Annotated in this window: 57 protein-coding genes (2 of these 57 cut by a window edge); 22 read left to right on the forward strand and 35 right to left on the reverse strand. The window is 66.7% G+C overall.

The window, feature by feature from the left end; all coding sequences use genetic code 11:
- Nucleotides 1–34, reverse strand: partial view of a mechanosensitive ion channel family protein gene (locus tag ACSQ22_RS20495; RefSeq protein ID WP_436131387.1) — the 5' portion only. It extends 1115 nt beyond the left edge of the window; the window shows 34 of its 1149 coding nt (coding positions 1–34); its start codon is at nucleotides 32–34; the stop codon falls past the left edge of the window.
- Between the two features lie 374 nt (nucleotides 35–408).
- On the opposite strand from ACSQ22_RS20495, the gene ACSQ22_RS20500 reads away from it, so the two are divergent.
- The gene (locus tag ACSQ22_RS20500) at nucleotides 409–786 is read left to right on the forward strand and encodes a DUF4398 domain-containing protein (RefSeq protein ID WP_055398468.1); all 378 of its coding nucleotides are present in this window, start codon (nucleotides 409–411) and stop codon (nucleotides 784–786) included.
- A 107-nt stretch (nucleotides 787–893) separates the two neighbouring features.
- Complete coding sequence (locus ACSQ22_RS20505) at nucleotides 894–1814, forward strand: OmpA family protein (RefSeq protein ID WP_055398498.1); 921 nt, start codon at nucleotides 894–896, stop codon at nucleotides 1812–1814.
- A gap of 93 nt (nucleotides 1815–1907) precedes the next feature.
- Here the strand turns inward: ACSQ22_RS20505 and ACSQ22_RS20510 are convergent, their stop codons facing one another.
- From ACSQ22_RS20510 to ACSQ22_RS20520, 3 genes are all read right to left on the reverse strand, one after another.
- Complete coding sequence (locus ACSQ22_RS20510) at nucleotides 1908–2927, reverse strand: aldo/keto reductase (protein WP_436131388.1); 1020 nt, start codon at nucleotides 2925–2927, stop codon at nucleotides 1908–1910.
- Between the two features lie 59 nt (nucleotides 2928–2986).
- Nucleotides 2987–3595: a YdeI/OmpD-associated family protein gene (locus ACSQ22_RS20515; RefSeq protein ID WP_436131389.1), complete on the reverse strand. Its 609-nt coding sequence runs from the start codon at nucleotides 3593–3595 to the stop codon at nucleotides 2987–2989.
- Nucleotides 3596–3659: 64 nt separating this feature from the next.
- Complete coding sequence (locus ACSQ22_RS20520) at nucleotides 3660–4487, reverse strand: sigma-70 family RNA polymerase sigma factor (RefSeq protein ID WP_436131390.1); 828 nt, start codon at nucleotides 4485–4487, stop codon at nucleotides 3660–3662.
- A gap of 159 nt (nucleotides 4488–4646) precedes the next feature.
- Between ACSQ22_RS20520 and ACSQ22_RS20525 the strand changes: the two genes are divergently transcribed.
- The 3 genes from ACSQ22_RS20525 (at nucleotide 4647) to ACSQ22_RS20535 (ending at nucleotide 7109) form a co-directional block, all read left to right on the forward strand.
- Complete coding sequence (locus ACSQ22_RS20525) at nucleotides 4647–5000, forward strand: FlxA-like family protein (RefSeq protein ID WP_436131391.1); 354 nt, start codon at nucleotides 4647–4649, stop codon at nucleotides 4998–5000.
- A gap of 121 nt (nucleotides 5001–5121) precedes the next feature.
- Nucleotides 5122–6441 carry a flavin-dependent oxidoreductase gene (locus ACSQ22_RS20530; protein ID WP_436131392.1) on the forward strand — a complete coding sequence of 440 codons (1320 nt, stop codon included), beginning with the start codon at nucleotides 5122–5124 and terminating at the stop codon, nucleotides 6439–6441.
- Between the two features lie 68 nt (nucleotides 6442–6509).
- Entirely contained in the window at nucleotides 6510–7109 is a 600-nt protein-coding gene (locus ACSQ22_RS20535) for an ATP-dependent Clp protease proteolytic subunit (protein ID WP_436131393.1), read from the forward strand.
- 81 nt (nucleotides 7110–7190) lie between these two features.
- Here the strand turns inward: ACSQ22_RS20535 and ACSQ22_RS20540 are convergent, their stop codons facing one another.
- The 8 genes from ACSQ22_RS20540 to ACSQ22_RS20575 form a co-directional block, all read right to left on the reverse strand.
- Nucleotides 7191–8144 carry a Gfo/Idh/MocA family oxidoreductase gene (locus ACSQ22_RS20540; protein WP_436131394.1) on the reverse strand — a complete coding sequence of 318 codons (954 nt, stop codon included), beginning with the start codon at nucleotides 8142–8144 and terminating at the stop codon, nucleotides 7191–7193.
- 13 nt (nucleotides 8145–8157) lie between these two features.
- A complete protein-coding gene (locus tag ACSQ22_RS20545) occupies nucleotides 8158–9024 on the reverse strand; it encodes a class III extradiol dioxygenase subunit beta (RefSeq protein ID WP_436131395.1) in 867 nt (288 codons plus the stop codon).
- Between the two features lie 2 nt (nucleotides 9025–9026).
- Complete coding sequence (gene ligA / locus ACSQ22_RS20550) at nucleotides 9027–9467, reverse strand: protocatechuate 4,5-dioxygenase subunit alpha (protein WP_055398479.1); 441 nt, start codon at nucleotides 9465–9467, stop codon at nucleotides 9027–9029.
- 4 nt (nucleotides 9468–9471) lie between these two features.
- A complete protein-coding gene (locus tag ACSQ22_RS20555) occupies nucleotides 9472–10401 on the reverse strand; it encodes an amidohydrolase family protein (protein ID WP_436131396.1) in 930 nt (309 codons plus the stop codon).
- A 34-nt stretch (nucleotides 10402–10435) separates the two neighbouring features.
- Nucleotides 10436–11443: a Bug family tripartite tricarboxylate transporter substrate binding protein gene (locus tag ACSQ22_RS20560; protein WP_121421511.1), complete on the reverse strand. Its 1008-nt coding sequence runs from the start codon at nucleotides 11441–11443 to the stop codon at nucleotides 10436–10438.
- 97 nt (nucleotides 11444–11540) lie between these two features.
- Nucleotides 11541–12224: a 4-carboxy-4-hydroxy-2-oxoadipate aldolase/oxaloacetate decarboxylase gene (gene ligK / locus ACSQ22_RS20565; RefSeq protein ID WP_436131397.1), complete on the reverse strand. Its 684-nt coding sequence runs from the start codon at nucleotides 12222–12224 to the stop codon at nucleotides 11541–11543.
- A 1-nt stretch (nucleotide 12225) separates the two neighbouring features.
- Complete coding sequence (locus tag ACSQ22_RS20570) at nucleotides 12226–13260, reverse strand: amidohydrolase family protein (protein WP_056742987.1); 1035 nt, start codon at nucleotides 13258–13260, stop codon at nucleotides 12226–12228.
- Nucleotides 13261–13295: 35 nt separating this feature from the next.
- A complete protein-coding gene (locus ACSQ22_RS20575; RefSeq protein ID WP_436131398.1) occupies nucleotides 13296–13988 on the reverse strand; it encodes a substrate-binding domain-containing protein in 693 nt (230 codons plus the stop codon).
- 170 nt (nucleotides 13989–14158) lie between these two features.
- Here ACSQ22_RS20575 and ACSQ22_RS20580 point away from each other — a divergent pair, with 170 nt between their 5' ends.
- Nucleotides 14159–15109, forward strand: a complete 951-nt coding sequence (locus tag ACSQ22_RS20580; RefSeq protein ID WP_055398484.1) for a LysR substrate-binding domain-containing protein — start codon at nucleotides 14159–14161, stop codon at nucleotides 15107–15109.
- A 105-nt stretch (nucleotides 15110–15214) separates the two neighbouring features.
- On the opposite strand, the gene ACSQ22_RS20585 is transcribed toward ACSQ22_RS20580, so the two are convergent.
- The 6 genes from ACSQ22_RS20585 to ACSQ22_RS20610 form a co-directional block, all read right to left on the reverse strand.
- Nucleotides 15215–16162 carry a DUF1932 domain-containing protein gene (locus ACSQ22_RS20585; RefSeq protein ID WP_436131454.1) on the reverse strand — a complete coding sequence of 316 codons (948 nt, stop codon included), beginning with the start codon at nucleotides 16160–16162 and terminating at the stop codon, nucleotides 15215–15217.
- Nucleotides 16163–16176: 14 nt separating this feature from the next.
- Entirely contained in the window at nucleotides 16177–17139 is a 963-nt protein-coding gene (locus ACSQ22_RS20590; RefSeq protein ID WP_436131399.1) for a Bug family tripartite tricarboxylate transporter substrate binding protein, read from the reverse strand.
- The gene (locus ACSQ22_RS20595) at nucleotides 17139–18458 is read right to left on the reverse strand and encodes a TRAP transporter large permease (RefSeq protein WP_436131400.1); all 1320 of its coding nucleotides are present in this window, start codon (nucleotides 18456–18458) and stop codon (nucleotides 17139–17141) included. Before ACSQ22_RS20595 ends, ACSQ22_RS20590 begins: the two co-directional genes overlap by 1 nt.
- A complete protein-coding gene (locus tag ACSQ22_RS20600; protein WP_121421517.1) occupies nucleotides 18455–18943 on the reverse strand; it encodes a TRAP transporter small permease in 489 nt (162 codons plus the stop codon). Before ACSQ22_RS20600 ends, ACSQ22_RS20595 begins: the two co-directional genes overlap by 4 nt.
- Nucleotides 18944–19045: 102 nt before the next feature.
- Nucleotides 19046–20083, reverse strand: coding sequence for a TRAP transporter substrate-binding protein (locus tag ACSQ22_RS20605; RefSeq protein ID WP_121421518.1), 1038 nt, complete (start codon nucleotides 20081–20083; stop codon nucleotides 19046–19048).
- A gap of 216 nt (nucleotides 20084–20299) precedes the next feature.
- Nucleotides 20300–21088, reverse strand: a complete 789-nt coding sequence (locus ACSQ22_RS20610) for a GntR family transcriptional regulator (RefSeq protein ID WP_436131401.1) — start codon at nucleotides 21086–21088, stop codon at nucleotides 20300–20302.
- A gap of 289 nt (nucleotides 21089–21377) precedes the next feature.
- On the opposite strand from ACSQ22_RS20610, the gene ACSQ22_RS20615 reads away from it, so the two are divergent.
- The gene (locus ACSQ22_RS20615) at nucleotides 21378–22433 is read left to right on the forward strand and encodes an aromatic ring-hydroxylating dioxygenase subunit alpha (protein WP_436131402.1); all 1056 of its coding nucleotides are present in this window, start codon (nucleotides 21378–21380) and stop codon (nucleotides 22431–22433) included.
- Complete coding sequence (locus ACSQ22_RS20620) at nucleotides 22430–23395, forward strand: PDR/VanB family oxidoreductase (RefSeq protein WP_228897251.1); 966 nt, start codon at nucleotides 22430–22432, stop codon at nucleotides 23393–23395. The genes ACSQ22_RS20615 and ACSQ22_RS20620 overlap by 4 nt, the downstream gene beginning before the upstream one ends.
- 132 nt (nucleotides 23396–23527) lie before the next feature.
- On the opposite strand, the gene ACSQ22_RS20625 is transcribed toward ACSQ22_RS20620, so the two are convergent.
- The 3 genes from ACSQ22_RS20625 to ACSQ22_RS20635 all read right to left on the reverse strand — a co-directional run bounded on the left by ACSQ22_RS20625 (nucleotide 23528) and on the right by ACSQ22_RS20635 (nucleotide 29708).
- Complete coding sequence (locus tag ACSQ22_RS20625; protein ID WP_055398493.1) at nucleotides 23528–23878, reverse strand: HPF/RaiA family ribosome-associated protein; 351 nt, start codon at nucleotides 23876–23878, stop codon at nucleotides 23528–23530.
- A 279-nt stretch (nucleotides 23879–24157) separates the two neighbouring features.
- Entirely contained in the window at nucleotides 24158–26167 is a 2010-nt protein-coding gene (locus ACSQ22_RS20630) for a CHASE2 domain-containing protein (protein ID WP_436131403.1), read from the reverse strand.
- Nucleotides 26139–29708, reverse strand: a complete 3570-nt coding sequence (locus ACSQ22_RS20635; protein ID WP_436131404.1) for a TonB-dependent receptor domain-containing protein — start codon at nucleotides 29706–29708, stop codon at nucleotides 26139–26141. Before ACSQ22_RS20635 ends, ACSQ22_RS20630 begins: the two co-directional genes overlap by 29 nt.
- Nucleotides 29709–30002: 294 nt before the next feature.
- Here ACSQ22_RS20635 and ACSQ22_RS20640 point away from each other — a divergent pair, with 294 nt between their 5' ends.
- Nucleotides 30003–30878 (forward strand): gamma-glutamyl-gamma-aminobutyrate hydrolase family protein, encoded by an 876-nt coding sequence (locus ACSQ22_RS20640; RefSeq protein WP_218300916.1) that lies wholly within the window; start codon nucleotides 30003–30005, stop codon nucleotides 30876–30878.
- A 9-nt stretch (nucleotides 30879–30887) separates the two neighbouring features.
- Here ACSQ22_RS20640 and ACSQ22_RS20645 read toward each other — a convergent pair whose 3' ends face one another.
- Complete coding sequence (locus tag ACSQ22_RS20645) at nucleotides 30888–31829, reverse strand: LysR family transcriptional regulator (protein WP_436131405.1); 942 nt, start codon at nucleotides 31827–31829, stop codon at nucleotides 30888–30890.
- A 58-nt stretch (nucleotides 31830–31887) separates the two neighbouring features.
- Here ACSQ22_RS20645 and ACSQ22_RS20650 point away from each other — a divergent pair, with 58 nt between their 5' ends.
- From ACSQ22_RS20650 to ACSQ22_RS20665, 4 genes are all read left to right on the forward strand, one after another.
- Nucleotides 31888–32235, forward strand: coding sequence for a protocatechuate 4,5-dioxygenase subunit alpha (locus tag ACSQ22_RS20650; RefSeq protein WP_436131406.1), 348 nt, complete (start codon nucleotides 31888–31890; stop codon nucleotides 32233–32235).
- Between the two features lie 12 nt (nucleotides 32236–32247).
- Entirely contained in the window at nucleotides 32248–33093 is an 846-nt protein-coding gene (locus ACSQ22_RS20655; protein WP_436131407.1) for a class III extradiol dioxygenase family protein, read from the forward strand.
- 136 nt (nucleotides 33094–33229) lie between these two features.
- Nucleotides 33230–34522: a putative DNA modification/repair radical SAM protein gene (locus tag ACSQ22_RS20660; RefSeq protein WP_436131408.1), complete on the forward strand. Its 1293-nt coding sequence runs from the start codon at nucleotides 33230–33232 to the stop codon at nucleotides 34520–34522.
- Between the two features lie 15 nt (nucleotides 34523–34537).
- The gene (locus ACSQ22_RS20665) at nucleotides 34538–35527 is read left to right on the forward strand and encodes a TIGR03915 family putative DNA repair protein (RefSeq protein WP_436131409.1); all 990 of its coding nucleotides are present in this window, start codon (nucleotides 34538–34540) and stop codon (nucleotides 35525–35527) included.
- Here ACSQ22_RS20665 and ACSQ22_RS20670 read toward each other — a convergent pair.
- Nucleotides 35421–36422 (reverse strand): pyridoxamine 5'-phosphate oxidase family protein, encoded by a 1002-nt coding sequence (locus ACSQ22_RS20670; RefSeq protein ID WP_436131410.1) that lies wholly within the window; start codon nucleotides 36420–36422, stop codon nucleotides 35421–35423. The genes ACSQ22_RS20665 and ACSQ22_RS20670 overlap by 107 nt on opposite strands.
- Nucleotides 36419–37060, reverse strand: a complete 642-nt coding sequence (locus ACSQ22_RS20675) for a glutathione S-transferase family protein (RefSeq protein ID WP_395456884.1) — start codon at nucleotides 37058–37060, stop codon at nucleotides 36419–36421. The genes ACSQ22_RS20670 and ACSQ22_RS20675 overlap by 4 nt, the downstream gene beginning before the upstream one ends.
- 117 nt (nucleotides 37061–37177) lie before the next feature.
- Between ACSQ22_RS20675 and ACSQ22_RS20680 the strand changes: the two genes are divergently transcribed.
- On the forward strand, nucleotides 37178–38101 hold the full coding sequence (locus ACSQ22_RS20680) for a LysR family transcriptional regulator (RefSeq protein ID WP_436131411.1): 924 nt from the start codon (nucleotides 37178–37180) through the stop codon (nucleotides 38099–38101).
- A gap of 301 nt (nucleotides 38102–38402) precedes the next feature.
- The gene (locus tag ACSQ22_RS20685) at nucleotides 38403–38972 is read left to right on the forward strand and encodes a response regulator (protein ID WP_436131412.1); all 570 of its coding nucleotides are present in this window, start codon (nucleotides 38403–38405) and stop codon (nucleotides 38970–38972) included.
- A 72-nt stretch (nucleotides 38973–39044) separates the two neighbouring features.
- On the opposite strand, the gene ACSQ22_RS20690 is transcribed toward ACSQ22_RS20685, so the two are convergent.
- The gene (locus ACSQ22_RS20690) at nucleotides 39045–39638 is read right to left on the reverse strand and encodes a TetR/AcrR family transcriptional regulator (RefSeq protein WP_436131413.1); all 594 of its coding nucleotides are present in this window, start codon (nucleotides 39636–39638) and stop codon (nucleotides 39045–39047) included.
- Nucleotides 39639–39773: 135 nt separating this feature from the next.
- On the opposite strand from ACSQ22_RS20690, the gene ACSQ22_RS20695 reads away from it, so the two are divergent.
- Nucleotides 39774–40610 (forward strand): SDR family NAD(P)-dependent oxidoreductase, encoded by an 837-nt coding sequence (locus tag ACSQ22_RS20695; protein WP_436131414.1) that lies wholly within the window; start codon nucleotides 39774–39776, stop codon nucleotides 40608–40610.
- Between the two features lie 43 nt (nucleotides 40611–40653).
- The gene (locus ACSQ22_RS20700) at nucleotides 40654–41787 is read left to right on the forward strand and encodes a thiolase family protein (RefSeq protein WP_436131415.1); all 1134 of its coding nucleotides are present in this window, start codon (nucleotides 40654–40656) and stop codon (nucleotides 41785–41787) included.
- A gap of 13 nt (nucleotides 41788–41800) precedes the next feature.
- Here the strand turns inward: ACSQ22_RS20700 and ACSQ22_RS20705 are convergent, their stop codons facing one another.
- From ACSQ22_RS20705 to ACSQ22_RS20730, 6 genes are all read right to left on the reverse strand, one after another.
- Nucleotides 41801–42277, reverse strand: a complete 477-nt coding sequence (locus ACSQ22_RS20705) for an FKBP-type peptidyl-prolyl cis-trans isomerase (RefSeq protein ID WP_055397684.1) — start codon at nucleotides 42275–42277, stop codon at nucleotides 41801–41803.
- A gap of 90 nt (nucleotides 42278–42367) precedes the next feature.
- A complete protein-coding gene (locus tag ACSQ22_RS20710) occupies nucleotides 42368–43447 on the reverse strand; it encodes a pirin family protein (RefSeq protein WP_436131416.1) in 1080 nt (359 codons plus the stop codon).
- 288 nt (nucleotides 43448–43735) lie between these two features.
- Nucleotides 43736–44104, reverse strand: a complete 369-nt coding sequence (locus ACSQ22_RS20715; protein ID WP_055397674.1) for a DUF1428 domain-containing protein — start codon at nucleotides 44102–44104, stop codon at nucleotides 43736–43738.
- 90 nt (nucleotides 44105–44194) lie between these two features.
- Nucleotides 44195–44689, reverse strand: a complete 495-nt coding sequence (locus tag ACSQ22_RS20720; protein WP_228897238.1) for a DUF1579 domain-containing protein — start codon at nucleotides 44687–44689, stop codon at nucleotides 44195–44197.
- Between the two features lie 57 nt (nucleotides 44690–44746).
- Nucleotides 44747–45406, reverse strand: a complete 660-nt coding sequence (locus ACSQ22_RS20725; protein WP_436131417.1) for a glutathione S-transferase family protein — start codon at nucleotides 45404–45406, stop codon at nucleotides 44747–44749.
- A gap of 35 nt (nucleotides 45407–45441) precedes the next feature.
- The gene (locus ACSQ22_RS20730) at nucleotides 45442–45870 is read right to left on the reverse strand and encodes a VOC family protein (protein WP_436131418.1); all 429 of its coding nucleotides are present in this window, start codon (nucleotides 45868–45870) and stop codon (nucleotides 45442–45444) included.
- 137 nt (nucleotides 45871–46007) lie between these two features.
- On the opposite strand from ACSQ22_RS20730, the gene ACSQ22_RS20735 reads away from it, so the two are divergent.
- Entirely contained in the window at nucleotides 46008–46691 is a 684-nt protein-coding gene (locus tag ACSQ22_RS20735) for a TetR/AcrR family transcriptional regulator (RefSeq protein ID WP_121421539.1), read from the forward strand.
- Between the two features lie 111 nt (nucleotides 46692–46802).
- Here the strand turns inward: ACSQ22_RS20735 and ACSQ22_RS20740 are convergent, their stop codons facing one another.
- The 3 genes from ACSQ22_RS20740 to ACSQ22_RS20750 all read right to left on the reverse strand — a co-directional run bounded on the left by ACSQ22_RS20740 (nucleotide 46803) and on the right by ACSQ22_RS20750 (nucleotide 50267).
- Nucleotides 46803–47615, reverse strand: a complete 813-nt coding sequence (locus ACSQ22_RS20740) for a cupin-like domain-containing protein (protein WP_436131419.1) — start codon at nucleotides 47613–47615, stop codon at nucleotides 46803–46805.
- Nucleotides 47615–49072: a metal-dependent hydrolase gene (locus tag ACSQ22_RS20745; RefSeq protein ID WP_436131420.1), complete on the reverse strand. Its 1458-nt coding sequence runs from the start codon at nucleotides 49070–49072 to the stop codon at nucleotides 47615–47617. The genes ACSQ22_RS20740 and ACSQ22_RS20745 overlap by 1 nt, the downstream gene beginning before the upstream one ends.
- Before the next feature lie 214 nt (nucleotides 49073–49286).
- Nucleotides 49287–50267, reverse strand: a complete 981-nt coding sequence (locus tag ACSQ22_RS20750; RefSeq protein ID WP_436131421.1) for a helix-turn-helix transcriptional regulator — start codon at nucleotides 50265–50267, stop codon at nucleotides 49287–49289.
- Between the two features lie 105 nt (nucleotides 50268–50372).
- Between ACSQ22_RS20750 and ACSQ22_RS20755 the strand changes: the two genes are divergently transcribed.
- From ACSQ22_RS20755 to ACSQ22_RS20765, 3 genes are read left to right on the forward strand one after another with little or no spacing between them, the layout of a single operon-like run.
- Nucleotides 50373–51137: an NIPSNAP family protein gene (locus ACSQ22_RS20755; RefSeq protein ID WP_436131422.1), complete on the forward strand. Its 765-nt coding sequence runs from the start codon at nucleotides 50373–50375 to the stop codon at nucleotides 51135–51137.
- Nucleotides 51138–51156: 19 nt separating this feature from the next.
- Nucleotides 51157–51780: a glutathione S-transferase family protein gene (locus tag ACSQ22_RS20760; protein WP_436131423.1), complete on the forward strand. Its 624-nt coding sequence runs from the start codon at nucleotides 51157–51159 to the stop codon at nucleotides 51778–51780.
- 56 nt (nucleotides 51781–51836) lie between these two features.
- The gene (locus ACSQ22_RS20765) at nucleotides 51837–52358 is read left to right on the forward strand and encodes a hypothetical protein (RefSeq protein ID WP_436131424.1); all 522 of its coding nucleotides are present in this window, start codon (nucleotides 51837–51839) and stop codon (nucleotides 52356–52358) included.
- A 141-nt stretch (nucleotides 52359–52499) separates the two neighbouring features.
- Here the strand turns inward: ACSQ22_RS20765 and ACSQ22_RS20770 are convergent, their stop codons facing one another.
- Nucleotides 52500–53399 (reverse strand): oxidoreductase, encoded by a 900-nt coding sequence (locus ACSQ22_RS20770; RefSeq protein ID WP_436131425.1) that lies wholly within the window; start codon nucleotides 53397–53399, stop codon nucleotides 52500–52502.
- 171 nt (nucleotides 53400–53570) lie between these two features.
- Here ACSQ22_RS20770 and ACSQ22_RS20775 point away from each other — a divergent pair, with 171 nt between their 5' ends.
- Nucleotides 53571–54035: the beginning of a LysR family transcriptional regulator gene (locus ACSQ22_RS20775; RefSeq protein WP_431151176.1), read on the forward strand. Its footprint extends 510 nt past the window's final position; only the first 465 of its 975 coding nucleotides appear in the window; its start codon is at nucleotides 53571–53573; the stop codon falls past the right edge of the window.

Genomic DNA, 54035 nt, shown 5'->3' on the forward strand with positions numbered 1-54035 from the left:
CCTGGACCCAGGTCATAAAGGTGGATGGCTGCATGCGGGGGCTCTCCTCTTCGTGGTGCAGTGACGGGATGGGGGACGCGGGGGCGGGGCTGATACACGGGGTCGACCCGTGACATCGGCCATGCAGGGCGCTTCAGCCCCGCAATGGAGCGCTGAGGTGCGCAACGTCCTTGATCGAGACCCCGTGGAAGTCAGAGTTCCGCAGTTGATCAGGCAACGGCCAATGCGCCGCTGGTCTGTCCCGTTTGCAAGTGTTCGTAAGACATGCCCCACAGCAATACAGAGGCAGGGCCTACGCCCCGGTACTGCGCGGGCCCCAACAATGCATCAACACCAGAACACCGCTGGCTGCCCGCCCGAAACCTCGGTGCGGCACATCCCACAACCTCCACAGGAGTCCACCACACCATGCATTCATCCGCACTGATCCGCACCGCCACAGCGGCACTCGCACTGGGCGCACTGGCCGCCTGTTCCTCCACCCCCGCACCCACCGAGCAAATGGCCGTGAGCCGCACCACCGTGAACCGCGTTGCGGCTGCCCCGGCGGTGGCCACCAGCGCCCCCGTGCAGTTGCAACAAGCGCGCGAGAAGCTCATGCAGGCCGAAAAAGCCATGGCTGAAAAGGACTATGTGGCCGCGCGCCGCCTGGCCGCTGAGGCCGAGGTAGATGCCCGCGTGGCCGAAACCCGCGCCGACGCCGCCAGCAATGCCGCCAACCTGACGCAAGTGCAAGACGGCATCCGAGCGCTGCAAGAAGAAATCAACCGCCGGTCGCCGCGCTAGGCCAGCGCCAGACGTTGAAGCCCTAGCGCCCAACCTGGCTTCGACTCACGCCCAACACCGTTGAGGCCCCGCGATTGACCTCCCCCCATTTCAAGGAACACCTGACCATGCATCGCTTTTTTCACCGAACCACCGCCCTGTGCACCAGCCTGATTGCCGTAGGCCTGCTGGCCGCCTGCGCCAGCACCACCCCATCGCCCGCGCTGGAAGAGGCCCGTACCGCAGTGAGCACCGCTGCAGGAGACCCGGCCGTCAACCAGTACGCGCAGCTCGAACTGAAGCAAGCCACCGACGCACTCGCCAAGGCCGACCGCGTGTGGGCCGATGACCGCGACACGTCCGAGACCAACCACTTGGCATACATCGCCCGCCAACGCGCCGAGATCGCCACCAACGCGGCCCGCGCGCGCCAGCTCGATGCCAACATCCAGCAAGCGGGCAGCGAAGCCGACCGCATCCGCCTGCAGGCCCGCACCCAAGAGGCTGACGCTGCCCGCCTGCGCGCCCAGCAAGCACAACAACAGGCGATGAGCGCAGAGCAACGTGCGGCCCAACAGCAGGCCCAGGCCACGGCCGCCATGGCCCAGGCCAACGCCGCACAAGACCGTGTGCGCGCCCTCGAAGCACAACTGCGCGAACTCGAAGCCCAGCAAACCGAACGCGGCCTGCTGGTCACTCTGGGCGATGTGCTGTTTGCCTTCAACAAGGCCGAGCTCTCCGCCCAGGCCGGCCCGCGCCTGGACAAGCTGGCCAACTTCCTCAAACAGTTCCCGGACCGCAAACTGCTGATCGAGGGCTACACCGACAGCGTGGGTAGCGACAGCTACAACCAGGACCTGTCAGACCGACGCGCCCAAGCCGTGCGCGACGCGCTGGTGCAGCGCGGTGTGGACACCAGCCGCATCACCGCACGCGGCTACGGCAAGGCCCACCCCGTGGCCGACAACGCATCGCCCGAAGGCCGTGCGATGAATCGCCGCGTGGAGATCGTGATCGCCGATGACAAGGGCAACCTGCGCGGGAGATAAAGTACCCCCCTGAGGCGCTGCGCGGCGACCACTGGCTTGAGCCACGCCGGTTTCAGCGGCCTATATCGATAAACGCGTCAAAGACCGCGCCGCTTACGCCGCGCGGTCTTCAAACGTTTCGGTATCCACTTCGCGCGCGCTCTGGGCGTTGTAGCGATTGCCCACCACCGTGCGCTCATTGATCAGCGCGCCCAGACGCTCCATGGTGGCAGCATCCAGTCGCACGTTCACGGCACCCAGGTCGTCGTGCAGATGCTCCACGTTCGTGGTTCCTGGGATGGGGATGATGTGCTCACCTTGGTGCAGCAGCCACGCCAGGGCCAGCTGGGCGGGCGTGCAGCCCACATCGCGTGCAATCGCCTGGTAGCCATCGAGCAGCTTCAGGTTGGCCGCATACGCCTCGGGTGCAAAACGCGGCATGGCACGGCGAATGTCCTTGGCGTCCAGCGTGCTCACATCGGTCAAGCCGCCACACAAGAAACCCCGTGCCACCGGGCTGAACGCCACAAAGGCCACGCCCAATTCTCGGCAGGCGTCCAGCACGGCAATCTCGGGGTTGCGCGTCCACAGTGAATACTCGGTCTGCATCGCCGTGATTGGGAACTCGGCATGCGCGCGGCGCAGCGTGGCAGCAGACACCTCGGAGAGACCCACAGTGCGAATGTGCCCCCGCCGCACCAGCTCGCCCAGTGCGCCCACGCTTTCCTCAATCGGCACGCTCTTGTCCCAGCGGTGCAGGTAATACAGGTCGATCACATCGGTCTGCAGGCGGCGCAGGCTGTCTTCGCAGGTCTTTCGCAGCGTATCGGGCCGCCCGTCGATCACGCGCACCAGCTTGCCGTCACCCGCCACATCCACCCCCTGCATGCCGCATTTGCTGGCCAGCGTGAAGCGGCTGCGGTGCTGCTTCATCACACGGCCCACCAGGGTTTCGTTGGCTCCAAAGCCATAGAGCGTGGCGGTGTCGAACAGCGTCACGCCCGCGTCAAGTGCAGCCAGCAGCACGCGCTCGCCCTGCTCGGCAGACACCGGCGCGCCATAGGCGTGCGACAGGTTCATGCAGCCCAGGCCGATGGCCGAGACGGAGAAAGGTCCAAGGTTTCTTTGTTGCATGTCGCGAGCTTACGGCAAGCGCGGCAACCCAGCGGGTGGCTCGGGCTTGGGTGCGGGGCCTAAGATTTTGCGGCCGATGGCCGCTTGGCCCACAGCTCAATGCGCTCACCCGCAGCGCAGGCGGCCACCAACTCCGCAAACCGTGCCTCGCGGGTCGCATCGCGCTTGGCGGATGCGACCCAGTGCAGCATGCTCTTGCGATAGCTGGGTGGCGTGGACTCCTGAAAGAACCGCCACGCGGCCTTGTTGCGCTGGAAGGCGCGCTGCAGCGACGCCGGCAGCTCGACCACTGCCGCCTGCTCGTGGGAATAGATGGCCGACTTGTGCGCCTTTCGGTGGGCAAAGGCCGCGAGCCCCGCGGGCGTCATGCGGCCTGCCGCCTGCAACTGCTCCACCTTGGCGATGTTGACCGCGCTCCAGATGGACGACGGCTTGCGCGGGGTGAAGCGGATCGAATACGTGTGCTCGTCAATGCGCCGCCGGATGCCATCGATCCAGCCAAAGCACAGGGCTTCGTCCACCGACTCCGACCAGCCCATGCTGGGGCGGCCCGAACCCACCTTGTGAAAGCCCACCAGCAACTCCGGCGCGCTGTCTGCATGGCGCTCCAGCCACTGGCGGAACGCCTTCGGGGTGGCAAAGAAGGTGGAGGTGGTCTGGGAGGCCATGGTGCTGCGAACGTCTTTTTGTGCAAGCGGGCGGCTGGCAATTGCTGTTGTGCGGGTGCGTCGGCTAGGCCACCACGCCTTCGTGTGCCAGCTCGGCGCATGGCCCCAGGGGCAACACGCACAGTGTCACGCCGTCGAGCGTGAGCACCAAACCCAGTTGCCCGCCTACCTGCACCACACCACCCGCCGTGGCCCGTGGGCGTCGGGCTTTGTGGTGCAACGGGAGCACGGCATGCACCGCACCATGCATGGCCAATGCACTGACCGGCGGCTGGCGCAGCAGGGCCCACAGGCCCTGTGCGTCCCGCGATTGCAGCGACTGCAGGTACAGGCGCAGCACCGCAGGGTCGGCGTCCTTGGATTCATCGCGCCCAGCACCACGGCGGGCCTCCTCTTCGGCCCGCCGCAGGCGTTGCAACGCGCGGCGCAATTGCTGGCGGCTGGCCGCCTCCGTCCGGCCGGTGGCCTGCGCCAACTCGGCGTGGCTGGCATCGAACACAGCATGCAGCAGCACCGCAGCCCCCTCCGCGGGCGTCACACACGCCGCCAGCCGCCGCAACGCCAGCGTGGCTTGCTGCGCCAGCGCGGCATCGGCCTCTGCCGAAGGCGCGACCGAAACGAGGGCATCCCCTTGCGCTGCCGGGATGGTCTCTGCCGCCCACTGCGCCATCCACTGACGGCGACGCAGTCGATCAATGGCTAGGTTGCGCACTACCGTCAGCAGCCACGCCTGGGCCGCATTGAGCGCCGGGGCGTTGGCCTCCAGCGCACGCACATAGGCGTCCTGCACGGCGTCCTCGGCCTCGGCCGGGCCCAGCAGGCGCGTAGCGGCACGCAGCAAGGTGCTGCGGCTGGCGTTCACCAGCGCCATCAGGTGTTCATCGTTCTGCATCGGGGCATGGTGCCACAGGCTGACGCAGGCCACACATCGGCAGACAATGGCTCGCAGGCTGTTGTCACTACCTCCATCGCATGGATTGGCGGCGTTCAACAGCCCGCAGCGCGAGAGGGCCGCCAGTCAACTTTCCCTGCGCCTTGCCGATAACCAGGGATGCAAATTGCCAGCACCACCTCCACCACCGGCCCGGTCTCTTCCTCCAGTGGCAGCAGCGACATCGCCAAGCTGCAAAAGCAGCTGCGCGAGCTGACCGAGCAGCTCAAGGGCTTGGCCAGCTCCGACATGGATGCCAAGGCCAAGCAACAGAAGGCCAAGTTGCTGCAGGCCCAGATTCAGATGGTGCAGGCCCAGATCACGGCGATACAGCGCGCGCAACAGCAAGAGCAGCAACGAGCCCAGGCGGCGAAGGCCGAAGGCGCGGCGGCCAGTGCCGCGCAGCAGCAGAAGGCCCCATCGGTAAAGAATCCACCTGCTGGGCTGGGCAACAACGTCGATACCTACGCCTGACAAGAACGGCCTTCTGAACGGGCAGCCTCTGCCTGCGGCCCCGCCCCGGCATGCACCAGCGCCACATTCGCCTGCGGCGTCCCCGACAAGCTCCGCCCGCCATTGCATGGACAATCTCGGCATGTCTGGCGCACCTACTACCACTTCACATCCCCCTTCCGCCCACCCCGTCTTGATCGCCGGTGGTGGCATTGGTGGCATGGCCACGGCCCTGACCCTGCACCAGATCGGCGTGCCCTGCGTCGTCTTTGAATCGGTGCCCGAGCTGCAGCCGCTGGGCGTGGGCATCAACCTGCAGCCCAACGCTGTGCGGGAGCTGCACGACCTGGGGTTTGGCAACGAGGTGCTGGACACGATTGGCCTGCAGGCGCGCGAATGGGCGCTGGTGGGGCTCAACGGCAACGAGGTGTACGCCGAGCCACGCGGGCTGGAGGCGGGCTACCAATGGCCGCAGTACTCGGTACACCGGGGGCAGCTGCAGATGATGCTGTTCAACGCCGTGCGAGAACGCCTGGGCGACGACGCCGTGCAACTGGGGCGGCGGGTGGTGGGCTACCGGCAAGATGCCGACGGTGTGACGGCGATCATCGAGACACGCGATGGTGAACGCCGGGAAGTGGACGGATCGCTGCTGATCGCCGCCGATGGCCTGCACTCGGCCGTGCGGGCGCAGATGCACCCCGCGCAGCCGCCCATCCAGTGGGGCGGTGCCATCATGTGGCGCGGCACCACGCCGGGGGTGCCTGTGCGAACGGGCGCTTCGTTTGTGGGCGTGGGCTCGCTGCGGCACCGTGTGGTGTTCTACCCCATCACACCGCCCGACCCGGCCACGGGCTTGGCCACCATCAACTGGATCGCCGAGATCACGGTGGACAACCAGGGCGGCTGGCAGCAGGGCGACTGGAACCGGCGTGTGGCGCTGGAGGAATTCGCTCACCACTTTGACGGCTGGAACTACAGCTGGCTGGACGTGCCCGCGATGCTGCGGGGTGCGAAGGACATTTTTGAATACCCCATGATCGACCGCGACCCCGTGCCCACCTGGGTGGACGGCCGCGTGGCGCTGCTGGGCGACGCGGCGCATGTGATGTACCCCGTGGGCTCCAACGGCGCCAGCCAGGCCATCGTGGATGCGCGCGTGCTGGGCGCACAGCTGATTGCGCAGGGCGTGGGCCCGCAGGCGCTGCGTGCCTATGACGACCAGCTGTGCAAGGACATCTCGGCGCTGGTGCTGCGCAACCGGGGCTCCGGCCCCTTTGGCCTGCTGGGGCTGGTGGACGAACGCTGCGGCGGGGTGTTCGACCACATCGACGACGTGCTGCCGCGCGAAGAGCGCGAATGCTTCATGGCGCGCTACAAGGCGGCGGCGGGGTTTGCGATCGAGACGCTGAATGCGGCGCCGCCCACCATCGTGCCGGGGCAGCGCGTGGCCGCAGGCTGAGGGGTGTCACGCCCGGCGTGTCTCGTTCGTCATGGCAGTCCTGTCACTCTTTTCAAGGACCTGCCCCCATGGACACGCCAGACACCAACACCCCACCTGCCACCCCAGGCTCCGAGCCACGCACGTCGTACCTGGAAGAAAAGGCCTTCAAGGCCCGCACCCTGCTGGTCTTCGGCACCATCACCGACACCCTGGCCGCCGATGTGGCGCGGCGGCTGATTGCGCTGGATGCCGAGAGCGCCGAGCCCATCGACATGCTGGTGAGCTCGCCCGGTGGGCACCTGGAGTCGGGCGACACGATGCATGACCTGGTGCGCTTCATCACCGCGCCGGTGAACATGATCGGCACCGGCTGGGTGGGCAGCGCGGCCACGCACCTGTACCTGGCCGCGCCGCGCGAGCGGCGGTTCTGCCTGCCCAACACACGCTTTCTGATCCACCAGCCCAGCGGCGGCGCAGGTGGCCCGGCCAGCGACATTGCCATCCAGGCGCGTGAGATCGTGAAAGCCCGCGAGCGCATTGCACGCACCATTGCCCGGCAGACGGGCAAGCCGCTGGAGGTGGTGCTGGCCGACATCGAGCGCGACCACTGGCTGTCGGCCGAAGAGGCGGTGGACTACGGCCTGGTCTCGCGCATCATCGAGAACAAGACGGCTTTGAAGGGGTGAAGCAGCACGCCCCTTTAAGCTATTAAATACATAGCTTCTAGCGCTTTATGGATGGGCGCTAGCAGCTAATTTGGCTTGAAATCAGCCTGCATTGAGCTGCAGTTCCAGGTTGTGCAGCACCTGGTAGCACGGCAGCACCTGCGCCACGCTGGCGTTGGGCTCGCGGCCTTCCTTGATGGCGGCGAAGAACTCGCGGTCCTGCAGCTCGATGCCGTTCATGCTCACATCGACCTTGCTCACGTCGATCTTTTCTTCCTTGCCATTCACCAGGTCGTCGTAGCGCGCGATGTAGGTGGCGGTGTCGCCGATGTAGCGGAAGAAGGTGCCCAGCGGGCCATCGTTGTTGAAGCTGAGCGACAGCGTGCAGATGGCACCGTTGGCGGCCTTAAGCTGAATGCTCATGTCCATCGCAATGCCCAGGGTGGGGTGGATAGGGCCCTGGATGGCATTAGCCTTCACGATGGGGCTGCCCGCCTGGTAGGCGAACAGGTCCACGGTGTGCGCAGCGTGGTGCCACAGCAGGTGGTCCGTCCAGCTGCGGGCCTGGCCCAGCGCGTTCATGTTGGTGCGGCGGAAGAAGTAGGTCTGCACATCCATCTGCTGGATGTTGAACTCGCCCGCCGTGATCTTTTTGTGCACGTACTGGTGGCTGGGGTTGAAGCGGCGGGTGTGGCCGCACATGGCCACCAGGCCGGTCTGCTTTTGCAGGGCAACAACCTTCTCGCCATCGGCCAGGATGTCGCACAGCGGGATCTCCACCTGCACATGCTTGCCCGCTTCCAGGCAGGCGATGGTCTGGCTGGCGTGCATCTGCGTGGGCGTGCACAGGATCACTGCGTCCACTTCCTTGATGGCCAGGCTATCGGCCAGGTCAGTGGTGACGTGCTTGATGCCGTACTTGTCGGCCACTTCCTGGGTCTTGGCCAGGTCGCGGCTGATGAGGGAGACGACTTCAACGCCGTCAATGTTCTTGATGCCGTCCAGGTGCTTGATGCCGAAGGCGCCAGCGCCTGCGAGTGCGACTTTGATGGTCATGGTGTGTGTCCTTTTACGTGTTCTCAAGAATCAGATGGCCCACGGCGGTGTTGGACGCGGGCACATGGTAGAAGCGGTGCGCCAGCTTCGGCGGCTTGCCACCGGCCACGTCGGCCATCGCGCCACGCGCGATGAGCCACATCACCAGCTCGATGCCCTCGCTGCCCGCTTCACGCACGTAGTCGATGTGCGGAATGCTGGCGGCGGCCTCGGGGTCATTGATGAGCTTGTCGAGGAAGGCGTTGTCAAACTCTTTGTTGATGAGGCCTGCGCGCGGACCCTGCAGCTGGTGGCTCATGCCACCCGTGCCCCAGATGTGTACGTTCAGGTCTTCGTCATAGCTCTCCACAGCCTTGCGAATGGCCTGGCCCAGGTTGTAGCAGCGGCGGCCGCTGGGCACAGGGTACTGCACCACGTTCACGGCGAACGGGATCACCGGGCAGGGCCAGGCGCCCTTCACGGGGTCTTGTTCGCCAAACATCAGCGACAGGGGCACGGTCAAGCCGTGGTCCACGGCCATCTTGTTGACGATGGTGAGGTCAAAGTCCTGCTGGATGACCGACTGCGCAATGTGCGCGGCCAGGTCGGGGTGACCGATGACCTTGGGCACAGGGCGTGGGCCAAAGCCTTCGTCGGCCACTTCGTAGTCGGCAGCGGTGCCGATGGCGAACGTGGGGATCAGGTCCAGGCTGAAGGCCGTGGCGTGGTCGTTGTAGACCAGGAAGATCACGTCGGGCTTGTGGTCCTTGATCCACTGCTTGCCAAAGTCGTAGCCCGCGAACACGGGCTTCCAGTAGTCCTCGTGGGTCTTGCCCAGGTCCAAGGCCGCGCCAATGGCAGGCACGTGCGATGTGAACACGGAGGCGGTGATTTTGGCCATCGTCAAATTCCTTTCTTGCCCGCGCTACCTTGCGGCTGGCGGTGCGCCTGAGCGTCGCCATCTTCGCCCACGTAGCGGTTGCCTTCGGCGCTGCGGCCGCCGTTGATCATCATGTTGCGGTATTCCTCTTCGGTCATGCCGGTCATGCTGCCCGCCATCTGCTGAAAGCTCTTGCCGTCGGTCGAGCCGATCTTGGCCAGGAAGTAGATGTTGCCGCCCAGGCGAATGCACCAGTTCAGGTCGCGCGCCAGCACGGCCTGCTTCTGCTCTTCGGTCATCGCCCATTCGTCCAGGTAGGCGCGTTCGTTGGCCTTGAAGCGGACGCGGTTCTCGGCCTTCATCAGGCTCATGCAGAACTGGTTGAGCCAGTAGCCCTTGCGGCTTTGCTCGGCGTCGAAGATGGTCGTGCCGGGCACGTCGAGGTAGGGTTTATCGAGAGACATGGTGTCAGTCCTCCACGGTGACTTCTTCGGGCCAGTACAGGCGCATGGGGTTGTCCACCAGCAGCTTCTTTTGCAACTCCGGTGTCGTTGCGATGTGCGGGATGAAGTCCACCAGCAGGCCATCATCGGGCATGTGGTCCTTGAGGTTGGGGTGGGGCCAGTCGGTGCCCCAGAGCACACGGTCGGGGAACTCTTCCACCACGCGGCGGGCGAAGGGGATCACGTCGGTGTAGGCGTTCTGCTCGCCGTTCAGGGCCTTGGGGCCAGTCACGGAGAGGCGCTCGGGGCAGCTCACCTTGCTCCACACATTGGGGTGCTGGCGCATGAACTTCAGGAACAGTTCGAACTCCGGCCCATCCACCGGCTTGCTCACATCGGGGCGGCCCATGTGGTCCACCACCACCGTGGTGGGCAGGGCGGTGAAGAAGTCCCACAGCTCGGGCAGGTCCACCGCTTCAAAGTAAATCACCACATGCCAACCCAGCTGGTGGATGCGCGCGGCAATCTCCATCAGCTCGTCCTTGGGCGTGAAGTCCACCAGACGCTTGACGAAATTGAAGCGCACGCCACGCACACCGGCCGCGTGCATGGCCTGCAGTTCTTCATCTCTGACCGAGCGCTTGACGGTGGCCACGCCACGCGCCTTGCCGCCCGAGTGCACCAGTGCATCCACCATCGCGCGGTTGTCCGCACCGTGGCAGGTGGCCTGCACCACCACGTTGCGCGCAAAACCCAGGTGGTCGCGCAGCGCGTACAGCTGGTGCTTGCTGGCATCGCAGGGCGTGTACTTGCGCTCGGGCGCGTAGGGGAACTCGGCCCCGGGGCCGAACACGTGGCAGTGCGCGTCCACCGCACCGGCAGGCACCTGGAACCGGGGTTTGCTCGGACCCGCGTACCAGTCGAGCCAGCCAGGGGTTTTTGTGAATTCGCTCATGCGCGTACTCCTTGGTTTCTTGCAGGCTCGCAGATCAATCGAGCGACACGTTGGCCTTGCGGATCACGTCGCCAAAACGCTGGCTCTCGTCCTTGACGAACTGGTTGAACTGCGCGCGTGTGGTGGGGAACTGCTCGTAGCCAAAGGTCTTGAACTTCTCGGCCACTTCGGGGCCGGTCAGGGCCTGTTCGATGTCTTTGCGGATCTTGTCGGCCACGGCGGCGGGCAGGCCGGGTGGCACGGCGATAGCGTTCCAGCCCGTGACGGCAAAGTCCTTGGGGCCACCCGATTCGGCCACGGTGGGCACGTCGGGGAACTCGGCCGAGCGCTGGGGTCCGGCAAACGCGAGCAGGCGCAGCTTGCCAGCGCGGTACAGCGGGCCTGCGGTGGCGGCGCTACCCAGTGCAAAGTCGATCTCGCCGGTGGAGACCGAGGTGTAGAGCTGCGTGGTCTCCTTGAAGATCACGTGCTCCATCTGCGTGCCGGTGGCCGATTCGAACAGCTCCGAGCCCAGGTGCACCGGGTTGCCCACCGACCAGCTGCCGTAGTTGAGCTTGCCAGGTCGCGCCTTGGCGTCGGCCACGATATCGGCCACGGTCTTGTACTTGCTGCCCGTGCCCACGGTGAAGAAGAAGTGCGTCTTGAACAGCGGGAGCAGCGTGTCGAAGTCCTTGGCGGGGTCGTAGGGCAGCTTCTTGAACAGGCTGGGGTAAGCGGCCAGGTGCACGTTGTCCAGGATGAGCAGGTCGTGTCCATCCTTGGCGCCGCGTTTCCAGGCGTCGATGGCGATGAAGCCGTTGCCGCCAGGGCGGTTCTCCACGATCACGCCCGTGCCCCAGGTGCGCGAGAGCTTGTCGGCCACCAGGCGGGCCACGCCGTCGGGGCCGCCACCGACGGGGAAGGGGCTGATGATGCGCACCTGCTTGGTGGGGAACTGCTGCGCGGCAGCGAATTGCGGCGCCAAAGCTGCGGCCGCGGCCACGCCCAATGCCAGGGACAACGTGCGGCGGAGACGGAAAGAGGGAGACACAGAGAACGTCATGGAATACAGAACAGAAGAAAAACGATAGCTATAAAATTAGTAGCTACTAGCGCTTATTGAATAAGCGCTAGAGGCCAAAAAGACTTGAGACCGGGGTTCAGTCGATGTACCTGAGGCCTGCCTTCTCCAGGCCGGGGCGCATGTTGTACATGTCCAGGCCCAGCACGCCGCTGGCGAGCTTGGCGCGCTTCTCGCCCTCAAAGCTCTCGCGCTTTTGCGCGGCGGCCAGGGTGTCGGCCGCGCGGGCGGCGGGCACACACACCACACCGTCGTCGTCGGCCACGATCACGTCGCCCGGCGTGACCAGTGCACCGGCGCACACCACGGGGATGTTGACCGAGCCCAGCGTGGCCTTGATGGTGCCCTTGCTGCTGATCGCGCGGCTCCAGACGGGGAAGTTCATTGCCTGCAGCGTCTTCACGTCGCGCACACCGGCGTCGATGATGAGCGCGCGCGCGCCCCGGGCCTGGAAGCTGGTGGCCAGCAGGTCGCCAAAGTAGCCGTCGGTGCACTCCGAGGTGACGGCCGCCACCACGATGTCGCCGGGCTGGATCTGCTCGGCCGCCACATGCATCATCCAGTTGTCGCCGGGCTGCAGCAGCACGGTGACCGCCGTGCCGCTGACCTGCTGGCCGCTGTAGATGGGGCGCATGTAGGGCTTGAGCAGGCCCACGCGGCCCATGGCCTCGTGCACGGTGGCCGAGCCCAGGGCGGCCAGGCCGTCAGCGGCTGCGCGGTCGGCACGGGTGATGTTGCGGTAGACAACGCCAAGTTCAAACATGTCAGAGCCCCTTTGCCTTCAGGCGTGAATCGAGTCGGGAGAACACGCGGCGCGTGTTGGCTTCGTAGATCTGGTGCTTGTCGTCGGCACTCAGGATGGTGGAGGCCTCGATGTAGCGCTTGGTGTCGTCGTAGTAGTTGCCGGTGGTGGGGTCAATGCCCCGCACCGCGCCGATCATTTCGCTGGCGAACAGCACGTTCTTCACCGGGATCACGGTGTTGAGCAGGTCGATGCCGGGCTGGTGGTACACGCAGGTGTCGAAGTACACGTTGTTCATCAGGTGCTCGTCGAGCAGCGGCTTCTTCATCTCCTGCGCCAGGCCCCGGAAGCGGCCCCAGTGGTAAGGCACCGCGCCGCCGCCGTGCGGGATCAGGAACTTGAGCGTGGGGAAGTCCTTGAACAGGTCGCCCTGGATGAGCTGCATGAAGGCCGTGGTGTCGGCGTTCAGGTAGTGCGCGCCCGTGGTGTGAAAGCACGCGTTGCAGCTGGTGCTCACGTGGATCATGGCGGGCAGGTCGTACTCCACCATCTTTTCGTAGATGGGGTACCAGTGCTTGTCGGTCAGCGGGGGGCTGGTCCAGTGGCCGCCGGAAGGGTCAGGGTTCAGGTTGATGCCCACCGCGCCGTATTCGTGCACGCACTTTTCCAGCTCGGGAATGCAGGTCGCAGGATCGACACCGGGGCTTTGCGGCAGCATGGCCACGGGCACAAAGTGGTCGGGGAACAGCGTGGAGACCCGATAGCACAGCTCGTTGCAGATGGCGGCCCAGGTGCTGGACACATTGAAGTCGCCGATGTGGTGGGCCATGAAGCTGGCGCGCGGGCTGAACAGCGTGATGTCGCTGCCGCGCTCTTTCATCAGCTTGAGCTGGTTGGTCTCGATGGACTCGCGCAGCTCGTCGTCGCTGATGTGCAGGTCCGCCACTTTGGGCATGGCTGCGGGGTCTTTGATGCCGGCGATCTGCGCATTGCGCCAGTTCTCCAGCGCCTTGGGCGCCGTGGTGTAGTGGCCGTGGCAGTCGATGATGAGGCTCATTTTTGGGTACTCCTGGAAGGTGTTCTTGTGATCGGTCAGGCGGGGGTCATGCCCTGCTTTTGCTTGGCGTCCGCCGCAGCGGGAGAGGCCAGGTAAGCCAGCAACGCACGTGCTGCATCCGCCTGTTGCGAATGCACGCCAACGCCTGCGGAAAACGTGGTGGTGATCTGGATGGCCGGTGGCAGCGGGCCCACGATCTGGATGCCCTGCACGTGCAGCAGCTCACTCAATTGCTGGAAGCCCAACGCCACCTCGCCCTTGGCCACCAGCGAGCCCACGGGCACGCCGGGGGGCGCCTGCACCATGCGCGGGGCGATCTGATCGGCAATGCCCCAGCGCTCGAACAGCTTGGCCAGCGCCACGCCGCTGGGGCCGGTGGACAGGCTGATGCTGGGCGCGGCCAGCACGGCCCGGCGCACAGCGTCTTCGCTCGACAGGTCGGGCAGCGGCGCGCCTGCAGGCACGGCCACGGCCACGCCCGAGTGCACCCAGTCCACCTTGCTGCCGGGCAGCAAATGGCCTGCGGTCAAAAGCTTGTCGATGGCGTCGGAGGCGAGGATGACGACGTCGAACGCCTCACCGGCCGCCACACGCTTGGCCGCGTCCACGCCGCCCACCGATTCGATGGCGGCCTGCGTGCCCGATTGCTGCGCAAACCCGGACACCAGTTCGGCCAGCACCTGGCGCGTGGCCATGGACGAAATGCCGCGAATTTCTGGGGGGGTCATGCTGTGTCTCCTGCCGGGCTTCGGGTGGCCCGCGCGTTGCGTGCGCTGGGGTTCCATGGCGCTGATTGTGGTCAGCGCAGGGCCAAACAAGAAGGCGGCACCGGCACTACCAGATATATCATTCCGTGATCGTTGACTTGGAGCTATTCAAATAGCAGAGAGCATTCCCCATGGACCTCAAGCAGATCGAATACTTTGTGCGCGTGGCCGAGCTGGGTAGCTTTACCCGGGCTTCGGTGGTGCTGGACATTGCCCAGCCCGCCCTGAGCCGCCAGGTGCGCCTGCTGGAGGTGGAGCTGCGCCAGAACCTGCTGGTGCGCAATGGCCGGGGTGCCACGCCCACCGAGGCGGGCAAGCTGCTGCTGGAGCATGGGCGGGGCATCCTGCACCAGGTGGAGCGTGCGCGCGAAGAGCTGGGCCGCGTGCGCGGCGCCCTCGCCGGGCGTGTGGCCATCGGCCTGCCGCCCAGCATTGCCAAGGTGCTGACCGTGCCGCTGACCCGCGCCTTCCGCGTGAAGCTGCCCGATGCGGCGCTGGCCATCAGCGAAGGGCTGTCGGTGGCCATGCGCGAGTCGCTGACCACAGGGCTGCTCGACATTGCGCTGCTCTACAACACGCCCCCTGCGCCGGGCATCGAGATCACTGCTCTGCTGGAGGAAGACCTGTTTCTGGTGCAGCGCCGCGCCGTGGGCCAGAGCGAGGCGGAGGCCGATACCCTGGCCCGCACGCCCCTGCCGCTGGACGAGCTACCCCGCTTTCCGCTGGTGATCCCCACGCGCCCCAACTCGATCCGCATGCTCGTGGAATCGGAACTGGCCGCGCGCGGCAAACGCCCCCAGATCAGCCTGGAGATCGACGGTGTGGCCGCCATCCTGGACCTGGTGGCCGATGGCGCGGGCTGCGCGGTGCTGCCCATGAATGCGGTCACCACGTCGGGCAAGCCCGAGGTGTTCATTACGCGGCCGATTCTGGGTGCGAGCATGGATGGCGAGGACAGCGCACGGCTGCGCAGCAAGCTCTTCTTAGCCGTGAGTTCGCAGCGCCCGGCAACGCTCACGCAGCAGGCGATGGCGGAGCTGATTCGCAGCACCTTGCAAGCGTTGTACAGGAGCCCCCCCTGAGGCGCTGCGCGCCTCGGTGCAGCCGCCCGAGGTGGCAGCTCTTCGCGAACGTCCAAGCCTGCGCAAGCAGGCTTGGAGCAGAGACCCATCAAAGGAAGCGAGGCGTCAGCCCCCGGCCGCCGGTGATGACAAACTTTCTAACAAACGATCCGCATAGTCCTGCCAGCGCGCGTCCTGGGGCAGACCTTGAAAGATGCCTTCGCGCGCCAGGTCGGCCACCCACTGCTGCTTGTCGGCGATGGCTGATGCCATCAGCGGCGCCATGCCTGCTTCACCCACGGTGCGGGCCGACTCGCGCATCTCTTCGGCGCGGCGCTGGCCGTGCTGCACCACGCGGCTGAAGAAGTAGCTGCCCTGCTTTTGCCAGTCGATGGACGGAAAGGTCTCGGCCAAGGTAGGCAGCACATGGTCTTCCACACCGTAGTGGCGGGCCGTGGCATAGCTCTCCATCACCAGCGCCTCCAGCCCCTTGATCATGACGCTGCGGCACATCTTGATGGCACTGGCCACGCCCAGCTGGTCGCTGACCGGCTTGGCGTCCATGCCCCACCCGTGCAACACAGGCGCCAGCGTGGCGGCGTGGGGGCCTCCGAGCAGCATGGGCACGGCGATGCCATAGGGCGGCACCGACGTCATCACCCCCGCCTCGACGTACCGGGCGCCACGCGCATGGATCAACGCGGCGGCCTGCTGCTTGGTGCCGGGGGATGCGGAATTGAGGTCCAGAAAGAACGCGCCAGGCGCAATGTGCAGCGCCACCGCCTCGGCCACCGCCAGCGTGTTGCTGGCCGTCACCGCCGACACGATGAGCTGGCGCCCGGCGCACAGGGCCGCAACGCTGTCGGCCGCAACCACGCCCGCCACCTGTGCGTGGGCGAGCGGCTCGGGGCCCTTCGCAGGGTCGATGAACTTCAGGTCCCATACCGCCACATCGCTCACACCGGCTTTGCGCAGGCTCGCTGCAAAGATGCGGCCCACCTCGCCGTAGCCGACGATACCCAGGCGGTCCAGGCGGTCCACAGGGGGCAGGACTGGGTTCTCTTCGGTCTGCATGGTGCTATCAGGTTTCATTGCTTGGGGATGCCCGCGCGCTCCATCACGGCGCGCCAGCGGTCGATGTCGGTTTTGAGCAGGGCAGCGGCCTGCTCGGGCGTGGAGGTGCGGGGCTCGACGTTGAGCGCGCGCAGCTGCTGCTGCACGGCGGGTGTCGCCACGGTGGCCACCACCTCGCGCTGCAGCCGGTCCACCACCGCGCGCGGTGTGCGCGAGGGCACGGCCAGCGCGTTCCATGAAGCGGCCACAAAACCCTTCACGCCCAGCTCCACCGCCGTGGGCGCATCGGGCAACACCACAGAGCGCTGCTCGCCCGTGACCGCCAGAACGCGCAACGCCCCGGCGCGCACCTGCGGCAAGGTGGGGCCCAGAATCTCCACGCCCACATCCACCTGCCGACCCCGCAGCGCGGTGATGAGTGCGGGCGTGCCGTTGAACGGCACCACCTGCGCATCAATGGCCGCGCTGCTTTTGAACAGCTCGGCCGCCAGGTGCTGGGTGCTCCCGATGTTGATGCTGCCGATATTGAGTTGGCCTGGATGGGCCCGCGCATGCGCCAGCAGTTGGGCCAGCGTGCGGTGGGGCGAATCGGCCGGTACCAGCACCGTGATATCGAAGAAACCCAGCGTGCTGACCGGAGCGAAGTCGGCCAGCGTGTCGTAGGGCAGCGACTTGAAAAGGCTTGCGGATACCGCCGTGCCGTTGGACAGGAGGAACAGCGTATGCCCGTCGGGCTCCGCGCGTGCGACCGCATCGGCAGCCGCCACACCCCCGGCGCCGGGGCGGTTGTCGATGACCACGGGCTGCCCCAGCCGCGCGGCCAGCCCGGTTGCCACGGCGCGTGCAGTGAGGTCACCCACGCCGCCCGCCGCAAAGGGCACCACGATGCGCAGCGCCTTGGTTGGAAATGCGGGCTGCGCACGCAGCACGGTGCAGGGGGTGAGGCCCAGCGCGAGGAGTGCTGCCCGGCGATCCATCAGCCGACGAACTGCACCAGCCACAAGGAGATGGGCGGAAACACCAGCAGCAGCGTGGTCCGCACCACATCGCTGGCGAGGAAAGGCATTACGCCCTTGTAGCTCTCAGCGATGGGTACGTCTTTCGCAAGGCCATTGACCACGTACACATTCAGGCCCACGGGCGGCGCAAGCAAGCCAAACCCCACCGTCATGAGCACCATGATGCCAAACCAGATGGCTGTGTGCTCCTGCGACATGCCGAAGTCCAGGCCCATGATCACCGGGAAGAAAATGGGGATGGTCAACAAGATCATGGACAACTCGTCCATCACCGCACCCAGCACCACGTAAAAGAGCAGGATGCCGGCCACCACCATATAGGGCGAAACGTTCCAGCCCTGGATCAGGCTGGCCAGCTGGCCGGGCACCTGCGTGAGCGCCAGCGCCGTGTTCATCATGTCGGCGCCGATGAAGATCATGAAGATCATCGCGCTGGCAGACGCGGTGGACAGGAAACACTGCTTGATTTTCTCCAGTGTCAGTTCGCGCTTGAGCAGCGCCGCAAGGAAGGTGCAGGCCACGCCTACCCCCGCGCCCTCGGTGGGTGTGAACAGGCCGCCATAGATGCCGCCAAACACCACCAGGAACACGATGGCAATGGGCAGCACGCCCAGCAGGGCCTGCAAGGACATCTTGGGAAGATCGACGGTGTGGTCCGGCGCATGGCCGGGGCGGATGCGCACGTAGATCGCAATCGCGATCATGTAGCCCAGCATGGCGATGATGCCGGGGATGGTGGCCGCAGCAAACAGCTTGGCGATGTTCTGCTCGGTCAGGATGGCGTAGATCACAAGGGGCACCGAGGGCGGGATAAGAATGCCCAGCGTGCCTCCCGCCGCCAGCGTGCCGGTGGCCAGGCGGCCGGAGTAGCCGTGCCGCTTCATCTCGGGCAGCGCCACCGACGTGATGGTGGCTGCGGTGGCAATGGACGAGCCGCAAATGGCGCCAAAGGCCGCACTCGCCGCCACCGCTGCCATGGCCAGCCCGCCCTTGAAGCGCGCCATGAGCACGCTGGCAAACTGGAACAGCGCCTTGGAGATGCCTCCCTGCGTGGCGAAGTTGCCCATGAGGATGAACAGGGGGATCACCGACAGGTCATAACTCGCAAACCGCGCAAAGGCCAGGCCGTTGAGGTTGTTGAGAAACGGCGGTAGCCCTACCTGATAGAGGTAGCCAAAGGCACCTGCGCCAAACATCGCCGCCGCAATGGGCACACGCACCACCATGAGCGCAAGCATCACACCAAAAATCGAAAGAGCGAGGGCCAGCGGGCTCATGCGGCATCCTCTTCTTCAATTTCAATGTGCGCCGGGCCGAAGGCCTGCACCAGGGCAATCACCCCCGTCAGCAACAGGGGCGGCACCATGGCAGCGTACGTGATCCATTCAGGAAACCCAAGCATCATGGTGGTGGTCATGGAGTTGCGGGCACTGAGCCCACCTGTGGCCGTGCGCCAGGCCAGCACGAGGAACATAGCCGATAGCAGCAGTGCGCCGAAGCGGTCCAGCCGGGCATTCACGGCCGAGGAGGCCCGGGCGGTGAAAAAGTCCACGATGATGTTCTGGCGGCGCAACTGGCACCAGGGCATGAATAGCGCGATCGCGGCCCCTGCGGCCACGGCCGTGAGTTCGTAGTCGCCCAGGACAGTCCAGCCCGTGGTGTTGCGGCCCACAATGCTTGCACAGGTGACCAGCGTCACCCCCGTGAGAATGACCCCGGCCAGCACCGCGCAAGCCTGGGCGAGAAACGATAGGAACTTCAAGGCAGGGTCCTGTCAAAAAATCAAACCGATCCATTCCGGTAACCACCAGAGCGGATCGGCATGGAGCAGCGCAACCGGGTGCGCCTGGCGTCACCGCCGAGGTTATCGGCTGTGCTTTTCGATCAGGGCCCGCGCCTCAGCAGCAAGCTTGGCACCGTCGATGCCCTTGCCCTTCACCTCGTTGATCCAGTCGGTTTCCACACTGGCAGCCGTGCGGCGCCAGCGCTGCGTCTCGGCCAGGTCCAGGGCCACGATGTTGTTCTTGGCGCGCTCGGCAATCTGGCGGCCCACCTTGTCGCCCTCGTCCATGGCGCGGCCAAACATGGCGGCGGTCTCGATGCCGGAGTTCTTGTCGATCACGGCCTTGAGATCGGGCGGAAGCTTGTCGTAGCTGGCCTTGTTCATCGAGAACGCAAAGGTCTGCGTGTACAGCCCTTCCTTGCCCGCAAAGGTGGTGTGGTTGCGCACCAGCTCGGTCACCTTCAGCGACGGCGTCACTTCCCACGGGATGGTGGTGCCGTCGATGGTGCCCTTGCTCAGCGCATCGGTCACCGCAGGCACGGGCATGCCCACGGGCGTGGCGCCCAGCTTGGTGAGCATGTTGCTGATGATGCGCGAGCCACCGCGCACCTTCATGCCGCGCAGGCTTTCCAGGCCGGTGACGGGCGTCTTGGTATGGAACAGGCCAGGGCCGTGGGTGTGCACGGCGATCAGCTTGACGTCCTTGAACTCATCGGCCGCGAACTTCTCGACGTATTCCTGGATGGCGCGCGAAGACGCTTCAGCGTTGCCGCTCATGAAGGGCAGCTCGAACACTTCCGTCTTGGGGAAGCGGCCCGGGGTGTAGCCCAGCACCGTCCAGGTGAAGTCCACCACGCCGTCGCGCGCCTGGTCAAACAGCTGTGGCGGCGCACCGCCCAGCTGCATGGCGTGGAACAGTTGCACCTTGATCTTGCCGCCCGACTCGGCCTCGACCTTCTGGGCCCAGGGCACCAGGGCCTTGGCCGGGATGGTGGCCTGGGGTGGGAGCATCTGGTGCAGCCGCAAGGTCACGGTCTGCGCCATGGCACTGCCAGCCACCGTTGCCAGGGCCGCCGCCCCCAGGGCCGTCAATGCGGCGCGTCGCTTGAAGAAGTTCATTTTTTGTCTCCGGTCTCGATTTATCTGCACATCTGCGAGGCCACACCCCAGGGCCGCAGAGAACCTGCGGCATGGAGAGGGACACTGTCCCTCCCCCACTGTGCATGCAGTCGCATCCACATGCCAGTTCTATGACGGACTTTCAGCTATGCCGTAACGTTATGAAACCGGTGAAACCCGCAGACCCTGCAACCCTCGCGCTTGGTGCGTTGTCCGTCACCCCCGCCGAATGAGCGTGAGGGCGGGCATGTCGGCATGCACCTGCCCACCGGCCTGGCCCGACAAGGCTGCACGCAGGTTGCGCTGCGCGAGGCGCGAATGCTCGCGCATGATCGCCTCGGCCCGCCCGCCCTCGTGGTGCTCGATGGCGTCCAGCAGCTGGCGATGCTGGTCTTGGGCCACCACCAGCAAGTCGCGCGCCTGCGGCGAATGGGTCTGCACCATCACAAAGGCCGAGGGCGACGCAAACGGCAAGCCCTTGACCCGCTCCAGCTCCCGCGCCACCACATCGCTGCCCACCATGCGGCCCAGCAGCAGGTGAAAACGTGCGTTCAGCTCCACATAGCGCGAGAAACCCACGTCGTCCAGCGTGGAAGGGGCCAAGGTGGTGTCGATGGCATCCAGGCAGGCATGGGCGTCGGCCAGCACGGCGGCATCCACCCCGCGCTCGGCCGCCAGGCGCGCGGCCAGCCCTTCCAGCGTGCCGCGCAGCGCAATGGCGTCGGCCACATCGGTTTCGGAAAAGGTGCGAACGGCGTACCCGCCCCCTGGCAGCAGCTGCAGCAGACCCTCTTGCTCCAGCCGCATGAGCGCGGCGCGGATGGGCGTGCGCGACACCCCCAGCTTCTCGACGATGGCCAGCTCGGCAATGCGCGCACCGCCCGGCAACTCGCCCGCCAGGATCATTTCACGCAGGCGCAGCTGCGCCTTCACCGACTGCGAAGCGCCACCTTCGGCTGCGTCGCCCGGTGCGGAATCCGCAAGGAGGGGCTCAGAGAGGTTCATGTGGAGTGTGTGGAGTGGTGATCAGAAAAAACCATGAAACCAAGGCTTGGGTCAGCCCGGCAGCCCATTAATGTATACAAACAAAAACAAACCCAACTAGAAAATTCAAAAAATAACTTCAAAAACAATGACATATGCGATATGCCAATTCGCAATAGCTGCTTTTCAACGATTGAATGTATACATCGAACGGCCTTTTTTGCACAATCCGCTTCACAACACCAAAGCGCTGAAGGCGGCCTGCGGGCCAGGCCAACAACATCCCACCACCCCACGGAGAGAGACAAGCATGTTTCCCAAAAACGCCTGGTACGTAGCCTGCACCCCTGACGAGATCGCCGACAAGCCCCTGGGCCGCACCATCTGCGGCGAGAAGATCGTCTTCTACCGCCCCGCGCCCGACCAGGTCGCCGCGCTGGACGACTTCTGCCCCCACCGGGGCGCACCGCTGTCGCTGGGCACGGTGTGCGAAGGCCACCTGCAATGCGGCTACCACGGCCTCAGGGTGGAATGCACGGGCAAGTCGGTGTCCATGCCCGGCCAGCGCGTGCAAGGGTTCCCCACGGCGCGCAGCTTTCCGGTGGTGGAGCGCTACGGCTTCATCTGGGTGTGGCCCGGCGACGCCGACAAGGCCGACTCCGCCACCATCCACCACCTGCCCTGGGCCAACAACCCCGAATGGGCTTACGGCGGCGGGCTGTACCACATTGCCTGCGACTACCGCCTGATGATCGACAACCTGATGGACCTGACGCACGAGACCTACGTGCACTCCACCAGCATCGGCCAAAAGGAGATCGACGAGGTGCCCTGCAAGACCCGCGTGGAGGGCGACGAGGTAATCACCAGCCGCTTCATGGAAGGCATCGAAGCGCCGCCCTTCTGGAAGATGGCGCTGCGCATGAACGGCCTGCCCGACGACCAGCCGGTGGACCGCTGGCAGATCTGCCACTTCACACCACCCAGCCATGTGCTGATCGAGGTGGGCGTGGCGCTGGCGGGCAACGGCGGCTATGACGCCCCGGCGGACAAGAAGGCATCGAGCATCGTGGTGGACTTCATCACGCCCGAGACCGAGACTTCGATCCACTACTTCTGGGGCATGGCGCGCAACTTCAAGCCGCAAGACCCCTCGCTCACCACGCAGATCCGCGAGGGCCAGGGCAACATCTTTGCCGAAGACCAGGACATGCTGGAACAGCAGCAGCAGAACCTGCTGCGTTACCCCGACCGCAAGCTGCTCATGCTGAACATCGACGCAGGCGGGGTGCAGTCGCGCAAGATCCTGGACCGCATCATCGCGGCCGAGCAGGCCGCCGCTGCACCCCAGGCGGTGGCCGCATGACCGCGCAGGAAACGATCCAGGTCCGCGTCGTCAAAAAGCAGGCCGAGGCCGAAGGCATTGCCAGCTTCGAGCTGGCGCGCGTGGACGGCGCCGCACTGCCCCCGTTCAGCGCGGGTTCGCACATCGATGTGCATCTTCCCGGAGGTGTGACGCGGCAGTATTCGCTGTGCAACGCCTCGCACGAATCGCACCGCTACCGCATTGCCGTGCTGCGCGATCCGGCGTCGCGTGGCGGCTCGGTCGCCATGCATGACAGCGTGCACCAGGGCGATGTGATCACCATCAGCACACCCCGCAACCACTTTGCGCTGCACCCCGCGCAGCGCACGGTGCTGCTGGCCGGTGGCATTGGCGTCACGCCGCTGCTGTGCATGGCCGACCGGCTGGCGCGCACAGGCGCCGACTTTGCGCTGCACTACTGCACACGCTCTGCCGAACGCACGGCGTTTGCTGCCGAAATTGCCGCATCGGCCATGGCACCGCGTGTGCATTTCCATTTCGATGCGGGCCCGGCCGAACAGAAGCTGGACATTGCCGCCGTGCTGGCCGCGCCCGGGCCCGACAAGCGCCTGTATGTATGTGGACCGGCAGGCTTCATCGACCATGTGGTGAACAGTGCCAAGGCCCTGGGCTGGGCGCAGGACCACATTCACCTCGAATACTTTGGCGCCCCTGCGCAGGACACCTCGGGCGATCAGGGCTTTGACGTGCGCATTGCCAGCACGGGCAAGGTCTACGCGATTGCGCCCGACGTGTCGGTGGTGGAAGCCCTGCGCAAGGAGGGCATCGACATCCTGACCTCGTGCGAGCAGGGCGTGTGTGGCACCTGCCTCACGCGCGTGCTGGAGGGCGAGGTGGACCACCGCGACATGTACCTGACGGACGAAGAAAAGGCAGCCAACGAGCAGTTCATGCCCTGCTGCTCGCGCGCGCGCAGCAAGCTGCTCGTGTTGGATTTGTGAAGTTGAACACCCCCTGAGTCGCCTGCGGCGGCGTCCCCCGCGTGGGGTTCGCGGGGGTTTGGCTGAAAACTCCTGAATTGATAGCTGCTAGCGCTTATCTATCAAGCGCTAGCAGCCAATTTCACTCAAAACTCACTCTTCCACGGCCGTGCGGATCGTGTCGCGGCCGTGCCGGTCTTTGACGCGGCCCAGGTCTGTGTCGAGCGCGCGGGCCAGTTTGTCCACTGCGCCGATGAAGGCGTTGGCCATCTTGTCGGCTTCGTCGGTCACAGTGACGGGCTGGCGGCCGGTCACGCGGGCCTCGATGCGGCAGCGTTTGTCATTGGCGCCGGACTTGCCCGCATCCAGATCTGACAGAAACACCTCCAGCCGCGTGATGTGGTCCTGAAAGCGCGTGAGGCGGCTCTTGGACTCGTCCGTGATCCATTGCGCGAGCGACTCGCCGCCGTGGATGTGGTCGTCAGTGTTCACTTGTACTTGCATCAGAGTTCCTTTCAGATGACGTTACTCAGGGGTCCATGATGGCACCGCAGGCCTTGACCCCGGAAAACACATGTCAAAACATCCTCAGAACCTGTTCAAGGTCTTTTCGGGGATCGCATTGGAGTGCAATCGGGATGAGTGGATGCTTCAGATGCGCCGCATGGGCTCGTGCCCATGCAAGCAGCCGGGGCGCCAAAGCTCCGAGTTCATCGGCCCGATTTCACTCCAACCCTTCGGGCAAGTGCCTTGTGCGACCCCGAAAAGACCTTGAACAGGCTCCTACAACTTGTCCAGCGCCACGGCGGGCGACCAGTCGCTGCCAACGGGCAAGGCGCGCGCCTCTGCCACGCGCTGCTGCAGGCGCAGCGCCGCCGCATCCCCAGGCACGCGTGCCAGCACCTGCGCCAGATAGCCGCTGGCACCGTCCCAATCGCGCGCGTGGAAGGCATTGAGCGCGGCCAGGCTGGCATCCCGCACAGCGGCATCGCCACACGGTGTGAACACACGCACGGGCTCGGTTTTGCCCTTCACGACCACATCATCGAGCGCGCGCAGAGCCACCGAGGAAGGCAGCTGCGCGGCGGTGGCGGCAGAGAGCAGGATGCCGGTGCCAAAGGCCTTGTTGGCGCCCTCCAGCCGTGCGGCCAGGTTCACCGCATCGCCAATCGCGGTGTACGAAAAGCGCTGCTCCGAGCCCACGTTGCCCACCACCACCCGCCCCGTGTGCAGGCCAATGCGCATGTGGATGGGCGGCAGGCCCCGCGCACGCAGGTCGGCCACCAGCACCTGCATGGCCTGCTGCATGAGGATGGCCGCAGTCACCGCGTGCTCGGCGTGCTGCGGGTCGTCGAGCGGCGCCCCCCAAAAGGCCATCACCGCGTCGCCGATGAACTTGTCCACCGTGCCACCCGTGGCGTGCACGATGGGCGTCATGGCGTTGAAATACGCAGTGAGCACTTCCACCGTCTGCTCGGCACTGAGCTGCTCCGATAGCGTGGTGAAGTTGGCCAGGTCGGTGAACATGAGCGTGACCTCGCGCGCCTCGCCGCCCAGGCGCATCAGCTCGGGCTGCGCAATGAGGCGCGAGACCACGGCGGGCGGCACATACTGTGCAAACATCGCCCGCGTCTGGCGCGCGCGCCGGCGCACAAAGGCATAACCCGCCAGCGCCGCTGCACCGTAGACCGCCAATGCCGCCGCCGCAGGCAGCAAGGGCGGCCACCACAGCTGAAAGCGCCCGAACAGCCACCACGAGGCTCCCGCTATCGCCGCCACCAGCGCCGCCGCCAGCGCTGCGGCGCCCGCCGGGTGCAGCCTGCGGTTGCCCCATAGCAGCAAGGGGACCAGCAGCGCTACGAGGGCCAGCGTCCAGCCTTCGGGCACGGTGCGCAGCCCGCCGCCGGTGAGGTAGTTGTCCACCAGCGTGGCCTGCAGTTCCACACCGGGAAACAGGCGCTCGCCCCCTGCGGTGCCAAACGGTGAATTGAACAGGTCGGCCTGCGACCGCGACAACTCGGTCGCGGTGCGCGCCGAGCGCCCCACCAGCACGATCTTGTTCTTGAAGAAGCCCGCTGGCAGCAGGCCCGGCTCCAGCGCCTGGTAGTACGAGCGCGTGTCAAACGTGCCGCGAGGGCCCCGGTAGCCGATCCAGTCGAAGTGGCGCAGCACCGGCAGCTTGCCGCGCGCCTCGGCCGCGCGCTGGGCCAGCCGCAGGGCAAAACCCTCGCGCGCCACGGGCACACGGCGCACCACAAAGTCATCGTCGGGCTCCACCCCGGCATCGCCCGCATCGGCTCCGGCGTCCAGAAACCGCTGCAGTGGCATCACGTCCAGCCACAGCGCAGCGTTGCTGCTGTCGATCTTTTCACGGGTGGCGGCCAGCACCACGGGGCCGGTCTCAGCGATGGCCTGCGCCAGCGCGGCATCTTCGGCTTCGGTTGATGGGTCGGCGAACACGATGTCCAGGCCCACGGCGGCGGCACCCTCGTCGTGCAAACGCTGCAAAAGCGCTGCATGCACGCTGCGCGGGAAGGGCCAGGTGTGTTGCAGCTCTTGAAATGTGGGTTCGTCAATCGCCAGGATCACCACGGGCAGCGCCGTGCGCTGCGGCGCAGTCCAGGCCGTGAGCACGTCGAAGGTCTTGAACTCCAGCGCGTGCCAGGTGCGGCTGAACGTGGCCGCCCCCACCAGCAGCAGCGCCAGCGCGCAGGCCGCCAGCGCGTAGACCTGTTGCTGGCGCCGGACCGCGGGTGATGCGGAATCAGAAGCGGTAGCGCGCGTCCAGAACATACCGGGTCTTTCTGCGGTCTGACTTCGGCGCCCACAGGTTCAATGCGGCCACGCCCACCACCCAGTGTTTGTCCTGCGATTCCCAGAAACCCATCAGGTCCAGGCCCCAGCCGGGTGCCATGCGCGTGAGGTTTTCCTTGTCTTCAAAACGCTCCGACCGGTACACCGCTCGGCCGCTGACATAAAACCGCTGCGGGCTGACCCAGGTGGCGCCCAGCACTGCGGTGTGGCGCGGAATGTAGGGGATGCGCCCTGCCGGCCCCTCCGTGTCGTAGATATGGCTTTCGCTGCCCTGGTAGAGGTACTTGGCGTAGCCCGACCAGCGCCGGTTGAACAGGTGGTTGACACCGGCACCCAGTGTCTTGAGGGTGCCAGCGTCGAAGCTGGGCGTGTCTTCCAGAAGGTCGGTGGTGGAGAGGTTGACCAGCTGGACGTTGCGCATTTCTTCCAGGAACGGCAGGCTGGGGGTGCGCAGGTCTACGCCCACGGTACCGGGGTTGCGCACACGCAGATGGTCTGCACGCAGGCTCAGGAACGTATTGGCTCCCAGTTCCATGCCCAGTTGCGCGACGGTGCGCTTGTGGCGGCCACCGGCTTCCACCAGCCGGTCTTCCACGGGAATGCCGGCCGTTTCCACACTGGTGAGGGTGGAAACGCTGAGTGGCCGCAGCCAGTCCTGGTAGGCCATGCGCACGGTGGTGCCTGCGGCGGGTTGCCACACCATGCCTACGCGGGGGGTGACGACGCGCTCCATCTCGGCACGGCGCGCGGTTTCGTCGGTGAACTCCTCAAGATTGACCAGGAGGCTTTGGGTCCGTCCATCGACACGGTGCCGGATTTGCTGCAACCCCAGTGCGGCATCCAGGTTCAGCGCCGTATTCAGACGCTGGTTGGTGGCCAGGGTCAACGCCGTGTAGCGCCGATCGATGTGGTTGTATCCACCAATCAGCAGGAAATCGCTATAGGGCCCCACGCCCGGGATGTTGGCTGCCACCCCTGCCACGCCGTCGATCCAATTGTTTTGACGCTCGCGCACATGTTCCAACGCTACGCTCCAGCGGCTGCCGGGCGCCGTATCCACCGTGTGGCGCAGCTGCAGATCGCTCAATTGCTTGCTCGGCGAGCTGTTCACGCCCATGACGCTTACGAACGGAGGTGCGAAGTACAGCGTGGGGTAGCCTTGCAGCACGATGCTCTCGACGCTGCGGCCGAGTTTGAACCAAGTCTGTTCCGTGGGGCCCCACCGGTAGGCCAGACCAAGTGAACCTTGGGTGCTCTTGTTGTCCATGGACGTCTCAAGCAGGTTCTGGCTGCGCAAACGCATGTCGAACTGGTTGACATAGGCAAACAGGTTGATGCGCTCGGTAGGCTGCATGCCAGCCCCCACCGTTACTGCCCGCGCGCGCACGTCGCCATAGCCACCGCGCACGGCAGGCGCATCGTTGACTTGGAGGTCAAACGGGAACTCGCTGGCATTGGCTGACTGCGCCTTGAAGAACCACGACACGGGCACACGGCTGTTGTCCATGCCGTTGAGCGTGACCGCAGGGGCCCGCATGCGGTACTGGTCGCGGTCCAGCGTCACCCCCACCGCCCCATGCGCCCCGGGTTGCTGCAGCAGCGACGAATACCGCTGGCTCGCCCCAAACGCCATCGGGTCTGTGAGGAAACCCTGGAACAGCGCCGAGTTCTTGTTGAACTCGCCAGCATACCGGTCCGCCAGGAACAGGTGGCTCCCGCCCCAGTAGGGATAGAAGCTCTGCTGCGCCAGTTCCAGCGCCCAGTCTTCCATGCCAAAGAAGGCCATGGAGGCACCCAGGTTGGCGCTGCCTTTCTGGTCGTTGGCGACCTGGTTGAGCGACTTGAGGTAGGGCATGCGTTGCACCGCTGCGCGCGCAGCCTCCACCGCTTCGCCGGGCTGGAACAGGTCGGTGTGGATCTGTGCGAGCAGCATGTAGGGCACGGGGTCCTTGTCGTCCAGGCTGCTGGCCTGGCGCAGCGTGGCCAGTGCGTCCTGGTGGCGGCCGAGCTGGTAGTACGCCACGGCCGTCCAGGTCTTGGCGCGGGCGTAGCGGGGCTCCATCACACCCGCGCGCAAAAAGGCATCCAGCGCCGCCTGCGGGTTGCCCTGCTTGAGGTGCAGCAGCCCCTGGCCGGTGAGTGCCACGTAGTCCGCCGGGTTGTCGCCCAAAGCGGTGGCAAAGGCTTGGCCCGCCTCGGTGAACTGGTTGGTGAAGGTTTCCAGCGTGCCCAGTTCGCCCCAGGCGCCGGGGTTTTGGGGCGACAGCGCCAGCGCCTGCTGCAGATTGGCGCGGGCGGGGCGGGCGTCTTCGCGTTCGGTGTGGGCACTGCCCAGGCCCTGCCAGCCCCGGGCGTCTTGCGGCGCGAGCTGCGTGGCCTCGGTGTATGCACTCAGCGTGCCGGGGGCATCGCCCCGGCGGCGGGCCAATTCAGCCCGCACCATCGCAAGCTCTGCATGCGCTGTGCCCTGTGCCGGGGCCAGCGTGGCGGTGGCCTCGTCCACGCGGTCGCTCAGCAGTTGCACCCGGGCCAGCTGGGCCACCAAGGCCGGGTGCGCGGGCCAGCGCTGCAGGGCGGTGCGCAGCGTGGTGGCCGCAGCGGCCGCGTCGCCTTCCATGAGCAACACGTCCGACTGCATGAGCCAGACCGGCAGCGGGGCGGCCGGCGTGGCCGCCTGGCGGGCCAGCTGTTCGCGCGCAGCGAGGACATCGCCCGCCTGCAGCGCGATGGCAGTCTCCATCACGGCCACCCAGGGTGCGGGTGCGCTGCCGTTTGCTTTCGCCTGTGCCAGCGCGGCACGAGCGGCAGGCAGATCGCGGGCCACCAGCGCGGTGCGCACGGGGGCCAGCGCTTCGGGCACGGGTTCAGCAGAAAGGTGCGGCAGCGGGTCGGCGCGCAGGGCGTTCACCCACTGGATGCGGTCGCGCGGCTGGCTCAGCACCAGCTTGACCGGGGCCTTGCCCACCTCGGCATAGGCAGCCTCGTTGGCGCCCACCGACACCTGCCCCTGGGCATTGGAGAACTCCACCGTGCCCGACAGCACGGTCAGCAAGGTGCGGCCGTCGTCCTCCACGCTGATGTCCCAGTCGGTGCCCCGGATCGCCGCCGTGGCCGCCGGGGTTTCCAGGTTCAGCCGCGAGCCGTCGGCGCGGCGCGTCTGCGTCCAGGCCCGGCCCGCGTTGAGCAGCAGCGTGGTCACCGGCTGGGCGGGTGTGGCCACGCCCTTGACCTGCAGCACCGTGTTCTGGTGCAGGCGCAGCTGGGTGTCGTCGGCAAACAGCAGGGCCATCCGCGCGGCTTGCCGGGTGCGCACGAAATCGCCCGTGGCGAGGGCCTGGGCCGGGCGAGCGGGCTGCCAGTCGGCTGCAGCTGCGGCACGCTGGTCGCCCGTGCCCTGCAGGCTGACGATCTCGGCGGCAGCACCTGCGGGCACAGCGGCCTGGGCCAGCAGCGGCCAAGCCAGGGCGGTCAACGTGGCCAGCGCCGTGAGCGCGGGCAGGCAATGCTTCTTGTGGGACATGTCGTGGGCTTTCGGGGAAGGCTGGAGGGGCACCACCTGGCGCAGCCTCCCTGGCGCCCGGCGAGCAGAAATTATGGCCAGCCCACCGTCCCAACCGGCCTCTTGCGAGACACCGCACGGTTGCATTTTCATGAAGAAAGCCACATTTCGTAGCACTGCTTTACCGGCGGCATGCCTCGCGCAGCCCTGCACGGCCCCTTCCTACAGACGTGGCGCGGGGGCGGTGCTACAAATTGGTAACCCAAGATTGCATTGATCACACGCCCCGCGCGTGTTCCCTGGAGCCCACCACCCATGCCCGCCGCCCCCCGCCTCAAGATTGGCCTGTCCGCCTGCTTTCAACACGCCGACCCCGCCCGCCCGTTGTTCACCGGCAAGACGCTGCAGTACGTCGAGCAGTCCATCGCCCACTGGCTCATGTCGGCCGGTGCCATGGTGGTGATGGTGCCCTGCCCCACGGGCGAGACGGCACGCGGTGACGTGACGCTGGACCACTATGCCGAGTGGCTGGACGGCATCGTGATGCACGGTGGCGCCGACGTGTGGCCGGGCAACTATGGCGAGGAGCCCCTGCGCGAAGAGTGGGTGGGCGACCGCGTGCGCGACCTGTACGACCTGGCCGTGGTGAAGGCCTTTGCCCAGGTGGGCAAGCCCATCTTTGGCGTGTGCCGGGGCCTGCAGCTCATCAACGTGGCCTTTGGCGGCGCGCTGTACCAGGACATCGAGACCCAGCACCCCGGTGCGCAGCAGCACCGCAACGCCAGCACCTACGACCAGCATTTCCACGACATCCAGATCCTTCCCGACTCGCACCTGGCCACGCTGTACCCCAACACGCCACGCGCTCGGGTCAACAGCATTCACCACCAGGGCATCAAACGCGTGGCGCCCGAGTTTGTGGTCGAGGCCCTGAGCGAGCCCGACGGCGTGCCCGAGGCGATTCGCCTCAAGCCCGCGCCAGGGCGTGGTTACATCGCGGCCACGCAATGGCACCCCGAGTTCCACAAGCAGGGCTCGGACACGCTGGACGACACGGCCATCCTGAATGACTTTCTCGCGGCGTGCGAACAGGCCAAGGCCCACCCACGGCCGGTGCTGCGCCCCGCGCCTTCGTTGCGGGAACGGGCGGCGCGGCGGCTGCGCAAGGCGCTGTCACGGCAGCGCGACTGACCCTGCGGGTCAGGCTCCCTCCACAGGCAACACAGCGGCCAAGACATCTTGCAGCTGCGCCCGCAGCCAGCGGTGTGCCGCGTCTTGCTGGTAGCGCACATGCCAGATCAGGTACATGGGCAGACTGGGGCAGGCCACGGGCACCGGCACACCCGCCAGCGCGGCCAACGCGGTACGCCCCATCAGCGACGGCGCTGTAGTGAGCAGCGAGGTGCCCCGCACAAACGCGGGCAGCGCGGCAAAGCCGGGCACGCGCACCACCAGGCGGCGGCGCACGCCACGTGCTTCCAGTTGCCGGTCCAGTTCCAGCCCCCGGTGCGCCTCGTAAGCCACCGTGGCGTGGTCCGCCGCCAGGTACTCCGCCTCTGAGGCCGGAGCGCTGCGCACGGCCGGGTCATAGAACACGCGGTATTGGTCTTCAAACAGACGCTTTTGCACGATGTCGGTGCCCTCGGGCGGTCGGGGGCTGATGACCAGTTGACACGCGTCAGACCGCAGCAGCTCGGCACTGGGCGCGCCGCTGGGCACGATGCGCAGCGTGACGCCCGGTGCGGCAGTGCGCAGGCGCGCGGCCAGCGCGGGCAAAAGCAGGTCGCGCTGAAAGTCGTTGGCGGCGATGGTCAGCTCGGTCTGCCAGGCGCTCGGGTCAAACTCGGCCCCTCGGGCAAACCGCTGCATCTGGTGCAGCATGTCACGCGCGGGCTGGGCCAGGGCCTCGGCCCGGGCGGTGGGCACGATGCCACGCCCGCGCTTCACAAACAGCGGGTCGCCGGTGATGGCGCGCAGCTTGTCGAGCAGGTGGCTCACGGCCGACTGGGTGACACCCAGGCGATCAGCCGCCGCCGTGATGCTGCCCGTCTCCAGCACGGCCAGCAGCAGCTTCAGCAGGTGTCCGTCCAGCGCTGATCCATCGAAATTGCTCATGCATTCGATGATGTTTTGAGGCTTCATCTTTGGCAATGGCGTCGCGACACTGCGGGCTGACTTACATCAAGCCCCGGAGACTTCCATGCCTTCCCAACTTCCCCCGATCCCCGGCACCACGCCGTTCGATGGCGACCAGGCCCGCAAGGGCTATGCGCTGAACAAGATGTGCTTCTCGTTCAACGACGAGGCCAACCGCAAGGCCTTTCTGGCCGACGAAGAGGCGTACATGAAGAAGTACGGCCTGAACGAGCAGCAGGCCGCCGCCATCCGCGCCAAGAACGTGCTGCAGCTGATCGCCGCAGGCGGCAACGCCTACTACCTGGCCAAGTTTGCGGGCATCTTCAAGCTGGACATGCAGGACATCGGCGCGCAGCAGACGGGCATGACCAAAGACGAATTCAAGGCCATGCTGGTCGCAGCGGGCAAATAAGGAGACAAACCCATGGCACAACTCATCGGCGGCCTCGGCACCTCGCACATCCCGGCCATTGGCAACGCCATCCACAAGGGCCTGCAGAACGATCCGTACTGGAAGCCCTTCTTCGACGGCTTTCCGCCCATCCGCCAGTGGCTGGGAGAGAAGAAGCCGGACGTGGTGGTGATGTTCTACAACGACCACGGCCTGAACTTCTTTCTCGACAAGATGCCCACCTTTGCCGTGGGTGCGGCGGCGCAATACAACAACGCCGACGAAGGCTGGGGCATCCCCACGCTGCCGCCCTTCCCGGGCGAGGTGGACCTGTCATGGCACCTCATCAACACGCTGATCGAGCAGGAGTTTGACGTGACCACCTGCCAGGAGATGCTGGTGGACCACGCCTGCACGCTGCCGCTCAAGCTCTTCTGGCCCGAGGGCGATTGCCCCGTGGCGGTGGTGCCGGTGTGCATCAACACCGTGCAGTTCCCGCTGCCATCTGCCAAGCGCTGCTACGCACTGGGCAAGGCCGTGGGCCAGGCGATCCAGAGCTGGGACAGCGACAAGAAGGTGGCGGTGATTGCCTCGGGCGGCCTCAGCCACCAGCTCGACGGCGAGCGCGCGGGCTTCATCAACAAGGCGTTTGACCTGCAGTTCATCGAGAGCCTGACCACCAACCCCGAATGGGCCACGCAGTTCAGCGTGCACGAGCTGGTGGAAAAGACCGGCACCCAGGGCGTGGAGCTGCTGATGTGGCTGGCCATGCGGGGCGCCCTGGCCACTGCGAGTGCGGGCGTGCGGCGGGTGCACAGCAACTATCACATCCCCATTTCGAACACGGCCACGGCGGTGATGGCCCTCGAAACGGTGTAATCCAGCAATTTTCAGCTGATTTTGGGTGCAATCGCATGATTTTCATAAGTTTGCAGCTATCAAATCAGGAGCATATTGCCGCTATCGCTTGACCCCAGGCTGGCGTCAGACAATCAAAATACTGTAAATTCATCCAGTGAATTTACAGTCCAAACTCGCCATCCTGGCCGACGCCGCCAAGTACGACGCCTCGTGTGCATCGAGCGGTGCTGCGCCGCGGAACTCGGTGGGCGGGCGGGGCATGGGCTCTACCGAAGGCATGGGCATCTGCCACAGCTACGCGCCGGACGGGCGCTGCATCTCGCTGCTCAAGATTCTGCTCACCAACTTCTGCCAGTACGACTGCCTGTACTGCGTGAACCGCTTGACCAGCAACGTGCCCCGCGCGCGCTTCACGGTCGATGAGGTGGTACAGCTCACGCTGGATTTTTACCGCCGCAATTGCATCGAGGGGCTGTTCCTGTCCAGCGGCATCGTCCAGAGCCCGGACTACACCATGGAGCAGGTGGTGGAGGTGGCCCGCGTGCTGCGCGAAGAGCACGACTTTCGCGGCTACATCCATCTGAAGACCATTCCCGATGCAGCGCCGGAGCTGATGGAGCGCGCAGGCCGCTATGCGGACCGCCTGTCCATCAACATCGAACTGCCCACCGCCGAAGGCCTGAAGGCGCTGGCGCCCGAGAAAAACAGCGCCGCCATCGACCGATCGATGGCCCGCATGGCCGTGCACATTGGAGAATCCCGCGCCGCGCGCAAGGAGCAGGCTGCACTGCCCATCGTGTCCATGCCGCAGTCGCGCACCACACGCCGCGCCAGCGTGCCGCACTTTGCGCCCGGCGGGCAGAGCACGCAGATGATCGTGGGGGCGGATACGACCAACGACCGCACCATCCTCGCCACCAGCGCGCGGCTGTACGGCGTGCACCGGCTGCGGCGCGTGTACTACTCGGCCTTCAGCCCCATCCCCGACGCGGCCCGCGCCCTGCCACTGGCCGCGCCACCCACGGTGCGCGAGCACCGGCTGTACCAGGCCGACTGGCTGATGCGCTTTTACGGTTTCACCCACGACGAGATCGTGCCGCCCAGCCAAAGCAACCCAGGCAGCCAGGCCGGCATGCTGGCGCTGGACATGGACCCCAAGCTGGCCTGGGCGCTGGCGCACCGCGAGCGTTTTCCGGTCAACCTCAACACCGCCCCGCGCGAACTGCTGCTGCGCGTGCCCGGCTTTGGCGTGCAGACGGTGGACCGCCTGCTGGCCGCGCGCCGCGTGCGCCGCCTGCGGCATGCGGACCTGGCGCGGCTGCATGTGCCGCTGAAGAAAGTGCTGCCCTTTGTGGAGGCGGCCGACTACCGCCCCGGCCGTGCGCTGGACGCTGCCGACCTCGCCGCGCAGTTGACGCCGCCGCCGGTGCAGCGCAGCCTGTTCTGAGCTGGAGAGGCCCGCATGCAGCGCCACACCATCACGCTGGACCACGCCACCGACTGGCCCGGTTTTCGCCAAGCGGCACGCGCCCTGGTGCAAGCCAACGTGCCTCCGCAGGCTGTGGACTGGCGCTGCCAGGCGGATGCCGCTGAAGACCTGTTCGCGCCCGAGCTTGCTGCCAGCGACACCTGGCCCAGCCCAGCCCCCGATGCGCCGCCGCTGCGCGTACCGCCCGATTTTGTGCACCTGTGCGAGCAGCTCATCCTGCACCGCGACCCCGCCCGCTTTGCGCTGATGTACCGCCTGCTGTGGCGCATGGCGCAGGGCGGCCATGAAGCCGACAGCGCGCGACACGACCCGCTGGACGCCGACCGCATGTTGGCCCACCACATGGCCCGTGCCGTGGGGCGCGACAAACACAAGATGCACGCCTTTGTGCGCTTTCGGCCCGTGGTGGAACCCGACGGCCAGACCCTGCACATGGCCTGGTTCGAGCCCGACCACTACATCACCGAGGCCAATGCGGGCTTTTTCATCCGCCGCTTCACGCAGATGCGCTGGGCCATCCTCACGCCCGACGCCAGCGTGCGCTGGGACGGGCAGCAGCTGCACACCGGCCCGGGCGCGCAGCGCAGCGACGCGCCACCGCCCGATGCGGGCGAGGCGCTGTGGCTCACCTACTACCGCCACATCTTCAACCCCGCGCGGCTCAAGCTGGCCATGATGAAGAAGGAGATGCCCACGCGCTACTGGCACAACCTGCCAGAGGCCGCGCTCATCACCGAGCTGGCGCAGACAGCGCACGAGCGCAGCGCCCAGATGGTGGAGGCCGAGGCCACCGTGCCGCGCAGGCGCATCGCGGGGACAACGGCACCCCGTGCGCGGCCCGCTGGTGGTGCCCCACTCAGTCCAGAGCCGCCTCGCGCATCACCCGGAACTGAGGGGCCGACACCGGCGGTGTCCAGCGCCACGGCAGCACCTGCGGCCGCCACAGGGCGCGCAACACCGTGAGCCGCAGCACACGCTGTGCGCCGGGCCAGGCAGTACGCGCTGCGCGGTCCCACAGCACCTCGGCCTGCGCGGCAATGTGCAGCAAGCCGCCCTCTTCATAGTCCACCGCCAGCAAGCCTGCCAGCGGGTGCAGGGCAAGGTTGCCCAGGGTGTTGAAGAACTGGTTGCCGGGGTAGTCCGGCAGGCTCAGCACCACGCCGGCCTCCGTGTGCGCCACCTGCACAAAGCCTGGCTCGCCGCCCCGGTGCGATACATCCACGCCTTCGCTGTGCCCGGCACCAGGGCGTGGCGCCGAGGCACTGGCGATGAACAGGGTGTCGGCACGCTGCACGCGCTCGATGGCGGCGGCGTCCAGTCCGGCGCCCAGCCACTGCACCGGGCCCGGAGCGGCCAGCGCAGCGCGCAGGCCTGGCTCCCGCGCCTGGATGTATTTGGGGCAGTTGCCAAAGCTCTGCACCACCTGCACGTCCAGGCCGTTATCGCCAAACGCTGCCACCCGCCCGTTCATGCGGTTGCGCCGCCGCGTGTGCGGCTCCAGCCCCAGCACGCCCACGGCCGCGCCTGGCGCCAGGTGTGTGAGCACCGGGTCCTTGGAATCCGGCGCAGTCGCGATCTGCATGTGCTGCGCATCGGGGGTGTGCACAAACCCGGGAGGTCCGGCAAGCATCGTGGCCCAAGGCTGGCCTTCTTCATCCAGCGTCCCCAGCAGCAAGGTGGGCAGCTTTTCAAACAGCTCACGGTGCTGGTCGGGCATGTGATCGCGCAGCACCATCGCACCCACGGCCGCCATGCGCTCGCGCACACCCACGCGCGCCTGCAGGGCCTGCTCACCGCGGTGGAAGGCCTCGGGCGGCTCAGGCGCTGCAACCGATGCAGCGGCCACGGTGGCTGTCATGCCGCCACCTGCTCGGCAGTGGGCAGCTGGTCGGCCAGCACCGGGTAGCCCGGCAAGGCCTGCATACGCGCCACCCACGCCGCAATGCGCGGGTAGGCATCCAGCGGCAGCCCCGCCAGGTGGGCCTGCGAGGTGTAGCTGACCATGGCCACATCGGCCAGGCTGGGCGCTGAACCCCCGAGCAACCAGGCCCGCCCCTGCAGTTCGTCCTCCATGAAGGCGAGCAGGCGCTTGCCGGTGGCCTGCGCCACCTCGTTCACGGCACGGCCCGTCAACGTCGCAAAGCGCGGCCCTCCGATGCCCGGCGCCAGAAAGCCCGCCGCCAGGCTGAACCAGCGCTGCAACTGAGCCTGCCCCACGGCGTCTTGTGGCAGCCAGGCACTGCCGGGGGCGTAGCGCTGCACCAGATAAACCAGGATGCCATTGCTGTCACTCAGCACCTGGCCCGCGTCCACCAGCACGGGCACCTGGCCCAGCGGGTTGAGCGCCAGAAACTCCGCGCGCTGGTGTTCGCCGCGCAGCAGATTCACATCAATCAGTTCATAGGGCAAGCCGAGCAGGGACAGCATCAGCTCCACGCGATGGCAATGGCCCGAGATGGGCATGCGGTACAGCTGGAGCGGGGTGGAGGGGAACATGGTGAAGCCTCGTCGGTGGGTGAGTGAAAAGATGGCTCGACGATATCTATTGCAAACTGCGATGTGAATAGCCAATCACCGCTTTTCATAATTGCGGTATCCGCAATAATGGGTCACATGGACTACCTCGACACCTTGCGCTGTTTTGTGACCGTGGCCGATGCGGGCGGCTTTGCCGTGGCAGGCCGTCGGCTGGGCTGCTCCGCCACGGCCGTCACGCGCGCCATTGCGGCGCTGGAGGCGCGGCTGGGTGTGCTGCTGTTCCAGCGCAGTACGCGTTTGGTGCGGCTCACCGAAGCGGGCGAGCGCTTTTTGCAAGACTGCCGCCCCATCCTGAACGACCTGCACGAGGCCGAGCAGGCAGCCAGCGGTGCACAGGCCGAGGCCCAGGGGCTGCTGTCCATCACCGCACCGCAGATGTTCGGCATCCAGCATGTGGCGCCCATCGTGCAGGGCTTTTTGCACGCCCAGCCGCGTGTGCAGGTGCGCACGCTGTTCGTCAACCGGCTGGTGCATTTGCTTGATGAAGGCATGGACGTGGCCATCCGCATCGCGCACCTGCCCGACTCGGGCCTCACTGCGGTGCAGGTGGGCGCACTGCGCCGCCTGGTGGTGGCGTCACCCGCCTACCTGGCGCAACACGGCGAGCCCCGGCACCCCGACGAGCTTGCCGCGCACCGCGCCATCGGCTTCTCATTCGATGCGCGGGCCGTGGCGCCCTGGAAGTTCAAGGACGGCGCCACGGGCCAGCCGCAGTTTGCGTGGATCAGCAACAGCAACGAGGTGGACATCGCCGCTGCCGAAGCAGGCCTGGGCCTCACGCGCTGCCTGGCCTACCAGGCCGCCGCCAGCCTGCGCGCGGGGCGGCTGCGCATCGTGCTGGCCGAGCACGAACTGCCGCCCGTGCCCGTGCACATCGTCTACCCCGCCGGGCGGCGGGCACCGGCCAAGGTGCGCGCGTTTGTGGAGTTTGCGCGCGAGCGGCTGGTGGCAGAGCCGGTGCTGCGCGGGCGTGGGCTGGTGCGCGGCGGAGCGCAGTGACAGGCCATACTTCGATTATTTTTGGCCTCTAGCGCTTATCTATCAAGCGCCGGCAGCTATCAATTTTGAAGTTTTTGCGAGGCGACGTTGTTCAACTGGGATGGGACCGCCGCCCGCTCTTTCACCATGACACGGAACACGCCGCCCGGAGCGGCGGCCGCATCTGGAATACTTGCGCCCTGTGGACACGAGATGTGCGAACGCGCCCGTCACTCACCCATTCAGCGGCCATCCGCTGGAACCCAGCGAACGCAATGACCCGCCGCCCGCCATCCAAGAACGAAAGAAACGAGACAGCACCATGAGCATCTTCGACCGGCTTCTGGGCAGTGTGCGCAAACCGACGGGGAAGCCCGAAGCCCCCGCCGTCCCACCAGCGGCACCCGTGGAACGCCGCCAGCGCAAACGCGTCAACGCCCGCAAGGGCACCACAGTGCTGATCATTGACGACTCGCCGACTGTTGTGGCCGTGCTGCGCAAGGCACTTCGATCTGCAGGCTATGACACCCGCGAGGCGCTCGACGCCGAGCAGGGCCTCGCCCTGATCGCAGAGGAAGCGCCCGAACTGATCTTCCTCGACATCATCCTGCCGGGCATGAACGGGTTCAACGCGCTGCGCGCGATCCGCAAATTGCCCGCTTCGCAGCACATCCCCGTGATCATGATCAGCGGCAACGAGCATGCCACCGAGCAGTTCTACGCCAACCGCATCGGTGCAGACGACTTCATGAAGAAGCCGTTCTCGCGCCACGAGATCTTTGCCCGCATCGAGGCGCTGCTCGACGAGCAGTTCGTCCCCCGGCGCAAGGTGGACGCCGCGCCAACGTCCTCGCCCACTGCGGCCACCCCAGCCACGCCCACCTCGCCCTGACTACGCCACCTGACATGCAGGCCGATCGCGCCGCTTTCTCAGCCGCGATCACATGAACAGCCCTCCAGGGTCTCAAGCTGCAGGTGGTGCACAGACGCGCAGCGCCGCCGCTGTGGCCTGCAGGATCTCGTCCGAAAAGTCCGGATCGTCCACCGCGCGCGCCAGCACCATGGCGCCGACCATGCTCGCGTAGTCGGCCAGCGCGCGCTGGCGTTTGGCCGCCTTGGTGCGGCCGGGCATCAGCGTAGCCAGGGCGTCCACCTGTTTTTGCACCCCATCGGTCACGGCCTGCCGCACGGCGGGGCCCTGGCGCGCGGCGTCGCTGCCCAGCGCGGCCAGCAGGCAGCCGTGGCCGGGCGCGTCGCGATGTCGGGCTGACAGGTAGGCGGCTTCCACCGCTCCCAGCGGGTCTTGCCCGTTGTGTGCAGCATCGCGCGCCAGCGCAGTCCAAGCGGTGTGCAGCTTGCCCAGCGCGCGTTCGGTGGCCTGCGCCATGAGGTCGTCCTTGGATGCAAAGTGGCCATAGAAGCCGCCATGCGTCAGCCCCGCGCTCTTCATGAGGTCGGCCACGCCAATGCCATCGAAACCTTTCTCACGGAACAGCTGCGCGGCCGTGTCCAGGATGCGCTCGCGGTTTTCTGCCATCTGTTCCTTGCTGACTTTCATCGCATTCCCCTTGTTTGCTGCGCTGCCTGAAATCACCCGCTTGACATTTTAAATGATGATCGTCATATAATTCAAACATGATGATCATCATGTAAAACATCTTTCGCCTTTTTCTGTTTTCTTCAGGAGCCTTTCATGTCCACTGCTGCATCCCATTCATCCCGCACCTCTATGCCCTCCCTGGGCACGGCTGTTGTCACCGGCGCATCGTCCGGCATAGGGGCGGTGTATGCCGACCGCCTGGCCCGGCGCGGCTATGACCTGGTGCTGGTGGCCCGCGATGCTGCACGCCTGACGGCACTGGCCGACCGCCTGGCCCGCGAGACCGGCGTGCGCACCGAGGTGCTGCAGGCCGACCTGACCAACCCCGCCGACCGGGCCCGCGTGGAGCAGCGCCTGCAGTCGGACGCCAGCATCACCTTGCTGCTCAACAACGCAGGCATGGCCGTGAGCGGCACGTTCCTCGAGTCCGACATCGATGCGGTGGAACGCATGATTGCGCTCAACGTGGTGGCGCCCACGCGGCTTGCAGCGGCCGTGGCCAAGGGGCTTGCGGCGCGCAAGGCGGGCACGCTGATCAACATCGCATCGGTGCTGGCGCTGGTGCCCGAGATGTTCAGCGGCACCTATAGCGGCACCAAGGCCTATGTGCTCAACCTCTCCAAGTCACTGCAGGCCGAACTGGGCCGCCACGGCGTGCGCGTGCAGGCTGTGCTGCCGGGCGCTACACGCACGGAGATCTGGGACCGCGCGGGCACACCCATCGCCCACCTGCCGCAAGAGATGCTGATGGATGTGGACACCATGGTGGACGCAGCGCTGGCAGGCCTGGACCAGGGTGAAGAGGTGACCATCCCGTCGCTAGAAGCCGTGCATGAATGGACCGCACTGGAAGACGCCCGCCGCGCGCTGGGCCCCTTCCTGTCGCTGCGCGACCCGGCACGCCGCTACCTGGCCGCCGCTGTCGCCTAACCCACAACCCCCCCACCAAACGTCACCCCCGAAAGGCATCGCCATGAAAGCCCTGATCACCGCCTATGCCCGCTCGCCCTTTCACTTTGCGCGCAAGGGCGCGCTGGCCGGCATGCGCCCTGACACCCTGGCTGCGCAGGTGGTCACCGGCCTGCTGCAGCGCACCGGCATTGACCCCGCCACACTCGAAGACGTGATCGCCGGCTGCGCCTACCCCGAGGCGGCGCAGGGCAACAACATCGCGCGCATCGTGTCGCTGCTCGCGGGCCTGCCGCAGGAGCTGGGCGGCATGACGGTCAACCGCTTCTGCGGCTCGTCCATGTCAGCCATCCACATCGCCGCCGCGCAGATCGAGGCGGGCCTGGGCGAGGCATACCTGTGCATCGGCGTCGAGTCGATGACCATGGTGCCGCAGGGCGGCTTCAACTTCTCGCCCCACCCCGCGCTGTACGAACACAGCGACGCCTACATCAGCATGGGCGAGACGGCCGAGAACGTGGCGCAACGCTACGCGGTGACGCGCGCCGACCAGGAGGCGCTGGCCGTGGCATCGCACCGCAAGGCGGCCGCCGCGCGCGATGCAGGCCGCCTGCAGGCCGAGATCGTGCCGATCACGCTGGCATCCGGCGACATGGTGGCGCAGGACGGATGCATCCGTCCCGGCACCACGCCCGAAGCCCTGGCCGCGTTGCGCCCTGCGTTCAGGGACGATGGCGTGGTCACCGCAGGTACCTCTTCGCCACTGACCGACGGCGCCGTGGCCGTGCTGGTCACCACCGAGGCGTATGCCACCCGCCACGGCCTGGCGCCGCTGGCGCGCATCCTGGCGATGGCGACTGCGGGCGTGGACCCCGCCTACATGGGCGTGGGCCCGGTGCCCGCCACGCACAAGGCGCTCGCACGCGCAGGCATTGCGGCGCAGGACCTGGATGTGGTGGAAATCAACGAAGCGTTTGGATCACAGGCCCTGGCCTGCATCCGCGAACTGGGCCTGCGCGAGGACGCGATCAACCTGGACGGTGGCGGCCTGGCCATCGGCCATCCGCTGGGCGCCACAGGTGCGCGCATCACCGGCAAGGCGGCGGCGCTGCTGCTGCGAGAGAAGGGCCGCTATGCGCTGGCAACGCAGTGCATAGGCGGCGGGCAGGGGATTGCGACGGTGCTGGGGGCCGTGTAGCAATCTGCAGTGATCAGTGCTGGTGTCCGTGCGCCCCGTGCACATGCCGGTGTGCAATTTCTTCAGCACTGGCAGCGCGCACTTCGGTGACCTTGCAGCTGAACTTCAGCGCCTGCCCGGCCAGCGGGTGGTTGCCGTCCAGGTGCACTTCGGGGCCCTTGATCTTGACGACGTTGAACAGGGCGGGCTGGCCGTCAGTGCCCATGCCCTGCAGCTGGCCGCCCACCTTCACGCCCGGGGGGAACTCGGTCTTGGGGATGGTGCGCACCAGGCTTTCGTCGCGGGCGCCGAAGGCGTCTTCCACGGCCAGGTCCAGCGCGGTGGTAAAGCCGACGGCCTGGCCTTCGAGGGCGGCTTCGACCTTGGGGAAGATGTTTTCATAGCCACCGTGCAGGTATGACAGGCTGCCCGCGTCCAGCGGCTTGCCCTGCGGTGTAGTGACCTTGTACGTGATGGTGACGGCGGTGTCTTTGGTGATGGTGGTGGCCATGGTGGTATCTGCTTGCGCTAAAAGCGTGCATTGTCCACGAGGCGCCCGGTGGCCGCCGGGCACCTCGGGGGCGGGGCGCGCCGCCCCGGCTTACGCGCCAGCCGCCGCCTCTGCCGGCCGCTCTTCTTCCGCCTGCCCCGGATACCGCGCAAACCGCCGTGCCTCGGTGCCATGCACCGGGTCCTGCTGGGCCCAAGGCCACCCGCCGAACTGGGTGCGGCGGTAGTCGTTCATGGCCTGCATGATCTCCGCCTGCGTGTTCATCACAAACGGGCCGTACTGCGCCACGGGCTCGCCAATGGGGCGGCCCTGCAGCACCAGGCATTCGACGGCGGTGGTACCGGTGTTGGTCAGGGTCCAGTCCTCGGTGGCCCGCACCTGCAGCGCCGCGTGGCGGTCCACGTCTTGCGGGCCGACGCGCAGGCTGTCGCCCACAAAGAAGTACAGCATGCGCTGCGTGGTCTCACCCTTCGCCGCAGGCAGTGTCCATTCAGCACCGGGCTCCAGGTGCAGCGTCCAGATGGCGACGTCGCTTTCGGGCTGGGAGGCCCAGGATTCGGGCGGCGGCGACAGCGGATCGGGCGCGCCGGGCAGCGCACCGGCCACCACTGTCACCGTGGTGGCGCGGCCTGCAGCGTCATGGTGCACCAGGCGCGGGATGCGCTCGTTCCACAGCATGGTGAAGTGCGGCGCCACCATCTTGTTCTTCGCGGGCAGGTTCAACCAGATCTGGAACAGCTCCAGAGGGTTGGGCTCCGTGGCGTGGAGCAGCGGGAACATTTCGGAATGCACGATGCCCTTGCCGGCGGTGACCCACTGCACATCGCCGCCGCCAAAACGCGCGGCCGCGCCCAGCGAGTCGGAATGGTCGATGAGGCCCTTGCGCACCAGCGTCACCGTCTCAAAACCCCGGTGCGGGTGGCCCGGAAAGCCCGGCACGGTGTCGCCGTGGTACATGCTCCAGCCGTCCTTGCCGCTGAAGTCGCTGCCGATCTGGCGGTCTTCAATCGGCACGGCGGGGCCGAACGCTGCGTTGCCTGCGGGGTAGGCATCGTCATGGTGGGCGCAGAAAAGAAACGGGTCGAGCGTGGGCCACTGCGGACCGAGCAGCTGGGCGCGCACGATAGGCACCAGAGCGGTGGTTGCTGCAGCAGGTGTGGACGACGACATACGGGGGCTCCTCATGTTGTGCACCGCCACGATCGGGCGGTATGCCTGTGGAATATGGAGCCTATGGTGCCTGAGCAGAAGTGCTGTGGGTGGAACAGTGCGATGCGGCGGGCAGGACAGTGGGGGCTTTGCACCGCGCGCTCTTACAGAACACCCAGGGATGACCTGCATAACTCCCTGCGGTCTGTGATGGCACGGCCTCGGGCGGGTTGTGCAGGACATCCCTAGCCAAGTCCGGCCCTGGCGCTTGTCCACCAAGCACCGATTGCTATCAGTTTCGACGGCTGGTCAAGCCTTCACCTCCACCACCTGCTCGAAGCCGCCGAAGATCATGCGTTTGCCATCAAAGGGCATGGGAGGGTTGCCGGGTTGGGACGGGTCCATGCGCGGGTCTTCCATCATCTTCTTCATGCCCGCGTCGCGCGTGGCTTTGTCGGGCCACTCGACCCACGAAAAGGCCACAGTCTCCTCGGCCGTCGCCTGGACCGCGCGGCGGAAATCGGTGACTTTGCCGTCGGGGACGTCGTCGCCCCAACCTTCGATCACACGGATCGCGCCCAGCTCGATGAACATCGCGTCGAAATGGCGCGCGTGCTCAATGAACTTCTGCTTGTTGGCGGTGGGGACCGCGATCACGAAACCATCGATGTAGGACATAGCTTGACTCCTGTGAGGTTGACCAAGGGATACGCCCGCCTGTGGGCGCCACGTATTCGTTCGGCGGACGCGGACCGGGGCCCGCCCCCATCACTTGCGCCGGTACGTTGCCTGCATCATCTGCGACCAGCTGCCATCCGGCTGCAGCCCGAACGATGTCAAGGTGCGTTCGTTTGCGCTCACCAGCGTGATCACGTCGCGGTAGCGGGCGGTCTTGCCGTCGTCCTTGAAGCTCGGGCCTTCGGTCTCCAGGGTCAGCACCTTCTGGTCGGCATCGAGCGTGCCTTCGTACACGAACATGTGGGTCATCATCGAGCCCACCCAGGTGCCGCGAAACACGCTCTTCTCGGGGTCGTAGCCTAGCGTCATCAGCATGTGGGCTTCGCCCCCGCCGGGCATGGTGCCCGTGCCTTCGCACAGCACCCACAGGTCGCCCAGGGCGCGCACATGCTCTGAGCCGGTGGATTGCTCTTGAGCGGGCGCGCCGGACTCGCCGGGTGGAGCGTCGCAGTTGGCGTCGCTGGTCCAGTCGCCAATCAGCTGCTGCAGCCAGCGGTGCATGGCGTGGGGTTCGGCATTCATCATTTCGGTCTCCTTGGTGGTTGGGGTTTGGCAATTCAGTCAGCTTGGGGGTCGATCCCGTCAATCACGGTCTGGCGCCCCGAGCGGAAAGTAGTGGCGGTAGGGGCGGCCGCCCTCCACGACTTGCGCAAATGAGGGTCGCGCCAGCAGTCGCGCGCGGTAGGCGCGCAGCAGGGGGTAGCTGGCGGCAATGGGGTGCGTCCAATCGGCATAGAACAGCGCGGGCGCCGCTGCGCAGTCGGCCATCGTGAAGCCGTCGCCCGCAGCCCAGGTGCGGCGGGCCCATTCGCCTTCCAGCCATGCATAGGCCTTCTCCAGCTTGTCAGCGGCCCAGGCCACGCCGTCAACGCGCTTGGCGGGGTCGCCAGTCAACGCAGCGTTCACCGCGTGCTGGACGGGCGCCATCACGTGCAGGTCAAAGAACCGGTCCATGAAGCGCACCTGCAACGCCGCTGCAGGGTCGACCGGTATCAGCTGCACAGGCCCCGGGTGGGCCATCTGCAGGTGCTCGATCACGATGCTGCTTTCCACCACCGTGTGATCGCCATCCACCAGAAGCGGGAACTTTGCCAACGGCCAGCGGCGCAGCCATTCGGGCGCATGGTTGCCCGGCGCAGCGGGGTCGAGATTGCGCAATTCAAAGGGAGTCCCGTTTTCATACAGCGCAGTCAGCACCTTCTGGGTGTACGACGAGAAAGGGTGTCCATAGAGGGCGAGCATGGCCGTACCTGTGTTGGGGCTCTGGTGCGCTTCGCTCATTCGGGCGCCACCACCATCCACGGCACGCCGAAGCGGTCGGCCACCATGCCGAAGGCCTGCGAGAAGAAGGTCTTGGCCAGCGGCATCTGCACCTGGCCACCGTCGGCCAGCGCATTGAACAGGCGCTGGGCCTCCGCTTCGCTCGCGGGGCTCAGCGCCAGCGAGATGCCCTGGAAGCGGGCCTTGCCGGACCCCATGCCGTCCGATGCCATCAGCGTCGTCTCGCCCACGGTGAATTCGGCGTGCATGACCATCTCGGGCGTGGGGCCTGGGCCGCTGCCGTCGGCGCAACCCTGTCCTGCAGCGGGCTCGGGGTTGTCCTTGTAGCGCATGAGGGTGCCGACCTTGGCGCCCAGGGCGCTGCGGTAGAAGTCCAGCGCTTCTTCGCAACGGCCTTCAAACATCAGGTAGGACTCGACTTTCATGGGGTCTCCTTGCAAACCAGGCCGTTCATCGCATGAAGGCCTGGGAGGGTCATAAAAAAGAAAGTGTCCACCTCATTGTGAACACCGTCCACAAACAATAGCAAAGATAATGGACAGTGTCCACATCCAAGTCCGCCATGCCCGTAACCAATCGCAACGCCCCCGCCGCTAGCACTGCCAAGACTGCCAGCGCAGGCCCCGCCCCGCGCGCCACCTACCGCCATGGCGACCTGCGGCGCGCGCTGCTGGACGCCGGTGTCGAGCTGGCCCGACAGGGTGGCCCCGACGCTGTGGTGCTGCGCGAGGCCACACGCCGCGCGGGGGTGGCGCCCAACGCGGCCTATCGCCACTTTGCCAACCGCGACGATTTGCTGGCCGCCGTGCGCGCCGCCGCCGTGGCCGCTGCCGCGCACTTCATGGAGGCCGAACTGGCCCAGGTACCCACCACCGGCACCCGCACCGAACAGGCCCACGCCAAGGTGCGCGCCGTGGGCGCAGGCTACATGCGGTTTGCGCATGCCGAAACGGGCCTGTTCCGCACCGCGTTCGGAGGCCGCTTCACCGTGCAGACCCATCCCGACCCGGCCATGGGCGGCGCCACGGGCCTCAATCCTTTTCAGCACCTGAGCGCCGCGCTGGATGACCTGGTCACCGCTGGCGCCCTGCCAGCCGAGCGCCGCCCCGGCGCGGAGTACCTGGCATGGTCCACCGTGCACGGTATGGCGCTCCTCAGCATTGACGGGCCGCTGCGCGGCACGCCGCAGCCCCTGCTGGACGGGCTGGGGCAGCGGCTGCTGGACATGGTGGAGCGGGGGATATAAGAGCGGCTCACAAAACTCAGCGCAGCGGCCCTGGCTAGGCGTTCCGTCGCAGGCAGTACAAGCGGTACGACAAGACGGAACAACGACGCCAGGGGAGTTTTGTGAGCCGCTCTAAACCCGCGCCGGATGGCAGGTGCAATGCCCACGTCGCCACAGGCCCGCCAAGTGCGCCCCCTGCACAGCCTGGCGCCACGCCCACTGCGCGTACACCGTCGTGCGGGTGCCAAAAAACCCGCTCAGCAACACGCTGGGGGTGTGGTTCACCACTTCATGCCACCAGCGCGCGGGCACATAGAGCACGTCCCCGGGCTCCAGGTCCACCACCCAGGCGTCGCCTGCAACAACACCTCGGTCCACCACGGCATCAGCATTCAGTGAAGCCAGGGCCGCCCAGCGGTCATGCTTGGCGGCAACGGCACCCAGCCGCTCCACCGCCCCGGGGCGCAGCAGATAAAAGCGCTTGCGCCCCACCAATTGCACGGCAAGGTTGTCGAGGTAGTCGTGGTGCAAGCCCGTTCTGGCCCCTGCGGGGCCGATCCAGGTCTGGGCATCGTGCAGTGCCCCGGGCGGAAACAGCTCTTGCGGACGCACATCGGCGCGCAGCGTGGGAAAGGCACCCAGAAGATTGAACTCCTTGAGGTACAGCGGCGCTTCGCTGGCGGTGGCGGGGCCTTGCAGGGACTGGAGATAAGCGCCCAGAGTGGAAGGCTGGAACACGGTGGCGCCCAGCTCGCGGTTTCCCTGCACCAGCCGCACGGGCAGGTCGGGGGCCAGCGCCCCCAGGCGCTCCCAGGTCCACTGCGCCACTGCGGGCCAATGGGCCGCGCGCTGGCGCAACACACAGGGCTCGCGGCGGCCGACGGCCTCGGCCACGGAAACTGCCTGCGCGCCCAGCGGCTCCCACGCGCTTTCATGGTCTGCCATCACAGCACCCTGGCCATGCAGCGTTGCATCCCCCGCAACCAGGGCAGCGGCACATGGCGCCACAGCGGCGCCAGGGACGACAACGGGATGCGCCCCCGCACCACCACCCCGTAGTCCAGCGACGCGGCATGCGGAAAGTAGTCTGGCTTGCAGGCCACGATGGTCTTGAAGCCCTTTTGCCAGTAGTAGCGCAGCTGCGGGTCTCGCGGCATGCCCCGGCGGGTGGCGTAGACGTACGACTCCACCGGGGCATGGGTCTCGCTCCTGCGCCAGCGGGCCAGGCCCGGCACGGGCGAGCCCAGGTAAATCTGGCGCCAGCCAGCCTTCAGCGCACGCGGCCAGAAGAACGCAAAGATCGCCTCCACCCCTTGCGGGCTGACGCTGCTCAGACTGATGCCAAACAGGTCACGGCTGGGCTGTGCCCCGTCCTGGCTTCCAACCTCCGCGCAATCGGCCCAGGTGCGGGCGCTTTGCAACTGTGCCGCTGAAATGGGCTTGAGGAACAGCGAGGCCAGCGCCTCGCCCGTGCGCGGGCAGAACGCCCCCATGCACAGCTGCGGGTGGGCCGCGATGCGTTGCGCCATGGCCTGCGCGCTGGCGGCCTGGTCGTCGCTCCACTTCCGGTGCTCCAGCACCAGCAGGCGGGGAATGTCGCGAGCCTGCAGCGGGCGCACTTCGATGCGGGTCTTCTCTGCTTTTCGGCCCGCGTGCGGCGCAGGCACCAGGCGGTGCAGCGGCAGCCCGTAGCCCAGCCACCCCACCGCCATGCGGGCCAGGCCCATGCCCTGCCGCAGCACAAACTCCGCCGCAGACCGGGCACCACCACCCCAGGTCAACCGGCCCTGCGCGCGATCGGTCTGAAAGAAGTCCCAGGTGTGGCGCGCCACATCGCCCAGCAATATCAGGGACGCCAGCACATACAGCCCCAAACGGCGCCCATAGCCCACCTGGCCCACCTCATTGAGAAGGCGCAGCGCCACGCCATGGTGCGCCACCTCTTCTTCGCAGTGCCAGCGCCACAGGCTGGACTGGCGGCACGCGTTGTGAACCAGCCAGCCCTCGCCGCGCAGTGCCTGGCGCGAGATCAGCGCTGTCAGGTATTCCAGCGCCGCCGCCAGGGCCAGGCGCTCCTTCCAGGCCAGGGCCTGCTCCAGGCCCTGCACGGCGCGCTCGATGCGTGCCTCCAGGGCCACGGCGTTGTAGCCCTGGGCCGCCAACTGCGTGTTGTACAAGCGGTGCGCGCGCTGGTGGGCGCGCTCCTCGCGCACGAACTGGGCCACCTCTTCCTGCAAAGGTGCCCCTTCGGGCAGGCGCGTGGCAGCGTCTTCCATCGCCCGGATCACAAACTGCTCCCCCGAGGGCAGCAGCAGCGAAAACGCATTGAACAAATACGAACGAAAGGGGGTCTGGTTCCAGAACCGCTCGGACGCCCCCGACACCACCATCACTGTTTGCATCACCGCAGGCCATTGTTAAAGCCTGTCGAAGGTAGTGGGGGTACGTGTCGCGCATGTGACACCTCCAACACCACCCAACCGGCAGGGCGGCTGCAGTGGCAGGGCACGGTCTGCATTGAAGTGCCTGCTCAGTTTCAGAAGATTTTTAGGCCCTAGCGCTTATCTACATTGCGCAAACAGCTACAATTTTAATAGCAATTCCCTACAACCCAGATCACGGCAATCCATACAGGCGCGCCGTGGCCACCACCCGCTCCATGAGCGCGCGGCGCAACGCCACAGGCCGCAGCACCTCCACCTGCGGAGACAGCCGCATGAGTTGCCCGCAGGCGTGTTCCACCGACTCAATGAGAATGGTGACGGCCACGCGCCCGTCCTTGCGGCGGGGCGGCGGGGCCGCAGCCACCGCGCGGGCCACGGCGCTGCTGAGCGCGCGCAGGCCCTTGAGCCCGGCCGGTGTGGCCAGCAACGCCGCCTCGCCGGTGTAGATCCCTGCTTCAAAACGCTGGATCGACTGCGCCCAATAACTGGCCAGGTCAAACCGCGCCGGGCGGCGCACGGGTGTGGCCAGCGCCGTGGCAGCCCGGATGTTCGACACGCGGTAGGTGCGCGGTCCGCCTTCTGTCGTACCCGCAGGCCCTGCCACCAGGTACCAGACACCCGCCTTGAGCACCAGCCCCAGCGGGCTCACCGTACGCTCCACCGTGTCGGCCCAGCTCTCGTAGCGCATCGCGATCTGGTGACCGCTCCACACCGCAGCGGCCACGGTGGGCAGGTGGGGCGTGGGGTCGCTCTCGCGGTACCAGTCCACCGGGTCCAGGTGCAGGCGGGTGCTCACGCGCTGGGCGTCTTCGCGCCACGAAGCGGGCAGCGACGACAAAAGCTTCAGCCGCGCCCCCTCCACATCGCCGCCCAGCCCCAGGTCCTGCGCGGGGCCGGGCAGGCCGCTCAAGAACACGGCCTGCGCCTCGGAAGGCGTGAGCCCGGTGAGCGTGGTCTTCCAGCCTGGCAGCAGCGCAAAGCCACCGTTGCGCCCGCGCTCGGCATAGATGGGCACACCGGCCGCACTGAGCTGGTCCACATCGCGGTAGAGCGTGCGCACGGAGACCTCCAGTGCCTCGGCCAGCGCCTGCGCACTCATGCGGCCCTGGGTTTCGAGCAGCATCTGAAGGGACAACAAGCGGCTGGCGCGCATGGGCAGGCAGGTTGTGCGGGGTAACGGGGGGGTACTAGGGTGAAGGCGAAAGATAGCGCAAATACCTGCCATGGGTTGGCAGGTATTGCGGCGCAGACTCCGATCATGAGCTTGTCTTCCCCCCGCAAACCCGGAGCCCGCATGCCCACCGCCGACCACCACCCCATCGTCGAACTGCGCCAATACACCCTGCACCCAGGGCAGCGCGACGCACTGATCGACCTCTTCGACCGCGAGTTCGTAGAAACACAGGAGGCCCATGGCATGCGCGTGCTGGGCCAGTTCCGCGACCTCGATCAGCCCGACCTGTTTGTCTGGCTGCGCGGCTTTGCCGACATGGACGTACGCCGCCGCGCGCTCGAAGCCTTCTACGACGGCCCCGTGTGGGCGGCGCACCGCGCTGCCGCCAACGCCACCATGATCGACTCTGACAACGTGCTGCTGCTACGCCCCGCGTGGCCCGGGGCGGCGTCCACGTTGCCGCAACACGCCCGGCCCGCGCCGGGCGCCACAGGCACTGCGGCGGGTGTGCTGGACGCCACCGTGTTCTATCTGCACGAGCCCGCCACCCCGGCCTTGCTGGACTATTGCCGCCACCGCATGGCTCCCACGCTGCAGCGCGGCGGTGCGCGCCAGGTGGCGTGGTACAGCACCGAAGCCAGCCCCAACACCTTTCCCCGCCTGCCGGTGCGCGCGGGCGAGCATGTGCTGCTGGGGCTGGCGCTGTTTGGCGATGCAGCGGCGCTGCAGTCCTTTACCAACAGCGGCGCCTGGGCGCGGGACGTAGCCCCGGGCCTTGCCCACTGGCTGGCCCGGGCGCCCGAGGCGCACCGGCTGCAGCCCACGGCGCGCTCGGCGTTGCACGCCTGATCGCAAAGGAGAAGAGCCCATGTCCACACCCGCCTCCCTGCTGCTGTACGGCGCCGCAGGTTCCGGCCACTCGTACAAGGTTCGGTCGCTGCTTTTACTGACTGCCACCCCGCACCGCTACCAGCCCATTGCGCTGGATACGCCCCGGGCCGAGCGCCCCGCGGACTTTGTGGCAGCCAGCCACTTCGGTGAAGTGCCGGTCCTCGTCGATGGCGGCACCGCCTATTGCCAATCCAATGCCATCCTGCTCCATCTGGCGCAGCGCACCCGCGCCTTCTGCGGCGCTGCGGCGGAAGGGAGCGCCATCCTGGAATGGCTTTTCTGGGAGACGAACCGCATTGGCTTCAGCGTGCCCAACCTGCGCTTTGCAATGCGCTGGGCGCCACAGCCTGGCGAGGTTCTGACCTACCTGCGCGCACGCGCCATCGCAGACTTGGCCACGCTGAACGAAACACTCGCAAGCTCGGAGTTCCTGGTGCCCTCCGGCCCCACCATCGCAGACCTCGCCTGCTCTGCGTATCTCTTCTGGCTGCCCGAGGCGGGCCTGGCCAAAGAGGACTTCCCCCATGTGTCGCGCTGGCTGGACTCCCTGCGCGCGTTGCCCGGCTGGGTTCATCCCAACGATGCCATGGCGTCGCCCTGATCGTCGTTCTGATCCTTCTCCCCTCACGCAACCCCATCACCCCATCACCGAACACCATGCAAGACAACACCACAACCCCGGCCACCGGCCACCACGCCGCCGGCGACTTCGACTTCCTCATGGGCTCCTGGCACATCCGCAACACGCGCCTGATGCACCGGCTTCAGGGCTGCAACGACTGGGAGGTGTTCGACGCCACCGGCACCGCGCGGCCGCTGCCCGGCGGCATCGGCAACTACGACGACTTCATCCCCGCCACCTGGAAGCCCGGCTTTGTGGGCATGGCGCTGCGCGTGTTCAGCCCTGAGGCACAGCGCTGGAGCATCTACTGGCTGGACAACACCACCGGCGGCGTGGACGCGGCCACCGGGCTGCTGCATCCGCCCGTGGTGGGCGGGTTTCGCGATAGCGTGGGCATCTTCGAAGGCCAGGAGAACTTCGAGGGCCGCCCCGTGCGCGTGCGCTTTGAGTGGTCGCAGATGCACACCGGCACACCGCGCTGGCAGCAGGCTTTTTCGGACGACGGTGGGGCCACCTGGGAAGTCAACTGGGTGATGGAGTTTGCGCGGCCGGTGTGAGGCCCTGCACACCATTGCAGGGGTGGGCGGCTGGCAGGGCATCCGCCATTCCATCCAACCGCACCATCGCCACCGATTGAGAGCAAAAATAGCCTCCAGCGCTTATCCCATCAGCACTAACAGCTATTAAATCAGGAGTTCCTATCCAGCAGACAGCGCCTGGGCCTCCTCACGCTCCTGCACCGGAAAATCCGTGGACGCCGCTACGGCCCGCCACTGCGCGGTCTCTTGCGCCACGAAGGCATGCGTGTCGGCAATGGTCTGCAGCGTGTCGGTGCCCAGTGGCAGGCGCAGCGGCGGCGTGGGGCTGGCCACCAGCTTCATCACGGCCTGGGCCAGGCGCACGGGGTCGCCGGGCTGGTTCAGGTTGATGCGGCGCGCAGCCTCGCGCACGGCGCCCGCGCTGGCGGCGTAGTCGTCCAGCACACGGGGCGCCACGGCCAGCGAGGCACCATCAAGGAACTCGGTGCGGAAGTACCCGGGCTGCACCGCCGTGGCATGGATGCCCAGCGGGGCCAGTTCGGCATGCAGCGCCTCGGTCAGGCCTTCCACCGCGAACTTGGCGGCGCAGTACACGCCAAAACCGGCACTGGAGCGCACGCCACCCAGCGACGAGATGTTGATCACGTGCCCTGCGCGGCGCGCGCGCATGGCGGGCAGCACGGCCCGGGTCACATGCAGCAGGCCGAACACGTTGGTGTCGAACAGTCGCAGCACTTCGTCGGCGGTGGATTCCTCCACCGCGCCCAGCAGGCCGTAGCCCGCGTTGTTGACCAGCACGTCGATGCGGCCAAAGCGCTCCAGCGCGGCGCCCACTGCGTGGCGTGCCTGGGCTTCGTCGGTCACGTCGAGCGCCACCGGCAACAGTGCGTCGCTGGGGCCCAGGCGCCTTTCAATCGACGCGGCATCGCGGGCCGTGGCGACCACGGCGTCGCCCTGGGCGAGCGCAGCCTCGGCAATGCGGGCGCCAATGCCGCGCGAGGCGCCGGTAATCATCCAGACGCGGGGGAAGGAGGAAGGGAGAGCAGTCGAAGCCGTCATGGCGGAAGTCCTTGAAAGGGATTGAAAGCGGGGTTCTGGCAAACGCAGCACGCTGAGATGCAAAGGCGCGGCCATGGAGGTGAACTGTAGGCAGACCATTGCCATCGCACTAGCCCATAATTGCTGACTTCATTCACAAGTGAAACTTGTCAATACCTCGGAACGGACACCATGGCCATCAATGAACTGCGTGCCATTGCCACGTTTGCCAAAGCCGCCGAACTGGGCAGCCTGCGGCAGGCGGCCTCGGCCCAGGGCATCACCCCGCAGGCTGCCAGCCTGGCGCTGGGGCAGCTCGAATCGCACCTGGGCGTGCGGCTGTTCCACCGCACCACGCGCAGCCTGAGCCTGACCGAGGAGGGGCGCCAGTTTCTGGAGGCCGCGCTGCCGGGCCTCGCGACCCTGCAGCGGGCGGTACACGGCGCGCGGCGCGGGCGCGAGGAGATTGCGGGGCCGCTGCGCATCGTGGCACCACGCTCCATCATGCTGGAGGTGGTCTGGCCCGTGCTCGACGTGTTCTGCCGCCGCCACCCGCTGGTGGAGCCCGATGTGCAGCTGGACGACCGCATCGGTAACTGGGTGGAGGACCGGGTGGACGTGGGTTTCCGCTCGGGCTACCCGCCCGAGGGCGGCGTG

This window comes from Acidovorax sp. LjRoot38 (assembly GCF_964252975.1).
Classification (GTDB): domain Bacteria; phylum Pseudomonadota; class Gammaproteobacteria; order Burkholderiales; family Burkholderiaceae_C; genus Acidovorax; species Acidovorax facilis.

Excerpts from the sequence above, each read along its gene's own strand:
- ACSQ22_RS20540 (WP_436131394.1), bottom strand. The coding sequence starts at position 8,144 with ATGACCATCAAAGTCGCACTCGCAGGCGCTGGCGCCTTCGGCATCAAG.
- ACSQ22_RS20520 (WP_436131390.1), bottom strand. The coding sequence starts at position 4,487 with ATGCAGAACGATGAACACCTGATGGCGCTGGTGAACGCCAGCCGCAGC.
- ACSQ22_RS20695 (WP_436131414.1), top strand. The coding sequence starts at position 39,774 with ATGTCCACTGCTGCATCCCATTCATCCCGCACCTCTATGCCCTCCCTG.
- ACSQ22_RS20570 (WP_056742987.1), bottom strand. The coding sequence starts at position 13,260 with ATGAGCCTCATCATCGACTGCCACGGCCACTACACCACGGCGCCCAAG.
- ACSQ22_RS20510 (WP_436131388.1), bottom strand. The coding sequence starts at position 2,927 with ATGCAACAAAGAAACCTTGGACCTTTCTCCGTCTCGGCCATCGGCCTG.
- ACSQ22_RS20535 (WP_436131393.1), top strand. The coding sequence starts at position 6,510 with ATGGACACGCCAGACACCAACACCCCACCTGCCACCCCAGGCTCCGAG.
- ACSQ22_RS20585 (WP_436131454.1), bottom strand. The coding sequence starts at position 16,162 with ATGCAGACCGAAGAGAACCCAGTCCTGCCCCCTGTGGACCGCCTGGAC.
- ACSQ22_RS20555 (WP_436131396.1), bottom strand. The coding sequence starts at position 10,401 with ATGAGCGAATTCACAAAAACCCCTGGCTGGCTCGACTGGTACGCGGGT.
- ACSQ22_RS20690 (WP_436131413.1), bottom strand. The coding sequence starts at position 39,638 with ATGAAAGTCAGCAAGGAACAGATGGCAGAAAACCGCGAGCGCATCCTG.
- ACSQ22_RS20675 (WP_395456884.1), bottom strand. The coding sequence starts at position 37,060 with ATGTTCCCCTCCACCCCGCTCCAGCTGTACCGCATGCCCATCTCGGGC.
- ACSQ22_RS20525 (WP_436131391.1), top strand. The coding sequence starts at position 4,647 with ATGCAAATTGCCAGCACCACCTCCACCACCGGCCCGGTCTCTTCCTCC.
- ACSQ22_RS20725 (WP_436131417.1), bottom strand. The coding sequence starts at position 45,406 with ATGCTCGCCCTCTATGGACACCCTTTCTCGTCGTACACCCAGAAGGTG.
- ACSQ22_RS20530 (WP_436131392.1), top strand. The coding sequence starts at position 5,122 with ATGTCTGGCGCACCTACTACCACTTCACATCCCCCTTCCGCCCACCCC.
- ACSQ22_RS20615 (WP_436131402.1), top strand. The coding sequence starts at position 21,378 with ATGTTTCCCAAAAACGCCTGGTACGTAGCCTGCACCCCTGACGAGATC.
- ACSQ22_RS20680 (WP_436131411.1), top strand. The coding sequence starts at position 37,178 with ATGGACTACCTCGACACCTTGCGCTGTTTTGTGACCGTGGCCGATGCG.
- ACSQ22_RS20705 (WP_055397684.1), bottom strand. The coding sequence starts at position 42,277 with ATGGCCACCACCATCACCAAAGACACCGCCGTCACCATCACGTACAAG.
- ACSQ22_RS20670 (WP_436131410.1), bottom strand. The coding sequence starts at position 36,422 with ATGACAGCCACCGTGGCCGCTGCATCGGTTGCAGCGCCTGAGCCGCCC.
- ACSQ22_RS20625 (WP_055398493.1), bottom strand. The coding sequence starts at position 23,878 with ATGCAAGTACAAGTGAACACTGACGACCACATCCACGGCGGCGAGTCG.
- ACSQ22_RS20620 (WP_228897251.1), top strand. The coding sequence starts at position 22,430 with ATGACCGCGCAGGAAACGATCCAGGTCCGCGTCGTCAAAAAGCAGGCC.
- ACSQ22_RS20580 (WP_055398484.1), top strand. The coding sequence starts at position 14,159 with ATGGACCTCAAGCAGATCGAATACTTTGTGCGCGTGGCCGAGCTGGGT.
- ligK (WP_436131397.1), bottom strand. The coding sequence starts at position 12,224 with ATGTTTGAACTTGGCGTTGTCTACCGCAACATCACCCGTGCCGACCGC.
- ACSQ22_RS20765 (WP_436131424.1), top strand. The coding sequence starts at position 51,837 with ATGCAAGACAACACCACAACCCCGGCCACCGGCCACCACGCCGCCGGC.
- ACSQ22_RS20515 (WP_436131389.1), bottom strand. The coding sequence starts at position 3,595 with ATGGCCTCCCAGACCACCTCCACCTTCTTTGCCACCCCGAAGGCGTTC.
- ACSQ22_RS20635 (WP_436131404.1), bottom strand. The coding sequence starts at position 29,708 with ATGTCCCACAAGAAGCATTGCCTGCCCGCGCTCACGGCGCTGGCCACG.
- ACSQ22_RS20505 (WP_055398498.1), top strand. The coding sequence starts at position 894 with ATGCATCGCTTTTTTCACCGAACCACCGCCCTGTGCACCAGCCTGATT.
- ACSQ22_RS20745 (WP_436131420.1), bottom strand. The coding sequence starts at position 49,072 with ATGCAAACAGTGATGGTGGTGTCGGGGGCGTCCGAGCGGTTCTGGAAC.
- ACSQ22_RS20735 (WP_121421539.1), top strand. The coding sequence starts at position 46,008 with ATGCCCGTAACCAATCGCAACGCCCCCGCCGCTAGCACTGCCAAGACT.
- ACSQ22_RS20630 (WP_436131403.1), bottom strand. The coding sequence starts at position 26,167 with ATGTTCTGGACGCGCGCTACCGCTTCTGATTCCGCATCACCCGCGGTC.
- ACSQ22_RS20605 (WP_121421518.1), bottom strand. The coding sequence starts at position 20,083 with ATGAACTTCTTCAAGCGACGCGCCGCATTGACGGCCCTGGGGGCGGCG.
- ACSQ22_RS20715 (WP_055397674.1), bottom strand. The coding sequence starts at position 44,104 with ATGTCCTACATCGATGGTTTCGTGATCGCGGTCCCCACCGCCAACAAG.
- ACSQ22_RS20655 (WP_436131407.1), top strand. The coding sequence starts at position 32,248 with ATGGCACAACTCATCGGCGGCCTCGGCACCTCGCACATCCCGGCCATT.
- ACSQ22_RS20640 (WP_218300916.1), top strand. The coding sequence starts at position 30,003 with ATGCCCGCCGCCCCCCGCCTCAAGATTGGCCTGTCCGCCTGCTTTCAA.
- ACSQ22_RS20710 (WP_436131416.1), bottom strand. The coding sequence starts at position 43,447 with ATGTCGTCGTCCACACCTGCTGCAGCAACCACCGCTCTGGTGCCTATC.
- ACSQ22_RS20500 (WP_055398468.1), top strand. The coding sequence starts at position 409 with ATGCATTCATCCGCACTGATCCGCACCGCCACAGCGGCACTCGCACTG.
- ACSQ22_RS20575 (WP_436131398.1), bottom strand. The coding sequence starts at position 13,988 with ATGACCCCCCCAGAAATTCGCGGCATTTCGTCCATGGCCACGCGCCAG.
- ACSQ22_RS20750 (WP_436131421.1), bottom strand. The coding sequence starts at position 50,267 with ATGCGCGCCAGCCGCTTGTTGTCCCTTCAGATGCTGCTCGAAACCCAG.
- ACSQ22_RS20590 (WP_436131399.1), bottom strand. The coding sequence starts at position 17,139 with ATGGATCGCCGGGCAGCACTCCTCGCGCTGGGCCTCACCCCCTGCACC.
- ligA (WP_055398479.1), bottom strand. The coding sequence starts at position 9,467 with ATGTCTCTCGATAAACCCTACCTCGACGTGCCCGGCACGACCATCTTC.
- ACSQ22_RS20545 (WP_436131395.1), bottom strand. The coding sequence starts at position 9,024 with ATGGCCAAAATCACCGCCTCCGTGTTCACATCGCACGTGCCTGCCATT.
- ACSQ22_RS20755 (WP_436131422.1), top strand. The coding sequence starts at position 50,373 with ATGAGCTTGTCTTCCCCCCGCAAACCCGGAGCCCGCATGCCCACCGCC.
- ACSQ22_RS20770 (WP_436131425.1), bottom strand. The coding sequence starts at position 53,399 with ATGACGGCTTCGACTGCTCTCCCTTCCTCCTTCCCCCGCGTCTGGATG.
- ACSQ22_RS20685 (WP_436131412.1), top strand. The coding sequence starts at position 38,403 with ATGAGCATCTTCGACCGGCTTCTGGGCAGTGTGCGCAAACCGACGGGG.
- ACSQ22_RS20760 (WP_436131423.1), top strand. The coding sequence starts at position 51,157 with ATGTCCACACCCGCCTCCCTGCTGCTGTACGGCGCCGCAGGTTCCGGC.
- ACSQ22_RS20650 (WP_436131406.1), top strand. The coding sequence starts at position 31,888 with ATGCCTTCCCAACTTCCCCCGATCCCCGGCACCACGCCGTTCGATGGC.
- ACSQ22_RS20700 (WP_436131415.1), top strand. The coding sequence starts at position 40,654 with ATGAAAGCCCTGATCACCGCCTATGCCCGCTCGCCCTTTCACTTTGCG.
- ACSQ22_RS20665 (WP_436131409.1), top strand. The coding sequence starts at position 34,538 with ATGCAGCGCCACACCATCACGCTGGACCACGCCACCGACTGGCCCGGT.
- ACSQ22_RS20645 (WP_436131405.1), bottom strand. The coding sequence starts at position 31,829 with ATGAAGCCTCAAAACATCATCGAATGCATGAGCAATTTCGATGGATCA.
- ACSQ22_RS20610 (WP_436131401.1), bottom strand. The coding sequence starts at position 21,088 with ATGAACCTCTCTGAGCCCCTCCTTGCGGATTCCGCACCGGGCGACGCA.
- ACSQ22_RS20740 (WP_436131419.1), bottom strand. The coding sequence starts at position 47,615 with ATGGCAGACCATGAAAGCGCGTGGGAGCCGCTGGGCGCGCAGGCAGTT.
- ACSQ22_RS20560 (WP_121421511.1), bottom strand. The coding sequence starts at position 11,443 with ATGACGTTCTCTGTGTCTCCCTCTTTCCGTCTCCGCCGCACGTTGTCC.
- ACSQ22_RS20595 (WP_436131400.1), bottom strand. The coding sequence starts at position 18,458 with ATGAGCCCGCTGGCCCTCGCTCTTTCGATTTTTGGTGTGATGCTTGCG.
- ACSQ22_RS20720 (WP_228897238.1), bottom strand. The coding sequence starts at position 44,689 with ATGATGAATGCCGAACCCCACGCCATGCACCGCTGGCTGCAGCAGCTG.
- ACSQ22_RS20730 (WP_436131418.1), bottom strand. The coding sequence starts at position 45,870 with ATGAAAGTCGAGTCCTACCTGATGTTTGAAGGCCGTTGCGAAGAAGCG.